We start from the raw sequence: 56561 nt of genomic DNA on the forward strand, positions 1-56561 counted from the left end.
GGAAGGGAAGGGAAGGGAAGGGAAGGGAAGGGAAGGGAAGGGAAGGGAAGGGAAGGGAAGGGAAGGGAAGGGAAGGGAAGGGAAGGGAAGGGAAGGGAAGGGAAGGGAAGGGAAGGGAAGGGAAGGGAAGGGGAAAGGGAAGTTGGAGGGGAAGGGAAATGTGATGCAGGGGGACGCCAGTCAAGTCCCCCGCTTCCAGTGAATCAGGCGACACACGCCTCGACCACCACCTTGCCGGCTTCCATGCGCACCAGCTGGTCGGCGACATCAAAATAGCGGTCATCATGGCTGATGACGATGATTGTCTTGCCCAGGCGCTTCAGCTCGGGGAGCAGCTCGGTATAGAAAATGCGTCGGAAGGTCGGGTCCTGGTCCGCAGCCCATTCATCGAACACCAGCACCGGGCGCTCTTCCAGCCAGGCGTTTATCAGCGCCAGTCGCTTGCGTTGCCCGGTCGACAAGTCGGTGGTGGTGAAACTGCCGTCGCGAATGCTCACCTTGTGTGCGATTTCCAGCCGCTTGAGATAGACCTCGGCGCTTTCCGGCACCTGCTGGGCCCCCAGGAAGGGGTCGTCGAACAGGTAGTAATCGGAAAAGATGGTAGTGAAGAGCTGGCGATAATCATCGCGGTTCAGCGCGGTGATCGCCTGGTCGTTGATGCGTATCTCGCCTTTTTGCGGCGGGTACAGCCCTAGCAGCAGCTTGATCAGTGTGGTCTTGCCACAGCCGTTCTCGCCAACAATGAAGACGATGTCGCCCTGGCGGATCTGCAGGTTCACCGGCCCCAGGGTAAACGGTGCGTTGCCGTCGACCGGCGGGAAGGCAAAGCGCACGTCATGCAGCTCGAGGGTGCGCAAGGCGGGCAGCTGGCTGGCCTTGTCTTCGAGCAGCAGGTGCGGCTCGGGGGAGGAGAACTGCTCCGACAACTCGGCAATCCGGCGAAAGGCGATCTGAGCCCGGCTGACGATGGGCAACGTGCCTATCAGGTATTCCAGCGGGCCCTTCATGTACAGCAGCAACAGGACGAAACCGCTCATCACTGCTTTGTCGCCGCTAGGCCACAAGGATTGCAGGGCGAGTGCCAGGCCGATGACCACGAAGAACAGCATCGAGCCGAAGGTCTTGGCGATGACGAAGGTATTGATGGAGCGGATCTGGGTGTCGCGTATCTTGTCGGCCGTCCCCTGGATGTTGCGGCTGAACATGCGCTGACGGCGTGTGCGGTGGATACGCAGCTCCTTGGCGCCGCCGGCAATTGCATTGTAGTGCCGTTGCAGTTCATCTTCGGCATCCCGTGCCGCGACGAACCCTCGAATGCCCTTGGCTCGGGCGATGTACTGCACGGCGGTACCCAGTGCGATGGCTGCCAGCATCAGCAGGAACATCGGCCAGGACAGCACTGCCAGATAGCCCAGGCAGCCCAGGGTAACGGTCAAGGCAATTGCCAGTGGTGCGAAGGCGAAAGCGAAATCGCTGACGGTGTCCACGTCGTGGGTCAGCACCGGGATCAGTCGATGGCTGCGATAGCGCTCGATCTGTTCGATGGGGGCCGACAGCACCTTCTCGCCCAGTTCCTTGCGCAAGGCGGCGATGATGTTCTGGCCCACCCGGTTGCTACCGATGTCGGAAAACACCGAGCTGGCCAGGGCCACCAGGCAAAGCCCGGCGAAGCCCCAGACCACGCCCTGGGTCAGGCCGGTGTCGTCGTTCAGGGCCCGGTTGATGGTGGCCAGAAGGAAGGTGATGCTGAGGCCGCCGACCATGCCCAGGATGACGGACAGCGCGACGGTATATTTGAACGGCTTGAGCAGGGCGAAAAGATCCTGCACGGCGCCGCGGGTGGGCTGGGACATGATGGGCTCCTGGATTGATCAGCCGACGCTGGCAAGGGATTTGCTCAGCGCCTTGTGAGCGCTGCTGGAAAGATTCAGGGCGGCATAGAGTGCTTGCCCGATCTCTTCGCTGCGCATTGGCAGCACCGAAAGCAAGGTGTCGCTCAAGCCGTGGGTGGCCTCGCAGAAACCTTGCAGGAACACTGGCGCCTTGAGCTGTGGGGTGGCCAGGGCGCGGTAGGTACGGTCCACTTCCAGGCCATGCAGGTAAGGCAGAAGCGGCTCGAGCAGGTGCTGATGGCTCTTGCGCTCGTAGCCTGTGGCCAGGATCACGGCATCGTAGCGGTGGGTCTGCTGCTGCCCGGTGGCGAGGTCGCGCAGGGTCAGTTCGATGCCACCCCCGACGTCGACCGCCGCCGCCACGTGCTGCCGGCAGAGCACCGCGTGGCGGGGCTGACGGGTGATCTTCTGCCGGTACAACACGGCATAGATGCGCTCGATCAGCTCCAGATCGACGACGGAGTAGTTGGTATTGTGGTATTCGCCGATCAACTTTTCGCGGTCTGCCGCTGCTTGCTGGAAGACCAGGTCGGTGTAGGCTGGGGCGAAGATCTCGTTGACGAAAGGCGAGTCGTCGGCGGGCTTGAGGGCTGAGCTGCGCAGGATCATTTCAGCCTGCACCGAAGGAAAGCTGTCGTTCAGGTCGATGAACGCCTCGGCGGCACTCTGCCCGGAACCGATGATCGCGACACGCATCGGCTTGCCATGGACGGGGGCCAGGTTCTGCATGCCGGAGAGGTAGCGAGAATGGTGGAAAACCCTGGCATCGTTGCGCAGCGGCGCGAAAATGGCTGGAATCTTCGGTGAGCCACCGGTGCTGATCACCACCGAACGGGTGCGACGGGTCCGCTGCATGCCTTGTGCATTGCGCGAGATCAGTTTGAGGTGATGAATGACCCCGTTATCGAGTTCGGGCTCGATGCGCAGCACTTCTTCGCCATACAGTGCCTGCTCGGCGAACTGCCCGGCGACCCAGCCCAGGTAGTCGTTGTACTCCAGTCGGCACGGGTAGAAGGTGCCCAGGTTGACGAAGTCGACCAGGCGGCCCTGCTGCTTGAGGTAGTTGACGAAGCTGTACGGGCTGGTGGGGTTGCGCAGTGAAACCAGGTCCTTGAGGAACGAAATCTGCAGTTCGCTCTGCGAGGACAAGGTATCGCCATGCCAGCGATAGTGCTCCTGTTTATCCATGAACAAGGCATCAATGGCCTTGCCATGGCTCTGGGAAAGCTCTTGCAGGGCGATGGCCAGCGCCAGGTTGGACGGGCCGAAGCCTACGCCGATCAGGTCGTGGAGAGTTGAGGCGCTCATGTCGTTGACTCCTTGTGCGGGGGGTGTCCACAGGTGGGTAAAGATCCTTCTCTGCAGTGGGTCAGTTGTATTCGCCGTCCTCGAGCGCGCGCGCTACGCGAAAGCCCAGCCAGTCACCGCGCACTTCAGGTTTGCGCTCGTTACGGTTGCCCGAACGCGAGAAGATCGGGGGTTCCAGGTAGTCGTTACCGCGGATCTGCCGGTGCGTGCAGGTGTCACCGGTGGTCCAGGCGCTACCGTCGGTGGGCGCGCCGACATAATCGGTATGCCAGCAGTCCTCGACCCACTCGTAGACATTGCCATGCGTGTCATACATGCCGAACGCATTGGCCGGGAAGCTGCCGACCGGTGCCGTATAGGTGAAGCCATCGCGCGGCCCGTAGGTGTTGGCATGCTTGCTGATCTGATACTCGCCTTCCTCGTCGAAGGGGAACGGGAAGGGGCCGGTGGAGCCGGCGCGACCGGCGTACTCGCGTTCGGCTTCGCTGACCATGCGGTAGGGCTTGCCGGTTTTCTTCGCGAGCCAGCCGATGTAGCCGCGTGCTTCCTCCCAGGTCATGCAGACTGCAGGCTGGCTCGGGCCTTGCGGGTAGCTGGGCTTGCCGTTCTTGCACAAACGGCCCGGGCGGTTGTCGCCGTCGGGCAGCACAGTGTGGGTTTCCCTGGCATAGGCCTGCCATTGCCCGGCGGTCACATGGAAGCGACTCATGGCGAAGGCCTTGGCGAATGTCACGGTGTGCAGCGGACCTTCATCGTCCTGTTTGCCCAGTTCGTCATCGGGCGTGCCCATCACGTAGCTGCCGGCGGGCAGTACGACCATTTCCGGGCAATCCTTGCAGTCCTTGAAAACCTTGCCCGGTACCGCCGGGTCGGCAGCGAGGGCTTCGAGCGAAAGCGAGAGGCAACCGAGGGCAATCAGTGAGGTCAGCCGTTTCATGGGGTTCCTTGCAGGTTGTGGGCAACGGGAGGAGGGGTCGGCCTGGCGGCCTTCTGGGCGGCTTCCCACACACGCAGGAAGTTGGCTCCCCAGAGCTTGGCGATGTCTTCATCGGAATAGCCACGCTGTATCAGTTCGGCGGTGACGTTGCGGCTCTGGCTGGCATCTTCCCAGCCGACCACACCGCCGCCGTCGTTGAAGTCCGAACTGATACCGACATGGTCGATACCGATCTTCTTCACCGCGTAATCGATCGAGTCGACATAGTCCGCCAGGGTTGCCTTGGGCTCGGCGCCGACGATGTCGTAGAAGGGCGTGAGGTATTCGCCGAACTTCTTCTCCGACCAGATCGAGAACACCGGGTCGGTGGTGGTGCCCATCTGGGTCTGGCTTTGTATGTCAGGCAAACCATACCTGGCGCGCAAGGCGTTCATCTTCTCGATGGTCGGGCGCGAGAAGGGCTTGAGGTAGTGGGAGTAGGCCACGATATTGACCAGCCCGCCGGTAGCCTTGATGTGTGCCAGGTCGGCGTCGCTTAGGTTGCGGCGGATGTCCATCAGGCTTTGCACGCCGGTGTGCGAAGCCATCACCGGTGCCCGGCTCAGTTCGGTGACCTGGGTCAGGGCCTGGCTGGACATCTGCGAGACATCGATGACCACGCCGAGGTCGTTGAGCCGGGTGATGGCGCGCCGACCAATGTCGGAGAGCCCGCCCAGCGGGTCGACCGAATCCCCCAGGAAGGGCAAGGGGCGTGCCGAGTCGGCCCAGCTGTTGTTGCCGACGTAGCCCGGGCCGAACACCCGCATGCCGCGTGCGGCCCAGTGGTCGAGCTTGTCGATGTCATCGCCAAGGGGCGCGGCGTTGAGCAGGCTGATGATGATGGCGAACTTGCCTTCACTGGCCAGTCGGCGGAAGTCGGCAGGTGTGTAGGCGATCCCCGCCTGTGCCGGGAAATCCTTGGCGATGCTGGTGATGATCCGATAGCGCACTTCCAGTTCGTTGGCCATCGCAGCCTTGAACCCGGGGGTGGGCCGGTGCGGCCAATTGGGCCCGCGCCAGAACTCCGGCCATGACCAGATCGCGATCGACGCGCCACTCAGGCGGCCCTTGGCAGCTTTCACCAGGTCGAACTGGGTCGGGCCGTCACGATTCGCTTCCCTGCCACTGGCGCCGTAGTTCAACGGCACGTCAAGGTGTGCATCCAGCGCCGGGATGCGCGCCTGCAGGGCGTTGGCTCGCTCTTCGATTTCGCGGCTGTACGGGTGCTTGGCAAGGTAGGCCCGATACCCCCAGGCACCGGCGGCTATCAGGAGCAGGAGCAGAAGCAGAAGTGCCAATGCCCATGGCCATCTGCGCGATAACAAAGCCTGTTTCTTCATTGCGTACTCGGTCGCCTGCACGACGGCCCCATGCCGTTCGAACTTGTTGGGTGAAACGAGCCGACGCCAAGAGAATTTAGCGTCCCTCTAAATCGCTTCCTCAACCATTCGTTTTTGCAGCAGGAGTCACGTCATGAGTACAGTGGATGAAAGTGTCACGTCGAAAGATCCTGGCCGGCCTGGTGGCCGCTGGTGTTGCACTGCCTGCCGCCTATTACGCACGGCAGGAGTGGGAGCGGGCCCAGGAAGCGGAGCTGAGCAGTGACGAACCAGCGGTGCCGGTCGACGACCTGCCCAATGCGCTGTTGGGTGAGCGCTTGGTCGGGATCTGGGACTGGCGCCTGGTGGGCGATCACCCGGCGCTGGCCGAGCTGGCCGGGCCGCAACAGCTGTTGCTCGACGTAGGGCAGGGGGCCCGTGCCGTGCGCGGTTACCTGGGCACTGCGCCATATGGCGACCAGGGTTTGCAGGTTTACGGTCCGCTGGCGGCCGACCGATTGCCGAACGTGCGGCTGAAGATGATTGCCGGCTCTGGCGAGGCCTATGACTGCGATTCCGTGCTGGATGAGATATGGGGCGACTGGAGCCAGGGCGGAGGCAGCGCAACCCTTAGCGGGCAAGTACGCCTGGCAGGGACCCAGGCAGGGCATTCTGGTGCAATGGCGGGCTTTGTCGCTGTGCGCCGACCCTTCGTGCTGGCGCGTGAGCGGTTGCCGTTCGTGGCGGCTCTGCACGAGGACCTGATTTCGCCGCAGCGTCGTTACTATCATCAGCTCTGGCATGCCAGCCGTGATCGCTGGCACCGCATTGATGAGTCTCGACGGCAGATGGTGCGTGCGCTGGGCTGGCAGGTCGGCCCCCTGGGCAAGGAGCGCAACGCCCGCGGTCATGACCGCCATCGCAACGGCTCCGGCGAGGATTTTCTGTTCATGCACCGGCACATGCTGCATGGCGTGCGCGAGGTCCAGGACCTGCGCTCCTGGACAAGCCTGCCCGCGGCACGTCCATCGATCGGGCAGGGTACCCAGGCGTTCTTCGATTACCTCGATAACCGAGACGGCTACAGCGTCCCGCCCAATTGGCAGGCGGCCGGCGATGATGCTTTCAGCCAGTGGCTGTACTACGTCAAGAGCAGTCAGGGGCTGCACGCCAACTTCCAGCTGTGGGAAGCCCAGCTGCATGACCCGCAATACCTCAGCAGCTTGTGTCTGGGGGAGTTGGGGTCGCGCATCGAGTTGGGGGTCCACGACTGGCTGCACATGCGCTGGGCATCCCTGGGGCGAGATCCGAACTCGGATCTTCCAATGCCCTACGGGCGTCGCAACTATGATTTTTCCGAACGCTGGTTCCGCGCCGAGAACGACTTCCTTGGCGATCCGTTTTCCTCCCACGTGAACCCGGTGTTCTGGGCCTTTCACGGCTGGATCGACGACCGCCTGAACGACTGGTACCTGGCCCACCAGCAGGCGCACCCGGGGGAAGTGAAACTGCGGATGATCGATGGCGTTCCATGGTTTGCCCCGGGGCGCTGGGTGCGTGTGGCCGAGCCTTGGCTGGGGCCCACCCGTGACGGTTGCGGTGCCTGGGGGCTGGGCAATGGTGGCGGCACCGGGAAACTGGACATCGAGACCATGAAGCTTGCCTTGCAGGCCATCTTCAGCCCGGAAGAAGATGCCGATCGCCTGGCCGACAGGGTGCCACAGCGGCCCTGGTACGCTCGCCATCTGGCACCCGGCCCGAGACGTGACGGTTTGTAGCGCACTTGGCGCTATTTGCTGGTTTTGTACCAGGTAGGCCCCCGGACAGGGGGCATGCCTACTTCGCCGTCATCAGCGTGTCGGACGCTGTCCAGCCGCCGCCCAGTGCCTTGTAAAGGGCAACACTGGCCTGCAGGCGCGCCTCGCGCAGTCGTACCCGCTCGGACTGTGCGGTGAACAGGCTGCGTTGCGCCTCCAGCACGCTGAGCAGGTCCTCGGCGCCGGCCCGATAGCGGTTCTCTGCCAGATCGAAGGCACGCTGGGCCTGGGCAAGCTCTTCATTCTGCCAGCGTGTCTGGCGGTCCAGGCCATCGACGTTGTTCAGCGCCTTCTCGACTTCGCCGAAGCTGGTGATCAGCACGCTGCGATAGGCTTCGAGCAGTTCGTCCTGGCGAGCGATGGCGCGATCGCGCTCGGCGCGCAAGGCGCCATTGTTGAAAATGGGGGCTGTCAGGCCGGCACCGAGGTTGAACGCCGGATTGCGCAGCAGGTCAATGGCCTTTCTGTCGCCGGTGGCCAGGCTGGCCGTTAGGCTCACCGTGGGGAACAGTGCCGCCCGCGCAACGCTGACATCCGCCTGAGCCGCCGCCAGGCGCGTCTCTGCGCCGGCGATGTCCGGGCGGCGAGTCAGCAACTGGCTGGGGATGCCGGCGGCAATGCTCGGGCCGCTCAGTTGATCGAAAGGCTGATCGGCAAGCGCGAGTGCCTGCACCGGCACACCAAGCAAGGTTGCCAGGGTGATCTGTGCATCCCGGGCTTCTTGCTGGTAGAGCGGCAACTGGCGTTGCTGATTGGCTACAAGGCTTTCTTGCTGGGCCAGTTCAAGGGCAGTCGATGACCCCGCCTGGAAGCGCGTGCGCACCAGTTTGAGGATCTTTTCGGCGTTTTCCAGGTTGAGCGCGGCGATGCGCGCCTGCTCACGAGCGGCGAGGGCGCTCAGATAGGTATCGGCAACGCTGCTCGTCAGGCTCAGCTCGAGCGTGTCACGATCAAGGGCAGTGGCTTGCAGGCCCAGACGGGCACTGTCACGAGCAGCCGCATTCTTGCCCCAGAAGTCCAGCTCGTAGCTGGCCGTCAGGGCGGTGTTGAAGTAGCGGTAGGTCCGTTTACTGCTCGAAGTATCCTGTTCGCTGTAGCCTTGGCCTCGCAGCAAGCGCTGCTGATAGGCGTCGGCACTGGCATCGAGGCGCGGCAGCAGAGGGCCCCCGGCAATGCGCAGGTCGGCCCGTGCCTGCCTGACTCTGGCCATGGCGGCGCGCAGGTCATGGCTGCCTTGGCGCGCTTGCTCAATCAGCTGGCTCAGTTTAGCGCTGTTGAAGGTTGTCCACCATTGCGCCGAGGCCGCCGTGCCGCCAGTCGGGCCTTGCCAGTTGGTGGGCGCAACGATGCCGCTGTCCAGGGGGGCAGCAGTGTGGCTGCAAGCGCCAAGCAAGGTCAGCAGCGGTAGCATAAAAAGAGCGGTTCTGGTCATGGTCATTCACTGGTCAGGGCGGCGACAGGGTCGAGGGCGGCAGCCTTGCGCGCGGGCATGAAGCCGAAGATGACGCCGGTGGCTACCGAGCAGGCGAAGGCACCCACTATCGCCAGGGCGGAAAACGCCACGGCCACCTGGGCCAGGCTGAGTACCAAGCCGATCAGCAGCGCCAGGCACACGCCGATAAGGCCGCCGGTCAACGAAAGCACCACGGCTTCGGTCAGAAACTGGCGCAGGATGTCCCGCTGTCGGGCACCGGTGGCAATGCGGATGCCGATCTCGCGGGTGCGTTCGCGGACGGTCATCAGCATCACATTCATCACGCCGATCCCGCCGACCAGCAGCGAAATGGCGGCGATGGCGCCAAGCATCAGGGACAGCCCGTTGCGCGTCGCAGCTTCGGCCTGGATCATCGCCGCGCTGTTGTCGATCTCGAAGTCTTCCATGCCATCGTGCAGGCTCAGCATCAGTTGGCGTATCGCCCGTTCGGCTTCATGCACCTGGGTACTGTCGGCGGCGCCGATGATCACGTACTCCGGGTGTTGCGTGCCGGACAGGCGTATGGAGGTCGCAGAGTACGGGATGGCGATGCGCAGGTCGTTGCGCTGGTTGGCGCCGCTGGAGCCTTTGCTGGCCAGTACTCCGATCACCTGGAAAGGAACGTTCTCGATGAGGATGTACTGGCCGATCGGGTCCTGGCCGTCGACAAACAGCTTCTTGCGTACTTCCGAGCCGATCACGGCCACGGCCGCAGCCGTTGCCTGGTCGTTGTCGGTAAAGAAGCTGCCTTCGCTGACGGGCCAGCTCATCAGGGTCGGGAACACAGGCGTATACCCACCGATGGTCGATTCCAGGTCGCGATTGCCGAAGCGTACCTGCGCTTTCACTGTCATGGCCGGCATTATGGATTTCACTTGGGGCAGCTCGGCCAGCGCCTGCACGTCGCTGAGGCGAATGTTTCCGGGCGGGGCGCGCGGTGCCGGAGGGGCACCGTTCATGAAGATGATGTTCGAGCCGAACGCGCCCATCTGGGCCATGACCTGACGCTTGCTGCCTTCGCCCACCGCCAGCATCACGACCACCGACGCGACGCCGATGATGATCCCCAGCAGGGTCAGCGCGGTGCGTGTGCGGTTGCTCCACATGACCCGCCAGGCGGCCTGCAGGGCGTCCCGGGTTTCGCCCAGCCAGGGGCTGCTCTGGTTGTCGGCGCGGACCAGGCGCCGGGCCAGATCTTCGGCTTGCAGCGCCCCCGGGCGAGCCTGTGGCGGCGCCTGGTCGGCGCCGCTGTCGCTGATCACTTCACCGTCGCGGATCTCGATGATGCGGTGCGCGCGAGCGGCCACATCGCGGTCGTGGGTGATCAGGATCACCACATGGCCTTGCTCGGCCAGCTCATCCAGCAGGCGCATGACCTCGGTGCCACTGTGGCTGTCCAGCGCGCCCGTTGGCTCGTCCGCGAGGATGATATGGCCGCCGTTCATCAACGCCCGGGCAATGGATACCCGTTGTTGCTGGCCACCGGAAAGCTGGCGCGGGCGATTGCCGGTGCGTTCTCCCAGGCCCAGGCGTTGCAGCAGCGCCTGGGCCCTTTCGGCCCGTGGGGCGGCGGTGGTCCCGGCATAGATAGCCGGCATCTCCACGTTATCCTGCGCAGAGGCGGAAGGGATCAGGTGATAGCCCTGAAACACGAACCCGAACGCTTCGCGGCGCAACCAGGCCAGTTCGTCATTGTTCAGGCCGGCAACGTCCTGGCCCGCGAAGCGATAATGCCCGGCGCTTGGGCGGTCGAGGCAACCGAGGATGTTCATCAGGGTCGACTTGCCGGAGCCTGAGGTGCCGACGATGGCGATGAACTCCCCGGCATGGATCTTCAGGTCGATGCCACGCAACACATCGACCTGGGGGCTGTCGCCGCCACCATAGGATTTACGGATACCGATCAGTTCTATCAGCGGGGTGTTCATGTCAACCCTCGCCGCCGACAGGGCCGATCAGCAGCTTGTCACCTTCTTCCAGCCCGTCGAGTACCTGCACGCGCAGGCGGTCGCTAAGCCCGGTGCGTACCTGGCGCTTCTGAACGTCGCCCTTGCCGGTCAGGACGTGGGCGGTCTGCAGGCCTTCGCCTTGGCCGCGCCCCTGAAGTGCGGCGATGGGCACGGTCAATACATCCTTGGCGGCCCCGGCGACGAAGAACACCTGCGCGGTCATGTCGGCCATCAGCGCGTTGTCATCGTTGTCGACGTCCAGCAGCACGGTGTAGAGCACCACGCGGCCGGTCCCGCTGCCGCTTGCGCCACCGGCGGCAACCGGGCTGCCGCCGCCTTGACTGAGCTGGTCCAGCGGCTTGGGCGGAATCGGCAATATTTGCCTGACGGTACCGGTCCAGCGCCTGCCGCCACTGCCCAAGGTGGTGAAGTAGGCCTGCATGCCGGTCTTGACCTGGCCGATATCAGCTTCCGAGACCTCGGCCCACACCGTCATCGGCGACAGCTTGGCGATCCGCAGGATCAGCGGGGTGCGCTGTTGCGCGTTCAAGGTCTGCCCTTGACGTGCATCGACAGCCACCACCGTGCCGCCGATCGGGGCATAGATACGTGTGTAGCCAAGCTCGGCCTCTGCGCTGCGCAACGTGGCCTGCGCCTGGAGGATCTGCGCCTCATACATGTCGATACGCGCCTGGGTCGTCAGCACCTTGGCCTGGGCTGTTTGCACATCCTCTTCGCGGGTGGCGCCGTCGGTGGCCATCCGCTGCTGGCGACGCAACTGCTGCTGGGCCAGGACATGTTCGGCGCGCTGCTCCTTGACCTGTGCTTTCAGGGTCTGGATGGCATAGCGCTCGGCATCCAGCCGGGCCTGTTGCGTGGCAGGGTCGATTTCCACCAGCAACTGCCCCTGCTTGACGGTGTCGCCTACCTCGACGTGCAAGGTGCGGATCTGCCCAGAGGCCTGCGCGCCGACATCGACGTACTGGCGGGGCTGCAGGGTGCCCAGCGCGGTGACGCTGGCTTCGATGTTGCCACGGCTGACGCTGACGGAAGGCCGCTGATCAGCCTCGCCTGGCAACAATTGCCAGGTGGCGAATGCGGCCAGCGGGATCAGGCACAGCACGAGGGTTACAGCGCGACGGGGAAGGCGTTGAGGCATCATGCAGGGGTTCCGACCATGAGAGGGCCGCTGTCACCAGGGAACAGCTAGGGAGGCTGCCGATTAAACGAAAGCGACAAGGACGGATTTAGCGGTAAACGCCTGTTGCGGGCGGGGGAAATGTAACAACGTCTTTAAACTTGATGAGAATTATTATAATTTAAGCGCCGGCATTGCCACTACTTGGCCTGCATCAGATTTCTATCATCATCGGAAAACAGGGAAAGCGCTTCGATGCCGTCTTCGGGTGTATTGCTAGAGCATTACTACCAGGAACTGGTCCGGTACCTTCGTTCGCGTCTCGGCAGCCGCCATGCGGCCGAGGATATCGCTCAGGAAGCCTATCTGCGGATAATCGAGCGGTGTGACGACACACAGATCTCCCATCCGCGCGCTTTCCTTTATCGCACGGCCCTGAACCTGGTGACCGATGGCCATCGGCGTAGCAAGGCCCGTCGCGCCGAGCCCCTCGAAATACTGGAAACCGACGAGCGATTCTTCGTCACGCCCGTGCACGGCGTCTGTCGTCAGGAAGAACGCCTGGAGTTGCTGCAGCGTGCGCTGGCGGAACTGGGCAACACCTGCCGGGAGTGCTTTTTGCTGCGCAAGCTCGAAGGCCTGTCCCATGGCGAGATTGCCACGCGTATGGGGTTGTCCAAGGCCACGGTTGAAAAGCACATCGTCAACGCCATGAAACATTGCCGCCTGCGCATGCGCGAGTGGGCCGAGACCTGAGCACGTGCCCGGCAGCGCAGCCCACTTTCCAATAGCTTCAGTTGCCTGACGATGTACCGAACGTCAGGGCACCTTTCATCATGGTCGAATGGAACGGGTAGGAGCAGAAGAACTCGTACGCCTGGCCTGCCTGCAGCACGCGGGTGTCGAAGGTGACCGAATCCTTTTCGCCGCCACCGATCAGCCGGGTATGGGCGAGCACGCGCTTGTCTCCCGGCTGGATATAGTTGTTGGCTTCGCCCGCCGCGGCGCCATCGGTGGTCACGCCTTTGATGTCTTCCTTTTTGGCCAGCACCCAGTTGTGGCCCATGATGTTCCTGGGCATCGTGCCCGTGTGCCGCAAGTTCACCGTGAAGCGTTGGCAGGTCTGCGGGACGCTGATCGTCTTCAGGTTGTAGGTCATCTGGTCGGTGCTGTGAATGTCCACCGAGCAGGGCTCGTCGGACCACGCGACGCTGGACAGGGTCAGGGCGAAAAAGGCTAGGGCAGGGCGAAACATCTGGGTACTCCGAAAAGGTATGAGGCGATGCCTTGGGGCATGCGCCTTTTTTATACGAAGCCCGAGCGTCAGGGTTTAGGGCCTGCGGTTCGCTGCCCGGCTTAAAGGTAAATGCAAATTCCGTCAGTCAATCACTTGATTTATGCGGGTTTCCCGACTTCTATCAAATAAGACCGCTGCCAGGCATGGCCTTGGCAGTAGCCGTTACTGGCGCAGTATGGTCATGGAGCGTACCCATTACCCAACTGCCCAGGTCCCACCATGGCAAACAAGACCCTGCGCATCCTCATCGCCGACGCACACCCCTGCCAGCGCCTGCAGCTGGAGCGGTTGCTCAATGGCCTGGGCTATTACCGGATCGCCCCCGTGGAGAGCTTCGAGGAGCTCCAGCGCCTTGTTCATTGCGCCTTGCAGCCTTTTCATCTGCTGCTGGGCAATATCGAGCTGGCCAATCATGCCGGGGTCGACTTGGCGCGCTTCTGCCGCGTCAGCACGCAGATCCAGCACGCCCTGCTTTACCACTCCAGTCAGTTAAAAGTGCCTTCAGTACCGCAGACCGAACGCCAGGCGGTCAGCCTGAGCCTCCCGCAGGTGCCTGATAACGAGGCGCTGGAGTCATTCATGGCGATCATCGACGCGCCACTGGTGGTCGGCAAGTTGCCGCTGCCGGGCAGCATGCCGGCTACCGCGGCGCGGCCACGGCCGCGGGCCAACTTCGCGCACACGGTGTTCAACCGCTAGCGGCGCAGCGTGCAGGGCAACGGGGCAGCTATTTGTTATCCTCTTGCCCTTTGCCGATTTGCGGACCCCTGCCATGACTGCCATCGATACCGCTCGCCCGCCCCGGTTCAGCCGCGGCGATCACCGGACCCTGGGCCTGGCGGCACTGGGCGGCGCGCTGGAAATCTACGACTTCATCATTTTCGTGTTCTTTGCGCTGACCCTCAGCCAGCTGTTCTTCCCGCCCGAAATGCCCGAGTGGCTGCGCCTGCTGCAAAGCTTCGGCATCTTCGTCACCGGTTACCTGGCGCGGCCGCTGGGCGGCATCCTGATGGCGCACTTTGCGGACCACCTGGGGCGTAAACGGGTGTTCAGCCTGAGCATCCTGATGATGGCCCTGCCGTGCCTGCTGATCGGCGTGATGCCGACCTATGCCGACATCGGCTATGCCGCGCCGCTGATTCTGCTGGCGCTGCGTATCTTCCAGGGTGCGGCGGTGGGGGGCGAGGTGCCGAGTGCCTGGACCTTCGTTGCCGAGCACGCGCCGGCCGGCCGACGCGGTTATGCCTTGGGCTTCCTGCAGGCCGGGCTGACCTTCGGCTACCTGCTGGGGGCGCTGACCGCGACCTTGCTGGCGCAAATATTCACACCGCAGGAAATCCTCGACTACGCCTGGCGTTACCCGTTCCTGTTGGGTGGGGTGTTTGGCGTGATTGGCGTGTGGCTGCGCCGCTGGCTGAGCGAAACACCGGTGTTTCTTGCCTTGCGCGCACGTCAGGAACAGCCGGTGAAGTTCCCGCTGCGGCGGGTACTGGGCGAGCACCGCCGCGCGCTGGTTCCGGCGGCGCTGCTGACTTGCGTGTTGACTTCTGCCGTGGTGGTGCTGGTGGTGATAACCCCGACGGTGATGCAGCAGCGCTTCGGCATGAGCGCCGGGCACACCTTTGCCCTGAGCAGTGTGGGCATCGTCTTCCTCAATATCGGCTGCGTACTCGCCGGCCTGCTGGTTGACCGCGTGGGCGCCTGGCGTGCGCTGATGCTTTACAGCGTGCTGCTGCCGCTGGGCATCGGCGCGTTGTACGCCAGCCTGAATGGGCAGTGGGGCATGACCTGGCTGGCCTACGCGCTGGCAGGGCTGTCCTGCGGCGTGGTGGGGGTGGTGCCGTCGGTGATGGTCGGGTTGTTCCCCGCCGAGATCCGGGTTTCGGGTATTTCCTTCACCTACAACGTGGCCTATGCGCTGTGGGCCAGCACCACGCCGCTGGCGCTGATCGCGCTGATGCCGTGGAGCCCGTGGGTGTGTGTCGGGTTTTGTCTGATCATGGGCACGGTGGGGCTGCTCACGGCCTTGTATTTCGGGCGCCGCGAGCCATTGACGTTTACGGCAGAGCCGATGCCGATCATGTGTGGTGACAAATGAGAGGGTAACGCTATTGAGGCGCTGAGGCAGACTTCCGGGCGGTGGTTATTGGAATAACCTATTGGCCAAATTTAACCTGGAAGGTTAATTTCTCATGGAAAAGAGAACGCCTCATTGTCCGCTGGAACGGGTAAAAGTCTTGGCTGCTGCAAGGCGCATCAGCCCTACAGGCGCTGCACTGAGAGGCGCCAAAGCACTGGGAATAGATTATCCGGGCATGCTTGAAGTGATCTCCAGTTTGGAGCGCACTGATTTTTACAAGAGCATGACCAGCCATATGGATCACCGGGTTTGGCAGGATGTCTATCGTCCGCTTACAGCAATTGGGTACGTTTATCTGAAACTGTCCGTGGTAGACGACGTGCTCATCGTGTCTTTCAAGGGGTTGTAACCATGAGATGTCCAATATGCGGCGGAGCGGAGCTTGCACCTGATGTTCAGGGCATGCCCTATAGCTATAAAGGAGAGGCGACCGTCATCCCTGACGTAAGTGGCGATTACTGTTCCGCATGTGGTGAATGTGTACTTAGCCACGATGAAGCCATGCGTATCAGTAACCTGATGACGGCATTCGATCGCCAAGTCAACGCAACGGTTGTGGATCCTTCCTTCATTGCCTCAATGCGCCGGAAGTTCGACCTCGACCAGCGTGAAGCGGGGGAAATTTTCGGTGGTGGCGTCAACGCGTTCTCCCGTTACGAAAACGGCAAGACCACACCACCCGTGGCGCTGGTGAAACTGCTCAAGCTGCTGGATCGCCATCCAGAGCTCTTCGAGGAAGTGCGTACTGCCTGATTTTGGCAGCTAACAAAAAGCCCCCGGCTCGCGAGAACCGGGGGCTTTTTGTTACGGCAAGGGCAGGGACCTTACATGTTCGGGTAGTTCGGCCCGCCAGCGCCTTCAGGGGTGACCCAGGTGATGTTCTGGGCCGGGTCCTTGATGTCGCAGGTCTTGCAGTGCACACAGTTCTGCGCGTTGATCTGGAAGCGCTTGTTGCCGTCTTCCTGGGTGACCACTTCGTACACGCCCGCCGGGCAGTAGCGCTGGGCCGGCTCGTCGTACAGCGGCAGGTTGCTGGCGATCGGGATACTCGGGTCGGTCAGCTTCAGGTGGCAGGGTTGTTCCTCTTCGTGGTTGGTGCTGGAGAGGAATACCGAGCTGAGCTTGTCGAAGCTGAGCTTGCCGTCCGGTTTCGGATAGTCGATCTTTTTCGAATCCGCGGCCAGCTTGAGGCAGGCGTAGTCCGGCTTGGTGTCGTGCAGGGTGAACGGCAGCTTGCCGCCGAACCAGTTCTGGTCGACGTAGTTGAATGCACCACCAAACAGTGGGCCGAACTTGTGCAGCGCAGGGCCGAAGTTACGGCTGGCGAACAGTTCTTCGTGCAGCCAGCTGGCCTTGAAGGCGTCAACGTAAGTGTTCAGCGCATCGCCCCCCTCGCTGCCAGCGATCAGTGCGTCCGCTACTGCTTCGGCCGCGAGCATGCCCGATTTCATCGCGGTGTGGCTGCCCTTGATCTTGGAGAAGTTCAGGGTGCCCAGGTCGCAACCGATCAACGCCCCACCGTTGAACACCATCTTCGGCAGCGAGTTCAGGCCGCCTTTGCAGATGGCGCGGGCGCCATAGCTGATGCGCTTGCCGCCTTCGAGGTACTGCTTCATCACCGGGTGGTGCTTGAGGCGCTGGAATTCGTCGAACGGCGACAGGTACGGGTTGGCGTAGGACAGGTCGACGATCAGGCCGACCACCACCTGGTTGTTTTCCAGGTGATAGAGGAACGAGCCACCGGTGTTGTCCTTGGCTACCACGTCCAGCGGCCAGCCGGCGGTGTGCACCACCAGGCCCTGCTCGTGCTTGGCCGGGTCGATTTCCCAGATTTCCTTCAGGCCGATGCCGTAGTGCTGCACATCGGACTCGTTGTCGAGGTTGAAGCGCTTGATCAGCTGCTTGCCGATGTGGCCGCGGCAGCCTTCGGCAAACAGGGTGTACTTGGCGCGCAGTTCCATGCCCGGGGTGTACAGGCCGTCCTTCGGGTTGCCTTCGCGGTCGACCCCCAGGTCACCGGTGACGATGCCGCGGACCACGCCGTTGTCGTCGAACAACGCTTCCTGGGCGGCGAAGCCCGGGTAGATCTCAACGCCCAGGTTCTCGGCCTGCTGGGCCAGCCAGCGGCACAGGTTGCCCAGCGAGATGATGTAGTTGCCATGGTTGTGCATGGTCTTGGGCACGAACAGGTCCGGCACCTTGGTGGCGCTGCCGGCATCCTTGAGCACATAGATGTCGTCGCGCTTCACTTCGGTGTTCAGCGGTGCGCCGAGCTCTTTCCAGTCGGGGAACAGTTCGTTCAGGGCGCGGGGTTCGAACACCGCGCCGGAGAGGATGTGGGCGCCGACTTCAGAGCCTTTTTCCACCACGCAGACGCTGATTTCGCTACCGGCTTCGGCGGCCTTCTGCTTCAGGCGGCAGGCGGCGGACAGGCCTGCCGGGCCGGCGCCGACGATGACCACGTCGAATTCCATGTATTCGCGTTCCACTGGTTCTCTCCTACTCATCAAGGCTCGTGCTGTTGCTTTGTCTTATGGGTGCCGCGCACAGTGGCTCATCACGGGAGCGAAACTGTAGCTGCGCAAATGACGGACTACACCGTTTTGTCTTGGCCGCGCATTATATCTACACCACTTGGCGGGTCCAATACAAACGTTTGTTTGAATTTGCCGCAGGCCAGTAAAATCACAGGAACACGGCTGGAGGGTGACCGATTTGCCGTATTGACCGGATGGGGTGTTACGGTCAAGATACGAGCGGTTTTACGTTCGCCGTAGGCTTGCAGCCGGGCGCAGGTACACCTCTAAAGACCAGGTGTGGAGCAGGGTTTTGCGGCCTTGGGCCGGTTTGTAGTGGAGTTTACACGCCACGACAGAAAATGACCCGTGAGTATTTGTCGCAAGAGTCCGGACAAGACTGTTCGGTCACAGTGAAGATACTGGCTCCCGGTACGTTTTTAGAGGTGCCCTTGTACCCACGCGCATCGCCGGGCTCAGCCCCAGGCGACTATCTATTCACCGGAGAGTAACGAGGAATCCATGAAGGTTCTTGTAGCTGTCAAACGAGTGGTCGACTACAACGTCAAGGTTCGCGTCAAGGCGGACAACTCCGGCGTCGACCTTGCTAACGTCAAGATGTCCATGAACCCCTTCTGCGAAATCGCCGTGGAAGAGGCCGTACGCCTGAAGGAAAAAGGTGTTGCGACCGAGATCGTCGTCGTTTCCGTCGGCCCGACCACTGCCCAGGAGCAACTGCGTACCGCCCTGGCCCTGGGTGCCGACCGTGCCATCCTGGTAGAAGCCGCTGACGAGCTGAACTCCCTGGCGGTGGCCAAGGCGCTGAAAGCCGTTGTCGACAAAGAGCAGCCTCAGCTGGTCATCCTTGGCAAGCAGGCCATCGACAGCGACAACAACCAGACCGGCCAGATGCTGGCTGCGCTGACCGGCTACGCCCAGGGCACCTTCGCCTCCAAGGTTGAAGTGGCTGGCGACAAGCTGAACGTCACCCGTGAAATCGATGGCGGCCTGCAGACCGTGTCGCTGAACCTGCCAGCCATCGTCACCACCGACCTGCGCCTGAACGAGCCACGCTATGCGTCGCTGCCGAACATCATGAAGGCCAAGAAGAAGCCGCTGGAGACCGTTACTCCAGACGCGCTGGGCGTTTCCCTCGCCTCCACCAACAAGACCCTGAAAGTTGAAGCGCCGGCTGCCCGCAGCGCTGGCATCAAGGTCAAGTCGGTGGCCGAACTGGTCGAGAAGCTGAAGAACGAAGCGAAGGTAATCTAAATGACTATCCTGGTTGTCGCTGAATACGAAAACGGTGCAGTAGCCCCGTCCACCCTGAACACTGTCGCCGCAGCCGCCAAGATCGGTGGTGATGTGCACGTGCTGGTCGCAGGCCAGAACGTCGGTGGCGTTGCCGAATCCGCTGCCAAGATCGCTGGTGTGGCCAAGGTCCTGGTGGCCGATAACGCCGCCTACGCCCACGTCCTGCCGGAAAACGTCGCGCCGCTGATCGTCGAGCTGGCAAAGGGCTACAGCCACGTGCTGGCCCCGGCCACCACCAATGGCAAGAACATCCTGCCGCGCGTTGCCGCGCTGCTGGACGTGGACCAGATCTCCGAGATCATCTCGGTCGAGTCCGCCGACACCTTCAAGCGCCCGATCTATGCCGGTAACGCCATTGCCACCGTGCAATCGAGCGCTTCGATCAAGGTCATCACCGTGCGTACCACCGGCTTCGACCCAGTCGCTGCCGAAGGTGGCTCGGCTGCTGTTGAAGCGGTGAGTGCCGCGCACAACGCCGGTATCTCGGCCTTTGTCGGTGAAGAGCTGGCCAAGTCCGACCGCCCAGAACTGACCGCTGCCAAGATCGTCGTTTCCGGCGGCCGCGGCATGGGCAACGGTGACAACTTCAAGCACCTGTACAGCCTGGCCGACAAGCTCGGCGCGGCCGTCGGCGCTTCGCGCGCTGCGGTCGACGCAGGCTTCGTGCCGAACGACATGCAGGTCGGCCAGACCGGCAAGATCGTTGCGCCACAGCTGTACATCGCCGTCGGTATCTCCGGCGCGATCCAGCACCTGGCCGGCATGAAAGACTCCAAAGTGATCGTTGCGATCAACAAGGACGAAGAAGCGCCGATCTTCCAGGTGGCTGACTACGGCCTGGTTGCCGACCTGTTCGAAGCGGTTCCGGAGCTGGAAAAGCTGGTCTGATCCGCCTGCTTCACTTATAAAGAACCCGGCCCTCGCATTGAGGGTCGGGTTTTTTTATGGGTTGAGGAGTGAGGGATGACGTTGCGCGGAACGGGCAGGGTGCTGGCATGCATGGTGGCGTTGGCTTCGCCATTGGCCATGGCGGCAGGCAAGTGCGAGCGCCTGGTGGCAACCGGCAGCCCTGATGCGCCGCCTTATTCGTGGCAAGACCCGAAAGACCCGAAACACCTGATAGGCGCCAACGTCGACCTGCTGCGCCAGGTGGCTGGCGAGCTGGGGGTGAAGGTGGAGGTGCTAAGTGCTGGCCGTCGCGACCAGGCCCTGGAGGAAGTGCGCAGCGGGCGTATGGACCTGCTGCTCGATACGCCGATGCAGGTGGAACAACTGACCGCGCTGGACTACATCCACCCACCCCTTCAACTCAACGAATACCTGGTGTGGACACGCCACGATGCCACGTTGACCTTCGATGGCCCGGCGGACCTGGCCCAGTACCAGGGCAGCTTGTCCGAACGCGCGCGCCTGACCCCGGCCTTTACCGCGTTTGCCAAGGCCCAGCTGAAGCTGGTGCCGGCGCAGAACCTGACCCAGGCGTTCCAGAAACTGGTGCTTGGCCAGGTGGACTATGTGCTCGCTGGCCGCTATTCGGGCATGGCCATGGCCCAGAGCCTGGGCATGAACAATGACCTGATCGCCCGCGGCCTGCCCGTGGACCGGCCAGGCCTGTACCTGGCCCTGTCGCACAACTCGGCATGCAATGACAGCTGGTTGCGTGGGCAATTGGCAAAAAAACTGACAGAATTGCCGATCTCCGGTGCGTCCGAGGCGGTCCTGCAACGTAATGTCGAGCGCTGGAAAGCGCAGTTGCAGGTGCCGGCGGACGCCCCCAAACACTAGGAAGATTGCGTGAGAACCCAACCACTAATCCTTGCCTTGGCCGTGCTCGGCCTGGCTGGCTGCGCCAATGATCCGGCCCCTGACGAGCAGATGCGCATTTCCGAGCAGGCACTGGAGCAGGCCAGGGCCGTAGGTGCCACCGAGCAGGTCGAAACGCTGCAGATGGCTGAAGACAAGCTGGCCCGGGCCAAGGCCAACATGCTGACCCAGGACTACCGTGATGCGCGCATGCGCGCCGAGCAGGCCGAGCTTGATGCCCGCCTGGCCGAGGCCCAGGTGCTGAACCAGAAAAGCGAAGAGCAACTGCAACTGCTGCAGTCGCGGGTCAAGCGCTTGCGCAAGCAACTGGAGGTGCAGCCATGATGCGCCGTACACCATTGGCCGCGCTGGCGCTGCTGGCGCTGGCAGCAGGCTTGCAAGGTTGTGCCAGCCAGCGCAGCTCTGCAGCGCTGGATGAAGCCAGTGCCACCTTCGCCAAGGTCAAGGATGATTCCGATGTGCTGCGCAGTGCGCCGCGTGACGTGATCCGCGCAGGTGAGTCGCTGGCCCGTGCCGAGCGCCTGTCCAGCTATATCGGCACCGGTTCCGATGTGCGTCATTACGCTTACCTGAGCCAGCGCTACAGCGAGATTGCCAGTGAGCATGCCAAGCTGGCGCTGAACCAGGAGCGCCAGGCCAAGCTTGACCTCGAGCGTCAGCGCCTGCAGTTGGCGTTGCGCGAGGCCAAGCTGGCCAGCGTGCAGCAGCAGGGCAAGTGGGTCGAGTCGCAGATCGCTGCGCTGGCTTCGGAGCAGACTGATCGTGGCCTGGTGATGACCCTGGGTGACGTGCTGTTTGATACTGGCCGTGCCGAGCTGAAGAATTCGGCCAGCCGTACCGTGCTCAAGCTGGTGCAGTTCCTTCAGCTCAACCCGCGGCGGGTAGTGCGTATCGAAGGTTATACCGACAGCACTGGCGCGGCCGAGGACAACCTGAAACTGTCCCGCGACCGGGCGCAGGCCGTGGCCGACATGCTGGTGGACCTTGGCATCGACGAAAAGCGCCTGCAGGTCGAGGGCTATGGCGACCAATACCCGATCGAGGCCAACGCCTCTGAGCGGGGCAGGGCGCAGAACCGCCGCGTGGAGATCGTGTTCTCCGACGACAAGGGCAGGCTCGCGCCTGCGCGCTGAGTTGTACCTCGAAACCGTCAGCGCCTTTGAGATCGAGCGCCGCCCGCGCGGCGCATCGCGAGCTGTGCTCGCTCCTACGTTTGTTTCTGGCCAATTATTCCTATGAGATTCGCGCGCGAATGCCTTGGCGCATGACGCGATGCCGTGTCGTACCAACAAGGCGGTCGCGCGCGCCTATCACAGGCGTTACTGGCCAAAAACAAACGTAGGAGCGAGCACAGCTCGCGATGCGCCGCGCGGGCGGCGCTCGATCTGGCAGACGCCTAAGATGTTCTAACGAGTTTGCCATCTGTCCCAGTACACTTTGCAACTGTTACGGTATCCTCTACCGTCACTGAGCCGTACAAGAACAACGAGCCGCCGCCATGACCAACCTGCTGCTGTACCAGCGTATCGCCCAGCAACTGGCCGATGACATCCGTCGTGGTGTCTACCAGCCAGGCGAGCGGGTACCCTCCGTGCGCAAGATGAGTGCCCAGCTCAATGTCAGTCATGCCACGGTGCTGCAGGCCTATGCCAACCTCGAAGACCAAGGGTTGATCCGCGCGCGGCCACAATCTGGCTACTACGTGCACCAGACACCGGCCCTGACCGCGCAAACCCCGGACATTGCCCGGGTGGAGCGCCCGGGCCTGGTCACCCGTGCCAGCATCATCCAGCAAGTGCTGACCGAGGCGCGCCGTGATGGCGTGTTCCCGTTCGGCGCCGCGGTGCCACATGTCGACTACCTGCCAGTACGTGCCCTGCATCAGCAAATTGCCAAGGTCACCCGCTTTCACAGCCCGCGCGCCTTCAGCTACATGTTCAGCCCCGGTTTCGAGCCGCTGCGCCGGCAGATCGCCATTCGCATGCGCGATGCCGGCGTGCTGGTCGACCCGCGTGAAGTGATCGTGACCCATGGCTGTGTCGATGCCCTGCAAATGTCCCTGCGTGTGTTGACCCGCCCGGGCGATCTGATCGCTGCCGAGTCGCCGACCTATTACGGGTTGCTGCAACTGGCCGATTTGCTGGGCCTGAAAGTGATCGAGATCCCCAGCGATCCATCCACGGGTATCAGCCTTGAAGCCTTGCAGCTGGCGGCTAACCAGTGGTCGATCAAGGCCCTGGTACTTACGGCGCGCCTGAGCAATCCGCTGGGTGGCACGGTCCCTGAGGAGCGGCAAAAGCAGTTGCTGCGTCTGGCGTCAGACTTCGATATTCAGATTATCGAGGACGACATCTATGGCGAGTTGATGTTCGAGCAAGGCAAGACCAAAGCGCTGAAGGCATTCGACCGCCTGGACCGGGTGATCTACTGTTCAAGCTTCTCCAAAACCCTGTCCCCTGGTGTGCGCGTTGGCTGGATGATCGCCGGGCGCTATCAGGACGAAATTCAGCGCCTGCAGACCTTCACCACCCATTCGGCCTGTAGCGTGACGCAGATGGGGGTGGCGGCCTACCTGGAAAATGGCGGTTACGACCGGCACCTGCGCTACATCCGCCAGGAGTATCGCAAGAACCTCAGTGCCTACCAGTTGGCGGTGCAGCAGCACTTCCCCGAGGGTACCCAGATGACCCGGCCCACGGGCGGTTTCATCCTCTGGATAAGCCTGCCCGGGCGGGTCAATACCCAGGAGCTGCATGTGCGGGCGCTGGAGCAAGGCATCAGTATCGCGCCGGGGTTAATATTCAGTAACACAGAACAGTTCAACCACTGCATCCGCCTTAATTGTGGCATCCCGTGGAACAAAGAGGCCGAGCGGGCAGTGATTACGTTGGGTCTACTGGCTCAGCAGTTGTGCAGGGAGCCTGCGCTCACACTTTTGTAAGGCTTGCCAGCCGCCCGTGGAACATGGAGCATACGCACCTTTCTTGCCAGTCTGTCCATTTGCCATGAAAGCTTTGCGCCGTTTTGCCTTGATCTTGTGCCTAGCACCGCTCTGCTACCTGGGCAGCCTAGCCTTGGCTGCGCAGCCGGCAAGCCAGGTGCAGGCAGCCCAGGGCAAAAATGTGCAAAAAAAGGCGCCAGCCAAGCCTGCGCAGAAGCAGGTGGTGAAAAAGGCTGGCAATAGCAAGGCCAAGGCGCACAAGCCGGTCAGCAAAGCGGTCGCCAAACCATTGCCCAAGGCAAAGCTGGACCTCAGCCTGCCAGTCGATATGGTCGACAACCTGGAGCCGAATGTGGGTACCCCGTCGCCCATCCAGCGGCGCAAACCTTTGCTGCCGCCCATGTTTACCGAAAAACCGGAAACCTGCGACAGCCCGTTCCAGCTCAATGGCCGCTTGATCAATAACGAAATGCAGCTGCAGTTGCGTAATGACAGCCGTCATGACGTGGAAGGTGCAGCCATCGATTTCGAGTATCGCCAGTAGCCGGGAACTGACTGCCGGGTCACGGCAAATTTCATCGTGCCAGTAATTTCAAACGCCTGTTTGAGCGGTTACTATCCAGGGACGTTCGTCCCGTTTTGTTCCAGGGAGTCCTGATTTTGGTGAATAACCATGAATTGCCGTGAGGGCTGTGGTGCCTGCTGCATCGCCCCGTCCATCACTTCTGCGATGCCGCGCATGCCCAATGGCAAGCCGGCTGGCGAGCGCTGCCTGCACCTGACGGCTGCCAACCTCTGCGACCTGTTCGGCAAGCCCGAGCGGCCGGCGGTATGTGGCGGCTTCAAGGCAGATGTCGAGGTGTGCGGCAGTGACCGTGACGAGGCAATCAGGATTCTTGGCTGGTGGGAGCAGATGACGGCGGCGTGACAGGCTGGATCTTCGACAACAAGGATAAACATGATGAGATCGTTCAAGCGTATTGCACTGCTGTGTGGCGTGGGTGTTCTGCTGTCGCCTGCGGCCTGGGCCGAAAACTGGCAGGTGGCCAAGGACGAGGAGGGGATCAAGATATCCCTCAGCGAAGTGGCTGGTTCCAAGTACAAGGCCTATCAGGGCGTCACCGTGATCAAAGCACCGCTGGCCAAGGTGCAGGCGTTGCAGGAAGACGCGGTCGGGGCCTGTGCATGGATTCATGAGTGCAAGTCGCAGAAGCTGCTCAAGCATGAGGGTGACCAGAGCTGGACCTACACCCAGTTCAATACGCCATGGCCGGTGACGCCGCGTGATTCGATCTTGCTTGTGACGACTGTCAAGGGGGCGGACGGCAGCCTGGTGCGGAACCTGAAGGAAGAACCGACCTATCTACCGGAAGAGAAGGGCTTTGTGCGGGTAGCCAAGGTTGAGGGCTTCTGGAAGCTGGTGCCCAAGGGCGACAGCACGGAAGTGACCTACCAGGTGCACACCGAGCCGGGTGGTAGCGTGCCGGCGATGGTGGCCAACAAGTTCGTGGTGGATGCGCCTTTCAATACCCTGAAAGGGCTGCGCGAGCGGGCTGAGAAAAACTGAGGTTTAACGCGGGGCTCCCGCAAGGGTCGAGCTGCGGCCATCAGGACGCCTGGAATAAAAAAGGCTGCCCAAGGGCAGCCTTTTTGCGTTCGGCTAAAAAGCTTACTTGCGGTCTTTCAGTGCAGTGATGTCGCGTTTTTGCTCGCCGGTGTACAGCTGGCGCGGACGGCCGATCTTGTACGGGCTGGAGAGCATTTCTTTCCAGTGCGAGATCCAGCCCACGGTACGTGCCAGGGCGAAGATCACGGTGAACATGCTGGTCGGAATGCCGATTGCCTTGAGGATGATACCCGAGTAGAAGTCGACGTTCGGGTACAGCGAGCGCTCGATGAAGTACGGATCGGTCAGGGCGATCTCTTCGAGGCGCATGGCCAGTTCCAGCTGCGGGTCGTTCTTGATGCCCAGCTCGCGCAGGACTTCGTCGCAGGTCTGCTTCATCACGGTGGCGCGCGGGTCGCGGTTCTTGTACACGCGGTGACCGAAGCCCATCAGCTTGAACGGGTCGTTCTTGTCCTTGGCCTTGGCGATGAACGTGTCGATGTTCGAGACATCGCCGATTTCATCGAGCATGGTCAGGACGGCTTCGTTCGCACCGCCGTGGGCCGGGCCCCACAGTGCGGCGATACCGGCGGCGATACAGGCGAACGGGTTGGCACCCGACGAGCCGGCCAGGCGGACGGTGGAAGTGGAGGCGTTCTGCTCGTGGTCGGCGTGGAGGATGAAGATCCGGTCCATTGCCTTGGCCAGCACCGGGCTGATCGGTTTGATCTCGCACGGGGTGTTGAACATCATGTGCAGGAAGTTTTCCGCGTACGACAGGTCGTTGCGCGGGTACATCATCGGCTGGCCCATGGAGTACTTGTAAACCATCGCGGCCAGGGTCGGCATCTTGGCGACCAGGCGCACCGCGGAGATTTCGCGGTGTTGCGGGTTATTGATATCCAGGGAGTCGTGATAGAACGCCGACAGGGCGCCGACTACGCCGCACATCACCGCCATTGGGTGGGCGTCGCGGCGGAAGCCGTTGAAGAAGGACTTCAGCTGCTCGTGAACCATGGTGTGGTTCTTCACGGTGCTGACGAACTGGGCCTTCTGCTCGGCATTCGGCAGTTCGCCGTTGAGCAGCAGGTAGCAGGTTTCGAGGTAGTCGGATTGCTCGGCGAGTTGCTCGATCGGGTAGCCGCGGTGCAGCAGGATACCTTTGTCGCCGTCAATGTAGGTGATCTTCGACTCGCACGAGGCAGTCGCCATGAAACCAGGGTCGAAGGTGAAGTGACCAGTGGCCCCCAACCCGCGGACGTCGATTACATCAGGACCAACGGTGCCGGTTAAAATGGGCAGCTCGACGGGGGCAGCGCCCTCGATGACCAACTGCGCTTTTTTGTCAGCCATGTGGCCTCCTATTAATGCTAGAAATCATCAGACAGACCCCCCACGCAGGGCCCGCACCACTATAGAGGGATAAATTCAGATGTCAATTTGCCTAAAGGCTTGTTGAATCAGGCATTCAAGCCTGATTTTTCCCGAAATTCTCGCCCATTTACGCCTTTTGTTCGTTAAAGGCAATGCGCTATTTGGGCTACCCCGTCACGTTGTCATAAGCAGCCTAACTGTCTATACTCGGCACCCGACCGCCAGGGGCTTGCAAGCCCGAACTGCTGGGGGTCGCCGTTCCCTGGGTGGTGGGTACCTGACCAGTACACTTACCAACAACTTTGCCCTGATTCGCTAGGGGCTCTTCAGTGTGAAAAAAGCCGTGAAAAGCCAACGACCTGTAAACCTAGACCTAAGGACCATCAAGCTCCCTGTCACTGCGTACACGTCCATCCTGCACCGTATCTCCGGCGTCATCCTGTTCATCGGCCTTGCCATCATGCTTTATGCACTGGGCAAATCGCTGGGTTCCGAGGAAGGCTTCGGTGAGGTGAAGGCGTGTCTGACCAGCCCGCTGGCCAAATTCGTGACCTGGGGCCTGCTGTCTGCCCTGCTTTATCACCTCGTGGCAGGTGTTCGTCACCTGATCATGGACATGGGCATCGGTGAGACGCTGGAAGGCGGCAAGCTGGGCTCGAAAATCGTGATCGTCATCTCCGTGGTGCTGATCGTTCTGGTGGGAGTTTGGGTATGGTAACCAATGTCACGAACCTGTCGCGTTCGGGCCTCTATGACTGGATGGCGCAGCGCGTTTCTGCGGTCGTTCTCGCGGCTTACTTCCTCTTCCTGATCGGCTACGTGATCGCCCACCCAGGCATCGACTACACCCAGTGGCATGGTCTGTTCTCCAACAACGCGATGCGGATCTTCAGTCTGCTGGCCCTCGTTGCCCTGGGCGCTCACGCCTGGGTCGGCATGTGGACCATTGCAACCGACTACCTGACGCCTATGTCGTTCGGCAAGTCGGCAACTGCGATTCGTTTCCTGTTCCAGGCGGTATGCGGCGTTGCGATGTTCGCTTACTTCGTCTGGGGTGTGCAGATTCTCTGGGGTATCTGATCCATGGCTAGCATTCCAACCATTTCCTTCGACGCCATCATCATCGGTGGCGGCGGCGCCGGCATGCGTGCTGCGCTGCAACTGGCTCAAGGCGGCCACAAGACTGCCGTAGTCACCAAGGTCTTCCCGACCCGTTCGCACACCGTATCCGCCCAGGGCGGCATCACCTGCGCCATCGCTTCGGCCGACCCGAACGACGACTGGCGCTGGCACATGTACGATACCGTCAAGGGTTCCGACTACATCGGTGACCAGGACGCTATCGAATACATGTGTCAGGAAGGCCCGGCTGCGGTCTTCGAGCTGGACCACATGGGCCTGCCGTTCTCGCGTACCGAAACCGGTCGCATCTACCAGCGTCCGTTCGGTGGCCAGTCCAAGGACTTCGGTAAAGGTGGCCAGGCCGCCCGTACCTGTGCCGCTTCCGACCGTACCGGTCACGCGCTGCTGCACACCCTGTACCAGGGCAACCTGAAAGCCGGTACCACCTTCCTCAACGAGTACTATGCCGTTGACCTGGTGAAGAACCAGGAAGGCGCCTTTGTCGGTGTGATCGCGATCTGCATCGAAACCGGCGAAACCATGTACATCAAGTCCAAGGCCACCGTTCTGGCCACTGGCGGTGCGGGCCGTATCTACTCCTCCACCACCAACGCCCTGATCAATACCGGTGACGGTATCGGCATGGCCCTGCGTGCCGGTGTACCGGTGCAGGACATCGAGATGTGGCAGTTCCACCCGACCGGCATCGCCGGCGCCGGTGTACTGGTCACCGAGGGTTGCCGCGGTGAAGGTGGTTACCTGATCAACGCCCACGGCGAGCGCTTCATGGAGCGTTACGCGCCGAACGCGAAAGACCTGGCCGGCCGCGACGTGGTTGCCCGTTCCATGGTCAAGGAAATCATCGCCGGCAACGGCGTGGGCCCGAACAAGGACCACGTACTGCTGAAGCTGGACCACCTGGGCGAGGAAGTGCTGCACAGCCGCCTGCCAGGTATCTGCGAACTGTCCAAGACCTTCGCCCACGTCGACCCGGTCGTCGCGCCGGTGCCGGTCGTTCCGACCTGCCACTACATGATGGGCGGCGTTGCCACCAACATTCATGGCCAGGCCATCACCATGGACGAAGAAGGCAAGGATCACATCATCCCTGGCCTGTTCGCCGTAGGTGAAGTGGCGTGCGTATCGGTTCACGGTGCCAACCGCCTGGGCGGCAACTCGCTGCTCGACCTGGTGGTGTTCGGCCGTGCTGCCGGCCTGCACCTGGAGAAGGCGCTGAGCGATGGCATCGAGCATCTCGACGCCAGCGACACCGACATCGAAGTTGCCCTGAACCGCCTGAACAAGCTCAACGAGCGCTCCACTGGCGAAGACGTTGCCAGCCTCAAGCGCGAACTGCAGAGCTGCATGCAGAACTACTTCGGTGTATTCCGTACTGGCGAATACATGCAGAAGGGTATCGAGCAGCTGGCCGGCCTGCGTGACCGCATCGCCAACGTCAAGATCAACGACAAGTCCCAGGCCTTCAACACCGCGCGTATCGAAGCGCTGGAGCTGCAGAACCTGCTGGAAGTCGCCGAAGCTACCGCCATCGCGGCCGAAGCCCGTAAAGAGTCCCGCGGCGCTCACGCCCGTGAAGACTTCGAAGACCGTGACGACGAAAACTGGCTGTGCCACACCCTGTACTACCCGGGTGAGAAGCGCGTTGCCAAGCGTGGCGTCAACTTTGCGCCGAAGACCGTTCCGGCCTTCGAGCCAAAAATCCGGACTTACTAAGGGTGGCTGCTATGTTGAAAGTCGAAGTTTATCGTTACAACCCCGACACCGACTCGGCGCCCAAGATGGAGTCGTTCGACGTCGATACCGGCGGCAAGGACCTGATGGTTCTCGATGTATTGGCGCTGATCAAGGAAAAGGACGAGGGTTTCTCGTACCGTCGCTCCTGCCGTGAAGGCGTGTGCGGTTCCGATGGCATGAACATGAACGGCAAGAACGGCCTGGCCTGCATCACCCCGCTGTCGGGCGTGGTCAAGGGCAACAAGCTGGTTCTGCGCCCGCTGCCGGGCCTGCCGGTTATTCGTGACCTGGTCGTCGACATGAGCATCTTCTACAAGCAGTACGAGAAGGTGAAACCATTCCTGCAGAACGACACGCCGGCCCCGGCCATCGAGCGTCTGCAGTCGCCTGAAGAACGTGACAAGCTGGACGGCCTGTACGAGTGCATCCTGTGCGCTTGCTGCTCGACTTCCTGCCCGTCGTTCTGGTGGAACCCGGACAAGTTCCTGGGCCCCGCCGCACTGCTGCAGGCCTACCGCTTCCTGGCCGACAGCCGTGACACCAAGACTCAGGAGCGCCTGGCGTCCCTGGATGACCCGTTCAGCGTATTCCGCTGCCGCGGGATCATGAACTGCGTAAACGTTTGCCCGAAAGGTCTGAACCCGACCAAGGCAATCGGTCACGTACGTAACATGCTGCTGCAAAGCGGCACCTGATACAAAGTGTTGTAACTGCAGTAAGCCGAGGTGCGGGCGCTGAGCCCGCACTGAGGTAAAACCCGAACAAGGGCCCAAAAAGCCCGCGTTCATACCTATGAAGATATGAGACCAGCAGGGGCTTTCCGGGCTGGTACCCGGAAAATCAGCAGGATCCAAGTGGCGTGGTTCAGTCGCTTTATTCGGACTTTTCCAGGTTTGCTGTGGCTCTCGCCGATCAGTCCCCTAATCGAGGGTGACCAAGCATGCAAGAAAGCGTGATGCAGCGCATGTGGGATAGCGCCCACCTTTCAGGTGGTAACGCTGCATATGTGGAAGAGCTCTACGAGCTCTACCTGCACGACCCTAACGCTGTGCCAGAAGAGTGGCGCACTTACTTCCAGAAGTTGCCAGCCGACGGCAGCACCGCTACTGATGTATCGCACTCGACAATCCGCGACCATTTCGTACTGCTGGCAAAGAACCAGCGCCGCGCCCAACCGGTATCCGCCGGGAGCGTGAGCAGTGAACACGAGAAGAAGCAGGTTGAAGTTCTGCGACTGATCCAGGCCTATCGTATGCGCGGCCATCAGGCTGCCAAGCTTGACCCGTTGGGGTTGTGGCAGCGTCCAGCGCCCGTAGACCTGTCGATCAATCACTACGGCTTGACCAATGCCGATCTTGATACGACCTTCCGTGCCGGCGACCTGTTCATCGGCAAAGAGGAGGCGAGCCTACGCGACATCTTCGATGCACTCCAGAAGACATATTGTCGCACCATTGGCGCCGAATTCACCCACATCGTCGATTCCGAGCAGCGCAGCTGGTTCCAGCAGCGTCTGGAAAGCGTGCGCGGTCGTCCGGAGTTTTCCGCTGACGTGCAGGCTCACCTGCTCGAGCGCGTGACCGCCGGTGAGGGCCTGGAAAAGTACCTGGGCACCAAGTACCCGGGCACCAAGCGCTTCGGCCTTGAAGGCGGCGAGAGCCTGATCCCGATGCTGGATGAAATGATCCAGCGTTCCGGTTCTTACGGCACCAAGGAAGTCGTGATCGGCATGGCCCACCGTGGCCGCCTGAACGTACTGGTGAACACCTTCGGCAAGAACCCGCGCGAGTTGTTCGACGAGTTCGAAGGCAAGAAGATGAACGAGCTGGGCTCCGGTGACGTGAAGTATCACCAGGGCTTCTCCTCGAACGTGATGACCACCGGTGGCGAAGTTCACCTGGCCATGGCGTTCAACCCGTCCCACCTGGAAATCGTCTCGCCAGTGGTTGAAGGTTCGGTGCGCGCCCGTCAGGACCGTCGCAACGACACCGTCGGCGACAAGGTACTGCCGATCTCGATCCACGGCGACGCAGCATTCGCCGGCCAGGGCGTGGTCATGGAAACCTTCCAGATGTCGCAGACCCGCGGTTTCAAGACCGGCGGTACCGTGCACATCGTGATCAACAACCAGGTTGGTTTCACCATCAGCAACCCGCTGGACGCGCGCTCCACCGAGTACGCCACCGACGTTGCCAAGATGATCCAGGCGCCGATCCTGCACGTGAACGGCGATGACCCGGAAGCAGTGCTGTTCGTCACCCAGCTGGCCATCGATTACCGCATGCAGTTCAAGCGTGACGTGGTCATCGACCTGGTCTGCTACCGTCGTCGCGGCCACAACGAGGCTGACGAACCCAACGGCACCCAGCCGCTGATGTACCAGCAGATCAGCAAGCAGCGCACTACCCGTGAGCTGTATGCCGAGGCGCTGATCCAGGCCGGTCGTATCGACGCCGAGCGCGCTCAGGCCAAGATCGACGAGTACCGCAACGCGCTGGACAATGGCCTGCACGTTGTGAAAAGCCTGGTCAAGGAACCGAACCGCGAGCTGTTCGTCGACTGGCGTCCGTACCTGGGCCACGCCTGGACTGCGCGTCACGACACCCGCTTCGACCTCAAGACCCTGCAAGACCTGTCGGCCAAGCTGCTGGAACTGCCAGAAGGCTTCGTCGTTCAGCGTCAGGTCTCGAAGATTTACGAAGATCGCCAGAAGATGCAGGCCGGTGGCTTGCCGATCAACTGGGGTTATGCAGAGACCATGGCCTACGCCACCCTGCAGTTCGAAGGTCACCCGATCCGCATGACCGGCCAGGACATCGGCCGTGGCACCTTCTCGCACCGTCACGCGGTGTTGCACAACCAGAAGGACGCCAGCACCTACATTCCGCTGCAGAACCTGTTCCCGGGCCAGCCGCGCTTCGACCTGTACGACTCCTTCCTGTCGGAAGAAGCGGTGCTGGCCTTCGAATACGGCTATTCCACCACCACGCCGAACGCGCTGGTGATCTGGGAAGCCCAGTTCGGCGACTTCGCCAACGGTGCGCAAGTGGTGATCGACCAGTTCATCACCAGCGGTGAGCACAAGTGGGGCCGCCTGTGCGGTCTGACCATGCTGCTGCCACACGGTTACGAAGGGCAGGGCCCGGAGCACTCCTCCGCGCGTCTGGAGCGTTACCTGCAGCTGTGCGCCGAGCACAACATCCAGGTCTGCGTACCGACCACTCCGGCACAGATCTACCACCTGCTGCGTCGCCAGGTCATCCGCCCGCTGCGCAAGCCGCTGGTAGTCCTGACGCCTAAGTCGCTGCTGCGCCACAAGCTGGCCATCTCGACCCTGGAAGAACTGGCAGAAGGCTCGTTCCAGACCGTGATCCCGGAAATCGATGCAATCGATCCGGCCAAGGTCGAGCGCCTGGTGCTGTGCAGCGGCAAGGTTTACTACGACCTGCTGGAAAAACGCCGTGCCGAAGGCCGCGAAGACATCGCCATCCTGCGTCTCGAGCAGCTGTACCCGTTCCCGGAAGACGACCTGGTCGAAATCCTGGCGCAATACAGCAACCTCAAGCACGCCGTCTGGTGCCAGGAAGAGCCGATGAACCAGGGCGCCTGGTACAGCAGCCAGCACCACATGCGCCGTATCCTGGGCCGCCACAACAAGGCACTGGTCCTGGAATACGCCGGTCGCGACGCGTCTGCCGCACCAGCCTGTGGTTACGCTTCGAAGCACGCCGAACAGCAGGAAAAACTGCTGCAAGACGCCTTCACTGTCTAACGCCTTCGCGCACCTGAAACCGAATTTAAGGAAACACAGATAATGGCTATCGAGATCAAAGCCCCAACCTTCCCGGAATCGGTTGCCGATGGCACCGTTGCCACCTGGCACAAGAAGCCGGGCGACGCCGTCAAGCGTGACGAGCTGATCGTCGACATCGAGACCGACAAGGTTGTCCTGGAAGTACTGGCTACCGCCGATGGCGTGCTGGGCGACATCGTCAAGGGCGAGGGCGACACCGTCCTGTCCGACGAACTGCTGGGCTCGATCGTTGAAGGCGGTGCTGCCGCAGCTCCTGCCGCCGCAGCCGCTCCTGCTGCTGCTCCGGCTGCCGCTGCCGCCGATGCTGGCGAAGATGACCCGGTTGCCGCCCCGGCCGCCCGCAAGCTGGCTGAAGAAAACGGCATCGACCTGGCTACCGTTGCCGGTACCGGTAAAGGCGGTCGCGTCACCAAGGAAGACGTGGTTGCTGCTGTTGCCAACAAGAAGTCGGCGCCTGCCGCTGCCCCGGCTGCCAAGCCTGCCGCTGCTGCTGCCCCGGTTGTCGTCGCTGCTGGCGACCGCACCGAGAAGCGCGTGCCGATGACCCGCCTGCGTGCCAAGATCGCCGAGCGTCTGGTCGAAGCCCAGTCCAACATGGCGATGCTGACCACCTTCAACGAAGTGGACATGACCGAAGTCATGGCCCTGCGTTCGAAGTACAAGGACCTGTTCGAGAAGACCCACAATGGCGTGCGCCTGGGCTTCATGTCGTTCTTCGTCAAGGCCGCTACCGAAGCCCTGAAACGCTTCCCGGCGGTCAACGCCTCGATCGACGGCAACGACATCGTCTACCACGGCTTCGCCGACGTCGGCGTTGCCGTGTCCAGCGACCGTGGCCTGGTGGTACCGGTACTGCGTAACGCCGAATCGATGAGCCTGGCTGAAATCGAGAACGGCATCGCCACCTTCGGCAAGAAGGCCCGTGACGGCAAGCTGTCCATCGAAGAGATGACCGGTGGCACCTTCACCATCACCAACGGTGGTACCTTCGGTTCGATGATGTCGACCCCGATCGTCAACCCGCCGCAGGCCGCCATCCTCGGCATGCACAACATCATCCAGCGCCCGATGGCCATCAATGGCCAAGTCGTGATTCGCCCGATGATGTACCTGGCGCTGTCGTACGATCACCGCCTGATCGACGGCAAGGAAGCGGTAACCTTCCTGGTCACTATCAAGAACCTGCTGGAAGATCCGTCCCGCCTGCTGCTGGACATCTAACCCTCTGGCTGCGTACCGTGCCGGCCCTGGCTTCGCGAGAAGCCATGCCGCGCGGTTCGCGGCTTGTAGCTAGTTGCTGATAAGGAATCTTTTATGACCCAGAAATTCGACGTAGTGGTGATTGGTGCAGGTCCTGGCGGCTATGTAGCTGCCATCAAGGCTGCCCAACTTGGTCTGAAGACTGCCTGTATCGAGAAGTACACTGACGCCGAGGGCAAGCTGGCCCTGGGCGGCACCTGCCTGAACGTAGGTTGCATTCCTTCCAAGGCGCTGCTGGACAGCTCCTGGAAGTACAAGGAAGCCAAAGAGAGCTTCAACGTCCACGGTATCTCCACTGGCGAAGTGAAGATGGACGTCGCCGCGATGGTTGGCCGCAAGGCTGGCATCGTCAAGAACCTGACCGGTGGCGTTGCCACTCTGTTCAAGGCCAACGGCGTTACTTCGATCCAGGGCCACGGCAAGCTGCTGGCTGGCAAGAAAGTCGAAGTCACCAAGGCTGACGGCACCACCGAAGTCATCGAAGCCGACAACGTGATCCTGGCTTCCGGCTCGCGCCCGATCGACATTCCACCGGCTCCGGTCGACCAGAACGTCATCGTCGACTCCACCGGCGCCCTGGAATTCCAGACCGTACCGAAGCGCCTGGGCGTTATCGGTGCCGGCGTGATCGGCCTGGAGCTGGGCTCGGTATGGGCTCGCCTGGGTGCTGAAGTCACCGTCCTGGAAGCCCTGGACACCTTCCTGATGGCTGCCGACACTGCCGTGTCGAAAGAAGCCCAGAAGACCCTGACCAAGCAAGGCCTGGACATCAAGCTGGGCGCTCGGGTTACCGGCTCGAAAGTCAACGGCAACGAAGTCGAAGTGACCTACACCAACGCCGAAGGCGAGCAGAAGATCACCTTCGACAAGCTGATCGTTGCGGTCGGCCGTCGCCCTGTAACCACCGACCTGCTGGCTTCCGACAGCGGCGTGACCATCGACGAGCGTGGCTACATCTTCGTCGACGATCACTGCGCCACCAGCGTTCCGGGCGTGTTCGCCATCGGTGACGTGGTACGCGGCATGATGCTGGCCCACAAGGCGTCGGAAGAGGGCATCATGGTTGTCGAGCGCATCAAGGGTCACAAGGCTCAGATGAACTACGACCTGATCCCGTCGGTTATCTACACCCACCCGGAAATTGCATGGGTCGGCAAGACCGAACAGTCCTTGAAGGCCGAGGGTGTTGAGGTTAACGTAGGCACCTTCCCGTTCGCGGCCAGCGGCCGTGCGATGGCAGCCAACGACACCGGTGGTTTCGTCAAGGTCATCGCCGATGCCAAGACCGACCGCGTTCTGGGTGTACACGTGATTGGCCCATCGGCTGCCGAACTGGTGCAGCAGGGTGCAATCGCAATGGAATTCGGCACCAGTGCCGAGGATCTGGGCATGATGGTCTTCAGCCATCCAACCCTGTCCGAAGCGTTGCATGAAGCAGCGCTGGCGGTGAATGGCGGCGCCATTCACGTGGCCAACCGTAAGAAGCGTTAATTATAAGAAACCACGGCGGGCAGCCCGTCGTGAGTCTTGCGTGCATGACTCACCGCGGAACGTCCGCCGGACCGGATCACACGGGAAAACCCGGGGTCAACGGTCACAGGTGGTGCGGCGCCAGTAATGGCGCAGCGCCGAAGCGCAGTACCTAACGAAGACGGTAAAAAGCATGAATCTTCACGAGTATCAGGGTAAGCAGCTGTTCGCTGAATACGGCCTGCCAGTTTCCAAGGGTTTCGCAGTCGATACCCCTGAAGCTGCAGCAGAAGCTTGCGACAAGATCGGCGGTTCCGAGTGGGTTGTAAAAGCCCAGGTTCACGCAGGTGGTCGCGGTAAAGCGGGCGGCGTCAAGCTGGTTCGCAGCAAGGAAGACGCCAAGGCGTTCGCTGCGCAATGGTTGGGCAAGCGCCTGGTAACCTACCAGACCGACGCCAACGGTCAGCCAGTGACCAAGATCCTGGTCGAATCCTGCACTGACATCGCCAAAGAGCTGTACCTGGGCGCTGTAGTCGATCGCTCGAGCCGCCGTATCGTGTTCATGGCCTCCACCGAAGGTGGCGTGGACATCGAGAAAGTCGCTCACGAAACTCCTGAGAAGATCATCAAGGCTACTATCGATCCACTGGTCGGCGCTCAGCCGTTCCAGGGTCGTGAACTGGCATTCCAGCTGGGTCTGGAAGGCAAGCAAGTTGCACAGTTCGCCAAGATTTTCGTAGGCCTGGCCAAGCTGTTCAAAGAACACGACCTGGCCCTGCTGGAAGTCAACCCGCTGGTCATCAAGGCCGACGGCGACCTGCACTGCCTGGATGCGAAGATCAACATCGACGCAAACGCCATGTACCGTCAGCCTAAGCTGAAAACCTTCCACGACCCGTCGCAGGACGATCCTCGTGAAGCCCACGCTGCCAGCTTCGAGCTGAACTACGTGGCCCTGGAAGGCAACATCGGCTGCATGGTCAACGGTGCCGGCCTGGCCATGGGTACCATGGACATCGTCAACCTGCATGGCGGCAAGCCAGCCAACTTCCTCGACGTTGGCGGCGGTGCTACCAAAGAGCGCGTTACCGAAGCCTTCAAGATCATTCTGTCCGACAGCAATGTCGCGGCCGTTCTGGTCAACATCTTCGGCGGCATCGTTCGTTGCGACATGATTGCCGAAGGCATCATCGGTGCAGTGAAAGAAGTCGGCGTTAAAGTTCCGGTTGTGGTTCGCCTCGAAGGCAACAACGCCGAACTGGGCGCTAAAGTACTGGCAGAAAGCGGTTTGAACATCATTGCGGCAACCAGCCTGACCGACGCTGCTCAACAAGTTGTCAAAGCTGCGGAGGGCAAGTAATGAGCGTCCTGATCAATAAAGACACCAAAGTCATCTGCCAGGGCTTCACCGGCTCGCAGGGTACTTTCCACTCCGAACAAGCCATCGCCTACGGCACCAAGATGGTCGGCGGCGTAACCCCAGGCAAGGGTGGCACCACCCACCTGGGCCTGCCGGTGTTCAACACCGTCAAGGAAGCCGTGGAAGCTACCGGCGCTGACGCTTCGGTCATCTACGTACCTGCTCCGTTCTGCAAAGACTCGATCCTGGAAGCTGCCTTCGGCGGCATCAAGCTGATCGTCTGCATCACCGAAGGCATTCCTACCCTGGACATGCTGGATGCCAAGGTCAAGTGCGACGAGCTGGGCGTGACCCTGATCGGCCCTAACTGCCCAGGTGTCATCACCCCGGGCGAGTGCAAGATCGGTATCATGCCAGGCCACATCCACCTGCCAGGCAAGGTCGGTATCGTTTCGCGCTCCGGCACTCTGACCTACGAAGCTGTGAAGCAGACCACCGACGCCGGCTTCGGCCAGTCGACCTGCGTCGGCATCGGCGGTGACCCGATCCCGGGCTCCAACTTCATCGACATCCTGAAGCTGTTCCAGGAAGACCCGAAGACCGAAGCGATCGTGATGATCGGTGAGATCGGCGGTTCGGCTGAAGAAGAAGCCGCGGCCTACATCAAGGCCCACGTGACCAAGCCAGTCGTTTCCTACATCGCCGGTGTTACTGCACCTGCGGGCAAGCGCATGGGCCACGCTGGCGCCATCATTTCTGGCGGCAAAGGCACTGCGGACGAGAAGTTCGCCGCCCTGCAGGACGCTGGTGTGAAGACCGTGCGTTCGCTGGCTGACATCGGCAAGGCCCTGGCCGAGCTGACTGGCTGGGAAGCCAAGAAGTAATACTGCTACACCCCCCACGCGCACAGAGGCCACCTTCGGGTGGCCTTTGTCGTTGTTGCGCCGGGTATTTTATCGACATGGAACATTCGATAGTTCCTATCAGGTTTTTCCACCAGACATTCACGCTAATTGGCAATAAATTATCGCTTGGCACAGATATCCAGACGACAAACATGTACGCACATCGGACAAGCAGCACTGTAACAGTGCGTTTGTCGGGTAAAACGGTTAATCTACGCGCCACTCTGTGCCCGCTCCCCAAAAGGGAACGACACGCTAAACGGGTCTGGCCTATCAAGCCGGGCAGCATTTCCCTCACCCCTGGGGAAATCCCTTCTCGAATCCCGATTTCAGCAGTGTGGTACTACCTTAAATGAAAGTTCTCAAAGGCCAGGATATCCTGGCGCTTGGCTTTATGACGTTTGCGCTTTTCGTTGGCGCGGGCAATATCATCTTCCCGCCTATCGTCGGTCTGCAGTCCGGCCCGCACGTCTGGATGGCAGCACTAGGCTTCCTGGTGACCGCCGTGGGTCTGCCGGTCATCACCGTGGTCGCCCTGGCCAAGGTCGGTGGCGGCATGGATGCCCTGAGCAGCCCGATCGGCAAATTCTTCGGCGGCCTGCTGGCGGCTGTGTGCTACCTGTCGGTCGGCCCGCTGTTCGCCACCCCGCGTACGGCGACCGTGTCGTTCGAAGTAGGTGTTGCACCGCTGACCGGTGAAAGCCCGTTGGCGCTGTTCATCTACAGCCTGGTGTACTTCGCCGTGGTGCTGGCCGTGTCCATGTACCCGGGCAAGCTGCTCGACACCGTCGGCCGCTTCCTGGCACCGTTGAAGATCATCGCCTTGGCCGTGCTGGGCATCGCTGCCTTCGCGCTGCCGGCCGGGACCATTGGTGAAGCACAGCCGGCCTATGCCGCCGCCGCGTTCTCCAAGGGCTTCTCCGATGGCTACCTGACCATGGATACCCTGGGTGCCCTGGTGTTCGGTATCGTCATCGTCAACGCCATCCGCTCGCGCGGTGTCACGTCGCCGAAGCTGATCACCCGCTACGCCATCATCGCCGGCCTGATCGCCGGTGTCGGCCTGGCCCTGGTGTACATCAGCCTGTTCCGCTTGGGTGCCGGCAGCCACGATATCGCGGCTGACGCTACCAACGGTGCGGCGGTACTGCATGCCTACGTGCAGCACACCTTCGGCTCGCTGGGCAGCGGCTTCCTCGCCGTACTCATCGCCCTGGCTTGCCTGGTGACTGCGGTTGGCCTGACCTGCGCCTGTGCCGAGTACTTCAGCCAGATCTTGCCGCTGTCGTACCGTGCGCTGGTAGTGATCCTGGCAGGCTCCTCGCTGCTGATCTCCAACCTGGGACTGACCAAGCTGATCATGTTCTCGATCCCGGTACTCACCGCCATCTACCCACCCTGCATCGTGGTGGTCGGCCTGAGCTTCGTGAAAGACCTGTGGAACTCGCCGACCCGCATCCTGGCGCCGGTGATGCTGGTGTCGCTTTTGTTCGGCATGGTCGACGCAATCAAGGGCAGCAGCATTGCCCACGTGCTGCCGGACTTCATGGCGCACTTGCCGCTGAGCGACCAGGGCCTTGCCTGGTTGGTGCCTTCGGTGGTGACCCTGGTTGGTGCCGTGGCCTGCGACCGCATGCTTGGCAAGCCGCGCGAGGCGCTGGCCTGACCTGAAAAGTTGAAGCCTGAGGGCGGCACCGGCCACAAGCCGAAGGGTGCTCGCCAAGGGCCAAGACTCGAAAGCCCCGTATCCGAAAGGATGCGGGGCTTTTTTTGGGCAACCCCTTTGCCCTGCGTTCTTACAGCTGATTGCGCCAGCCATGCAGATTTCGCTGTGCAGCTGTGTCTTTTGCCGCTTGCCAGCGTCGAAACCTGATCCCTATCCTCTAGGCATCTGGCCCTTTCGGGAACCCTGCATGAACTTCATCCAAAGCAACCTCAACAACCTGCTGGCTATCGCCTGGTTTGCCCTGTGCTGGGGTGGCTATACCCGCTATGCCATCTGGAAGGGCCGCGACACCGCGTGCCTTGCCAGCGTGTTGCACCTGTACCGTGAGGACTGGATGCGCCGCATGCTGCTGCGCGACAACCGTATCGCCGATGCCAGCGTGATCGGCAACCTCGAACGCAACGCGTCGTTCTTTGCCTCCAGCACGCTGATCATCCTCGCCGGCATCCTTACCGTGCTCGGTGCCTCCGACCGGGCGCTGTCGCTGCTGGCCGACTTGCCGCTGGTGCAGCAGACCTCCCAGGGCATGTCGGAGATCAAGCTGCTGTGCCTGGCCACGGTCTTCGTCTATGCGTTTTTCACGTTCAGCTGGTGCATGCGCCAATACAACTTTGCAGCGGTGCTGGTGGGTTCGGCGCCCATGATCGGGGAGCGGCTGGTCAACGAACTGGAGCGCAAGGCATTCGCCTCGCGGGCGGCGCGGGTATTGTCACTTGCCGCCAACCAGTTCAACCTGGGCCTGCGTTCGTATTACTTCGGCATGGCCATGTTGAGCTGGTTCATCAGCCCGTGGTTGTTCATGGCCATGAGCGTGGGGGTAGTGTTGATTCTCTACCGGCGCGAGTTCCATTCGGATGTGCTGGATGTGATGGTGTTCACGCCCACGGAAAGTGTGCCGGGTGAACCGGCCCGGGAAAGTACGGCCACGGGTAACTGAAACGTTTAATCCGTAAACTGCAGATATAAAAAAACCCGACAGTGTCGGGTTTTTTGTTTTAGCCAATTACTGCTTGGCAGGTTCTGCCGGAGCAGTTCCTGGCGCAGGGGCGGCCGGCGCGGCTTCTTCGGCAGCCTTCTGCTCGGCTTCAGCCTGATCTTTGGCGGCTTCAGCGTTTTCCTTGGCGGCTTCGTTCATTTTATCCTGAGCTTCGCCCGCTTTCTCCTGGGCTTGCTCGGCGTGTTGCTGTGCGTCCTGGGCTTTGTCCTCGCTCGCTTTATCGCAAGCGGCCAGGCCCATGGCAGCGGCCAGCATCAGAGCAAAAGCAAAAGGTTTACGCATGGGTGTGTTTCTCCTTGGTGGAATAAGTGACTTGTTCCTTCGAGTCTAACTACGCGGAATAAGTTCCACGAAGATTACAGATATATAACGCCCCGTTCTATATGGACTTTTTAACATTTTTATGCCGCTGCGGCAGTGCGGGTGGAAACAGCGAATGAGCGATTCAACCTTGATGGCCATGGCCGAGCGTTTTCTCTCGGCCCTTAAACATTGCCAGTTGCTGAACATGCGTGTGGCCCAGGCGGATACCAATGGCATGACCTTGGTATTGCCCTGGTCGCCGGCCATTGTCGGCAACCCGCAAACGGGCGCGGTACATGGCGGGGCGTTGACCACGCTGATGGATACCACCTGCGGCATGGCCACCCTGTGCGTGCTGCCGCGCTTCGAGGTGTGCCCTACACTGGATCTGCGCATCGACTACATGCACCCGGCCGAAGCCGGCAAGGACATCTACGGCCACGCCCAGTGCTACCGGGTTACCCGCGACGTGATCTTCACCCGTGGCACCGCCTACCAGGACGACCCCGACCAGCCGATCTGCCAAGTGGTGGGGACCTTCATGCGCCTGGGCCAGGAGATCAAGGGCGGTATCCGGTTCGGCAATGACCTGAAGGAGGGCGGCGCATGATTCCGTACGCGGTTCGCCAGCAACTCAACGCCGCCCACGCGGTCGGTGATTACCGGCCATTGCTGGCACTGATTCCCTACGCAGGGCTGATTGGCATCGAATGCGAGCGCCACGGCGATGACCTTCTGTTCCGCCTCCCAGCCAACCCCGACAACATCGGCAACCCGTTGCTGCCTGCCATCCATGGTGGTGTGATTGCGGGTTTCATGGAGCTGTCCGCCGCGCTGTACCTGCGGATCTACAGCGAAAGCGCGAGTATCCCGAAGGTCATCGATTTTTCCATCGACTACCTGCGCGCCGGGCATTTTCGCGATACCTACGCCCAATGCCAGCTGTGGCGCCAGGGCCGCCGGGTGACCAATGTGGCCGTCACCGCCTGGCAGGGCGACAGGCAGGCGCCAATTGCCACTGCCCGAGCGCATTTCAAGATCGAGCCGGAAAAGCCCTTGAAATCATCCGGGCAGCCCCCATCTGAATGACATCCGCCGTTAACGCAGGCCGAGCCGGCCGCCAGGCGCCACTGCAATCAGATCGGAGTTTCGAAGACCATGACTGTGGAAACACAAAAGGAAACGCTGGGCTTCCAGACCGAGGTGAAGCAACTGCTGCACCTCATGATTCATTCGCTGTACTCGAACAAGGAAATCTTCCTGCGGGAACTGATTTCCAACGCCTCCGACGCCGTGGACAAACTGCGTTTCGAAGCCCTGGCCAAGCCAGAGCTGCTTGAAGGTGGCGATGAGCTGAAAATTCGCCTGAGCTTCGACAAGGATGCCGGTACCGTTACCCTTGAGGACAACGGCATCGGCATGAGCCGCGAAGATGTCATCGCTCACCTTGGCACTATCGCCAAGTCCGGCACCGCCGACTTCATGAAGAACCTCACCGGTGACCAGAAGAAGGACTCGCATCTGATCGGTCAGTTCGGTGTGGGCTTCTACTCCGCGTTCATCGTGGCCGACAAGGTCGATGTGTACAGCCGTCGCGCCGGTCAGCCTGCTGCCGAAGGCGTGCACTGGTCGTCGAAAGGCGAGGGCGAATTTGAAGTCGCCACCATCGACAAGCCACAGCGCGGTACCCGCATCGTCCTGCACCTGAAGCAGGAAGAGAAAGAGTTCGCCGATGGCTGGCGCCTGCGCAATGTGGTCAAGAAGTACTCCGACCACATCGCCCTGCCTATTCAGCTGCCGAAGGAGCAGGCTGCCGCCGAAGGCGAAGAGCAGCCAGCCGAAGAGTGGGAAACCGTCAACCGTGCCAGCGCCCTGTGGACCCGTCCGCGTACCGAGATCAAGGACGAGGAATACCAGGAGTTCTACAAGCACATCGGCCATGACTTCGAAAACCCGCTGGCTTGGAGCCACAACAAGGTCGAAGGCAAGCTCGAATACAACTCGCTGCTGTACGTCCCGGCCCGTGCACCGTTCGACCTGTACCAGCGCGAAGCGTCGCGCGGCCTGAAGCTGTACGTGCAGCGCGTGTTCATCATGGAACAGGCCGAATCGTTCCTGCCGCTGTACCTGCGCTTCATCAAAGGTGTGGTCGACTCCAACGACCTGTCGCTGAACGTGTCCCGCGAAATCCTGCAGAAAGACCCGATCATCGAGTCGATGAAGACCGCGCTGACCAAGCGCGTGCTGGACATGCTGGAGAAGCTCGCGAAGAACGAACCCGAGCAGTACAAGGGCTTCTGGAAAAACTTCGGCCAGGTGCTGAAGGAGGGCCCGGCCGAAGATTTCGCCAACAAAGAGAAGATCGCCGGCCTGCTGCGCTTCGCCTCCACCCACGACGACAGCGGCGAGCAGAGCGTTGCCCTGGCCGACTACCTGGCTCGCGCCAAGGAAGGCCAGGACAAGATCTACTACCTCACCGGCGAGTCGTACGCGCAGGTCAAGAACAGCCCGCACCTGGAAGTCTTCCGCAAGAAAGGCATCGAAGTGCTGCTGCTGACCGACCGTATCGACGAGTGGCTGATGAGCTACCTCAACGAGTTCGACGGCAAGGCTTTCGTCGACGTCGCCCGTGGCGACCTGGACCTGGGCAACCTGGATTCGGAAGAAGACAAGAAAGCCCAGGAAGAAGTCGCCAAGAACAAGGAAGGCCTGGTCGAGCGCCTGAAAGGCGCGCTGGGTGACAGCGTGGCCGACGTGCGCGTGTCGCACCGCCTGACCGACTCGCCGGCGATCCTGGCCATTGGCGAGCAGGACCTGGGCTTGCAGATGCGCCAGATTCTGGAGGCCAGCGGGCAGAAAGTACCGGAGTCCAAGCCGATCTTCGAGTTCAACCCAAGCCACCCGCTGATCGAGAAACTGGACAACGAGCAGAGCGAAGACCGCTTCGCCGAGCTGTCGCACATTCTGTTTGATCAGGCGGCCCTGGCGGCCGGTGACAGCTTGAAGGACCCGGCGGCCTACGTTCGTCGCCTGAACAAGCTGCTGGTAGAGCTGTCTGTTTAAGTTGATGTAAAGGAAAGCCCGCCTCGGCGGGCTTTTTTCATGGCGGGCTTTTTATCGAAAGTGCCTAAGGAGTGCTTGATGAGCAAGGTAATCGTCGAATCGCTGGTTTATCACCTGTCCGGCAAGGCTTACGAAAGCCGCCTGGTCTATGAGCCAGGGGCGCTGGGCCGCCCAGGCCTGGTAATGGCGCCGAACTGGATGGGCATTGGCGAAGGTGCCGAGCGCATCGCCAAGGAAGTGGCCGAGAAGGGTTATGTGGTGCTGATTGCCGACCTGTATGGCCAATCGGTGCGCCCGTCCAATGCCGACGAGGCCGGTGCGGCGATGATGCCGCTGAAAAACGACCGTGGCGAGTTGCGCAAGCGTATGCAGGAAGCCCTGGCGCAACTGCTGGGGCAGTCGAAGGCGCTGCTGGAGCCTGGCAAGGTTGCCACGTTCGGCTTCTGCTTCGGTGGCTGTTGTGCCCTGGAGCTTGCTCGTAGTGGTGCCGACCTGCGTGCGGCGGTGTCGTTCCATGGCACCCTGGACACCCCGAAGCCTGAAGATGGCAAGCACATCAAGGGCTCGGTGCTGGTGTTGCATGGTGCATCCGACCCGTTGGTGCCGAAAGAGCAGTTGCCAGCGTTCGAGGAGGAGATGAACGCGGCCAAGGTCGACTGGCAGTTGCTGAGCTATGGCGGGGCGGTGCACTCGTTTACCGACCCGAATGCCAATGTGCCGGGCAAGATGCAGTATGACCGCCGCACCTCGGAACGGGCTTTCCGTGCGATGCACAACCTGCTGACAGAAGTGTTCCAGCGCTGATATAGCAGGGGGCGCCTTGCGCCCCATCGCCGGCAAGCCGGCTCCCACTGGCACAGCGTACGCCGCTCTTTGTGGGAGCTGGCTTGCCGGCGATTGGGCTGCACAGCAGCCCCGAAATTACCGGGGCAACTCGATCCTTGAAGTTTCCCCCGGGACCACCGGCCAATCCCCCGCAGCCCACCGTGCCCTGGCTTGCTCGATCAGTTCCGGGTCGCTTGCCACGAAATTCCAGTTCATTCGCCGCGGCCCATCCAGTGGCTCCCCGCCAATCAGTACCAACTGGCACTCTGCGTCCGCATACAGCGTCACGTCCTCGCCCTCCGGCAGCACCACCAGGCTGCAAGGCTCCACATCCTCATCGCCCAGCAGCAACTCGCCATCCAGCAGGTAAAGCGCCCGCTGCTCGTGTTCAGCCGGTATCAGCAGCGTCGTCGCCGGTTGCATCTGTACGTGCGCATAAAGGGTAGGGGAGAGCACCGGCACCGGTGACTCCAGGCAGAACCCGGTGCCAGCAATCATGCAGATGCGTACCCCCAGGTGGTCACTCACCGGCAGGCTCGCCGCCGGGTGGTGGCTGTAGCTCGCCGGGCCTTGTTCGTGCGCGCGCGGCGAAGCCAGCCACACTTGCAAGCCGTGCAGGCGCGAACCATGGGCCAGGGCATCTGCCGGCGTACGCTCGACATGGGCCACGCCGCTGCCAGCCGTCATCCAGCTGACATCGCCGGGGAGCACCCGCTGCTCTGAGCCGAGGCTGTCCTTGTGCAGGATCGCCCCCTCGAACAGGTAGGTCAGGGTCGACAGGCCGATGTGCGGGTGCTGGCGGATGTCCATGCCATGCCCCGGGGCATAGTCGGTTTCGAGCATATGGTCGAAGAACACGAACGGGCCGACGCTACGGCACTGTGCTGCCGGCAGCGGGCGCAGGATCGGCTGGCCCTCGACCGATTCGGCACGTGGGCGGATGATCAGGGGGCTGCTCATGGGGTGGGCTCCAGGCGCGGTGGAAATGCCTCAAGCATAGCGGTTTGCCTGGTGCGGCTGAACCGTATCGTTTGCCGGCCGGTCTACTGTTTCCATACCCGTAGAAGGAAGCTGCCCATGATTGCCCGAGCGCTGGCCTGCGTGTTGCTGTCTGGCTGGCTGTGCCAGGCGGCACAGGCACGCGACTACCGCTACAGCGATGCCCACCTGCACTACGTCGACTTCTTCCAGGAGAGCGAAGGCATGCCGGCGTTGCTAAAGGCCATGGATGCCGCAGGCATCGAGCAGTCGATGATTTCCGGCATACCGGTGGCCAAGAAATGGCATGAAGACGAGCCCAAGCGCCCGCGTTATTACGCCGGTGACGATGCCGATGCCTACTGGTACAGCGCCACCGATACGTACGTGGCGGCCGCCCTGCAGCAGTTGCCGATAGAGCAGCGCAAACGCTTTCATCCGTTCCTGACGGGTTTCAACCCGGTGGACAAGAACGCTGTCAGCCATATCGAGCGCATGCTCGATATGTACCCGGGGCTGTGGGAGGGAATCGGCGAGGTTTTCACCCGCCACGATGACCTGACAGCGCTGACCAGTGGCGACACGCCGCGCGCCAACAACGAAGCCATGACGCGCATTTACCATCTGGCGGCCGAGCGGGACCTGCCGGTACTGCTGCATTCCAATATCACTTCAAAACGCGAGCGTAACCCGCTGTACCTGGCAGAGATCGAAGAGCCGCTGCGCAATCACCCGCACACGCGGTTCATCTGGGCGCACGCCGGCAGCAGCATGGAGATCCACCGGCACCAGACGCAGATGGACTTTTTGCTCCCGGTGCTGACGCGGTTGCTGGAGGATTACCCGAATCTGTATGTCGACCTGTCGTGGAGTGTGCTGCAGCCCTATCTGCTGGATGACAAGGGCGTGCCGCGCAAGGCCTGGGTGGCATTGGTCGAGAAATACCCGGAGCGGTTCATGCTGGGGTCGGATGTGGTGGGGCGCTTTGGCAGCCTGGGGGAGCAGATGCACGGGTTCAGGCCGTTTCTGGATGCTTTGCCTGAGAATGTGGCGAACAAAGTAGCCCGCGATAACTTTCTGGCTGTACTGCCCAGGCGAAAATAAGGGTTGCCTGGACTGGCCCTATCGCCGGCCCAGGCTACAAATGAAAACGCCCCGAACCAGTCGGGGCGTTTTCGTTTACCGCATCAGCGCCTTACTTGCCTTCCCAGCGCTTGAGCACCAGGGTGGCGTTGGTGCCGCCGAAGCCGAAGCTGTTGCTCATGACCGTATCGATCTTGGCGTTTTCTTCGGTTTTGCGCAGGATCGGCAGGTCAGCGACCTCCGGGTCCAGCTCGTCGATGTTGGCAGAGCCGGCGATGAAGTTGTTTTCCATCATCAGCAGGCAGTAGATCGCCTCGTGCACGCCAGCGGCGCCCAGCGAGTGGCCCGACAGGCTCTTGGTCGAGCTGATCTTCGGTGCCTTGTCGCCGAATACTGCGCGAACGCCCTTGATCTCGGCAACGTCACCGACCGGGGTCGAGGTGCCGTGGGTGTTCAGGTAGTCGATCGGGGTGTCGACGGTGGACAGTGCCTGCTGCATGCAGCGGATGGCGCCTTCGCCGCTCGGGGCAACCATGTCGTAGCCATCGGAAGTGGCGCCGTAGCCAACGATTTCGGCGTAGATCTTGGCGCCACGGGCCAGGGCGTGTTCCAGCTCTTCGACCACAACCATGCCGCCACCGCCAGCAATGACGAAGCCATCACGGTCGTTATCGTAGGCACGCGACGCCAGTTCCGGGGTTTCGTTGCGCTTGGTCGACAGGGCGCCCATGGCATCGAACAGGAACGACTGGCTCCAGTGCTCTTCTTCACCGCCACCGGCGAAGACGATGTCCTGCTTGCCCCACTGGATCTGCTCCAGGGCGGTACCGATGCAGTGTGCCGAGGTGGCGCATGCCGACGAGATCGAGTAGTTCAGGCCCTTGATCTTGAACGGGGTGGCCAGGCACGCCGAAACGGTGCTGCCCATGGTGCGGGTGACACGGTATGGGCCAACGCGCTTGACGCCTTTCTCGCGCAGGGTGTCCAGCGCTTCCATCTGGTTCAGGGTCGAGGCGCCGCCGGAGCCAGCTACCAGCCCGGTACGCGGGTTGGAAACCTGCTCTTCGGTCAGGCCTGCGTCCTTGATCGCGTCCTGCATCGCCAGGTAGGCGTACGCCGCGGCGTGGCCGACGAAGCGGTATACCTTGCGGTCGATCAGTTCTTCGAGGTTGAGGTCGATGGACCCGGAAACCTGGCTGCGCAGCCCCATTTCCTTGTATTCCGGGTTGAAACGGATACCCGGACGGCTTTTACGCAGGTTTTCGGTGACGGTAGCTTTGTCATTGCCCAGGCACGATACGATGCCCAGACCAGTGATAACGACGCGGCGCATGCGAATAACCCTTAGAAATTGTCAGTGGAAGTGAACACGCCGACCCGCAGGCCTTCGGCAGTGTAGATCTCACGGCCGTCGACGCTGACCGAGCCATCGGCGATGGCCATGTTCAGCTTGCCCTTCAGGACACGCTTGATCTGAATGTTGTAGGTGACTTTCTTGGCCTCTGGCAGTACCTGGCCGAAGAATTTCACCTCGCCCGAGCCCAGGGCGCGGCCGCGGCCCGGCAGGCCTTGCCAGCCGAGGAAGAAGCCTACCAGCTGCCACATGGCATCGAGGCCCAGGCAGCCCGGCATGACCGGATCGCCTTCGAAGTGGCAGGCGAAGAACCACAGGTCCGGGTTGATATCCAGCTCGGCGACCAATTCACCTTTGCCGTACTTGCCGCCTTCTTCGCTGATATGGGTGATGCGATCGACCATCAGCATGTTCGGCGCGGGCAGTTGCGCATTACCTGGGCCGAACAGCTCACCGCGACTGCAGCGCAGCAGGTCTTCCCGAGTAAAGGCGTGTTGTTTGGTCATGCGAGCTCCTCAATAACCCCCTGCGGCAGGGGATGAATCTTCCCGGCCGGCCTGATACGCATCGCGTTCAAGACGGCAGCCTACAGGTAGACTATTGCGTTGTGGTGAAAGTCACAGTGCACCCTGTGAAAGAAGTACAGGTGTGCACTGAAACGTCTATTTTCAGGTCCGATGATGGTCCTGTCCAGTGTTTAAGACTGCCGCACTTTAGCATTTATCGCCAGTCGCGGTTGTCTGACCGGGTAACCAGCGTTCCAGCACCTGCTGCAGCTCGGTACGGCGCAAGGGTTTGCTCAGGTAGTCGTCCATGCCAGCTGCCATGCAACGCTCGCGATCACCCTGCATCGCATTGGCAGTCAGGGCGATGATCGGTAACCCGGTGCCGTTGGGCAATTGGCGGATACGCCGGGTGGCTTCATAGCCGTCCAGGTGCGGCAGCCGACAGTCCATCAGCACGGCGGCAAAGCGCTGGCGGCTGACCAGGTCGACGGCCTCAAGTCCATCTTCGGCTGTGCATACCGCCAGGCCCAGGCTGCGCAGCATGGCTTCGATGACGCTCTGGTTGACCGGATTGTCCTCTACCAGCAGCACCTGATCACTGCCGGGCGCCGTCGTTTTCGCGTGCGTTTGCAACGTCGGCTGGCTGGGGGGAGGGCTGGCCAGGGCCAGCGGCATCTCCAGGGTAAATGTAGAACCCAGGCCTTCGCGGCTTTCACCGCGCAGCTTGCCGCCCATGCGTTCGGCCAAGGTGCGGGCGATCGACAGGCCCAGCCCGGTGCCGCCATAACGGCGGGAGATCGAGCTGTCGGCCTGCTGGAAGGCCACGAACATCATTTCCAGGCGGTCGCTATCGATCCCGATACCCGTGTCGCGCACACTGCAGGTGAGCCAGATCAACTGCCGGTCGAGCACCTGCCAGCGTGCTTCGACCTGAACCTGGCCGCGTTCGGTGAACTTCAGTGCGTTACCGACCAGGTTCAGCAGGATCTGGCGGATGCGCGTGGGGTCGCCGTTCACTTGCAACTGCTCGATGTCGGCCGGCAGTTGCAGGTGCAAGCCAAGGCCACGCTGCTGGGCACTGTGCTGGAACGACAGGACGCAGCTGGTAATCAGCTCACCCAGGTTGAAATTGATGTGTTCCAGCTGAAGCGCAGCGCGTTCGATGCGCGAGAAGTCGAGGATATCGTTGATGACTTTCAGCAAATGCCCGGTGGATTCGCTGGCCACTGCGGTGTAGTCGGCCTGTTCGGTACTTAGCTGCGTGGTTTCCAGCAGCTGCAGCATGCCCAGCACGCCATTCATCGGGGTGCGCAGCTCGTGACTCATCATCGCCAGGAAGTCCGATTTGGCTCGGTTGGCTTGTTCGGCTTCCTCGCGGGCCTGGATCAGCTCGGCAATGGCCTGCTTCTGTTCATCGCTGGCCTGCTCCAGGGCGTTGGCCAGGTTGTTGATATGGCGGGCCAGGTGGCCCAGCTCGCTATCATCGACCACGGGCAGCGGGGTGTTGTACTGGCCCTGCTGTATGGCCTTGACCGCATGGCCCATGTCGCTGATCGGCTTGGCCAGGCTCAGGGCCAGGCGGCGCGCCAGCAAGAAGGTGAACAGCAAGGCGAACAGCGCCAGGATGCCGGCCTTGATCACGATTTCCTGTTGGCGTTGGCTGAAGGCGTCATCGGACATGCCGACGATCACCCGGCCCAGGTAGTCATCGCCGATCGCGGGTGTGGCGGCCTTGCCCTGCTGCAGGAAGTCGCTGTCCAGGCGGATTTGCTGCAAGCGTATGGGCGCCTGGAACACCTCTACGCGCTGCGCGCGGTTGGCGCTTTCGTCGGACTGCTCGACGTATACAAGGATGTGGTTGCGGCTGTCCTGCACCTCGAGGAAGCGCACGTGCGGGATGCTGAGAGTGGCGCGCATCAGGCCTTCGAGCACCTCGTTGTTGCCCGAGATCACCCCGTACTCCGAGGCCGGGGCCAACTGGTTGGCGATCAGCTGCCCGGTGTGGTTCAGCTCCTGGCGCAGGTCCTGGATGCGCACGAAGGTGAAGAAGCTGATCAACAGCAAGGTCAGCAGCAGGGCAGGGCCAAGGCTTATGATTTGCGTGCGGGTGTGGATGTCCCAGCTCAGGCCTTTGCTCATGGGGTGGGCTCTCCTTCGGCCAGGGCCTTGGCGGCGGCGGACGGATCGATCGGTTGCAGGCCCAGGGCGCGCGCCACCTGCTGGTTGCCACTGACGCCGAAACGGGCCGGATACAGGCTGCGCGGCCAGCGCCCCGGAGGCTGGTCGAGCAACTGGTCAAGTACTGCCAGCCAGTCCTCCTGGTCGCTGTAGGTACTGGCCAGGGCGCCGGCGCGAACAAAGCCGGCGTTCGGGCCGATCAGCGCCATCTGCCGGCCATAACTGCTCAGCAACAGGTTCTTCGCAGTCTTGGAGTTGTACAGGTCCGGGTCATCCAGGCCCAGCAGCACATCGCTGTTACCCAGCAGGTGCTGCAGGGGCCGGCTGTCACGCAGGTCGGGCCAGTCCTGGGCAATGATTTCCAGGCCCAGCGGGCGGGCAGCATGGCGCAGCTCTTCGAGCAAGAAACCACTGTGCTCGCCGTACAGCACACCAATGCGCTGGGCCTGTGGCAGCAGGTAGCGCGCCAGGCGCAGTTGCCGGCCCAACGGCGGGTCGCTCCACAGCAAGGTGAGAAACGCCGGGCGCGACTTTCCCAGGCGCTGTTCAGCCTGCACCCGGCTTATTCGCATGGCCAGGGCTGGCGGGCCGGCGTTTTCACCCAGGCGCCACTCCAGGGCAGCACTGTCGAGCAGAATCAGGCGCTGGTCGGTTTTGAGCTTGCCAGGGGGGGGCAGGTCGGCAGTGGTCTGGAAATGCACATGATCGTGCGGCCGACGGCTTTCGAGTGCGGCGACAAAGGTGCGGATGCCGGGCTGGTCTTGCGCGCCTACCAGCAGAATTTCGCTGGCGGACAAGGGCCCCAATGGCCACAGGCAAAGCAGCAACAGGCGCAGCACCAGGGCCATCAGAACGCCAGCTCCGCGCTGAAGCTGAGGCGGTGGCGGCTGTCATAGCGGTTCTGAACGGTTGTGGTCGGCTCGTCGTCCAGGCGTTGTTGCCACAGCGCCGCCAGCTCCAGGTTGCTGCCCTGCACCCGAAGGCGCTTGGCCAGGCGCAGGTCCAGGCGCTCGTAGCGATACTGGTTGAGCGCATCGTCACCGTAGTAGAACAGCGCACTCGACCAGCCATCGCCCCATTCGCGCATCCACCCGGCCGAGCCGCTGTTGCGGGCGCTGAGGCGGCGGTCGTCGGGGTTGCTGGCCCAGGCATCGACATAGGCGTAGGTCAGGCGCAGGCGGTCACGCAGGGTGGGGCGCCAGTCCAGTTGCGCCTCGCTGCCGCTGAAACGTGCCTTGTTGGCGTTGCTGGCGATGTACTGGTTGTTGCGCAGGGGCTCGCTGATCATGCCGGTGATCTCGTCGTAGAACAGCTTCACATCCATGCTCAGGTCGAGGTCGCTGAAATAGCCGTTGTAGCCCAGTTCGCGCGAGCGCATGCGCTCCTGATCGAGGTCGCCCGGGCCGCGGGTCTTGACGAAATACTCACCGTGCTGTTGGCCGAACGCATTGGGGCTGAGGTTCTTGACCGTGTAGCTCCAGTTGATGTTGTTCTCGAACATGTCGGGCGAGCGCACCGCCTCGGAATACACCGCGCGCAGGCCATGGCGCGGGGTAATCAGGTAGTTGACCGCAACGCGCGGGGTCAGTGAGCTGCCCGACAGGCGCGAGTCTTCGAACATCGCCCCGCCCTGCAAGATCCAGTGCTCGTCGGCGCGCCATTCCAGCTGGCCGAACAGGCGCCAGGTCTGGTCGTCGATGCTGCCGTTGAAGTAGGTCTGCGAGTCGGCACGGTCATAGCGGTAGTTCATGCCGCTGAGCAGGCGCAGGCTGTCGGTCAGGCTCAGGGTGTCCTGGATTTCCAGGTCGTAGCGGGTTTCGCGGGTGCTCTGGTCCACATCGCCGCAGACCACGCTGCTGCCGCCCTGGTTGTTCCACTGATCCTTGATGGCATCGACCAGCGCTTGTTCTGCCGGGTTGTTGCTGGGCGGTGGATTGTTGGCACCGCGTGCCACCAGCTCGGCGTAATTGGGGTTCATCTGCCACAGCCGGGTCAGTTCGGGGCTGAACGACAGTGCGGCATCACAGGCCCGCCAGACCTGTTGGCGGTCGAAGTGTTGTGCCGAACCCTGCACATACAGGCTGTGATCGGGGTTGAAATCGATGTTCCAGCGAACCGAACCTGCGTAGTCCTTGGCATTGACGTCGGCATTGTCGCCGCGCTGGGTGACGTAGGGGAATACCGGCTGGTAGGTATAGGGCCGCTGGTTGCTGCCTTCTTTTGCCGCCAGTTGCCATTCCAGGGTCTGGTTCAGCGACAGGTTGTGGCTGGCACTGAGGTTGAAACGGGTCAGCCGGCGGCTGTCCCGGTAATCCTGGCCGAACTGGTCGCGGTCGAAACCGTCGTCCTGCTGGCCTGACAGCGACAGGCGCATGTCGCCGCCGTCCCAGCCGAAGCCGTGGCTGGCATAGAAGTCGTTGATGCCGTCCTCGCCGCGGGTCACCTTCAGCCGTGTGCCATGGCTGTCGGCGGGGTTGCGGGTGAGGATGTTGACCACCGCCATCAGCGCATTGGCACCGTAGCTGACCGTGTTGGGGCCGCGAAACACCTCGATGCGCTCGATGTCTTCCATGGCCAGGGGGATGTCGCTCCAGTCCACCGTGGCCAGGCCAGCCCGGTACACCGAGCGGCCATCGATCAGCACCTGCATGCGCCGCGCTTCGCTGGCGTTGCTGCCGTGGTAGTTGACCGTCGGCTGGTTGCCGGCGCCGTAGCCAATCATCATGCCCGGTACCAGGCGCAGCAGTTCGGGGATGTCGCGGGCGCCGCTGGCGCGGATCAGCTCGCTGTCGAGCACGGTCATGCTGCCCGGGACTGCCGCCGGGGATTGTTTCAGGCGCGTGGCGGTCAGAACCTGCGGCAGGTCGCTGTTGTCGATGAACAGGTCGTCGGCCATGGCCGGGCCACCGAGCAGGGCAGTCAGTATCAGCAGGCGCGGGAACGGGGGCGAGCCAGGGAACACGGGGCAGCCTTGTATCAGGATTGAAACAGGCATGGTAACTGACCTTGGCGTATTTTCCAGTGATCTGCGTCGGCTGTTCTGGCCCTTTCCCGGATGAGCCCGCTTTCACAGCGGCTGAACGCTGTGCTGTACCTGTGGGAGCGGCCTTGCCCGCGAAGAGGCCAGGACTGACACTGGTTCTGTAGCAGGCGAGCCGTATAATGTCGGGGTCGCCACTTAACTTTTGGCTTTAACGGATTGGATATGACTGAACAGCAACCTGTTGCAGTTCTGGGAGGCGGCAGCTTCGGCACCGCCGTGGCGAACCTGCTGGCGGAAAACGGTGTGCCGGTGCGCCAATGGATGCGCGACCCGGCGCAGGCCGAGGCCATGCGCGTCAATCGCGAGAATCCGCGCTACCTCAAGGGCATCCGCCTGCAGGATGGCGTGGAGCCGGTCAACGATCTGCTGGCCACCTTGCAGGCGAGCGAGTTGATCTTCGTCGCCCTGCCATCAAGTGCCTTGCGCAGTGTGCTGGCGCCCCACGCCGAGCTGTTGCGGGGCAAGGGCCTGGTCAGCCTGACCAAGGGTATCGAGGCGCAGAGCTTCAAGCTGATGAGCCAGATCCTTGAAGAGATCGCCCCTGACGCCCGCATCGGGGTGCTGTCGGGCCCCAACCTGGCCCGCGAGATCGCCGAACATGCGCTGACCGCCACAGTGGTCGCCAGCGAGGACGAACAACTCTGCCAGCAAGTGCAGGATGTACTGCACGGGCGCACCTTCCGTGTCTACGCCAGCGCCGACCGCTTCGGCGTCGAACTGGGTGGGGCGCTGAAAAACGTCTACGCCATTATCGCTGGCATGGCCGTGGCCTTGGGCATGGGCGAGAACACCAAGAGCATGCTGATTACCCGGGCCCTGGCCGAGATGACCCGCTTTGCCGTCAGCCAGGGTGCCAACCCCATGACCTTCCTTGGCCTGGCCGGTGTCGGTGACCTGATCGTCACCTGTTCCTCGCCCAAGAGCCGCAACTACCAGGTGGGCCATGCGCTGGGCCAGGGGTTGAGCCTGGAACAGGCGGTCAGCCGCCTGGGCGAGGTGGCCGAAGGCGTCAACACCCTCAAGGTGCTCAAGGCCAAGGCGCAGGAGGTACAGGTGTACATGCCGCTGGTGGCGGGCCTGCATGCCATCCTGTTCGAAGGCCGCACACTGAACCAGGTGATCGAGCACCTGATGCGTGCCGAGCCCAAGACCGATGTCGATTTCATTTCCATCAGCGGTTTCAACTGAGCCCTTGGCGGCTCTGACACGAGCAAGGAGCAACACATGAACGATACGCCCGAACGCGCCCAGCGCGAGTCGATCATCCTGCGGGTGCTGTGGATGCTGGTGTTCCTGGTGGTCTGGCAACTGGCCGAATTGCTGCTCGGCGGCCTGGTGCTGGTGCAACTCATCTACCGCCTGGTGTATGGCGCGCCCAGCGCCAGCCTGATGAACTTCGGCGACAGCCTGAGCCAGTACCTGGCGCAGATCGGCCGCTATGGCAGCTTCCACACTGAGCAGAAGCCCTGGCCATTTGCCGACTGGCCAGCACCGCGTGCCCCGGAAGGCGAGGCGCCGCATGCCGTGGCACCGGCCCCGCACCCGGTGCGGGACGAGGAACCCAAGCTGTGAAGCTGTGGGTGCTGCGCCACGGTGAGGCGGAACCGCGGGCCAATACCGACGCCGAGCGCCGCCTGACCGGCCATGGTCGCGAGCAGGTGCTGCACAGCGCTGCCCGCCTGCTGGGGCAGCCGCTGCAGGCGATTATCGCCAGCCCCTACGTGCGCGCCCAGCAAACGGCGGCGCTGGTGCATGACACGCTGGGTTTCAGGGAGCCGGTGCGTACCGTGCCCTGGTTGACGCCAGAGAGTGATGTGCAGCAGGTCATCGGCGAAATCGAGCGCCTGGGGCTGGAGCATGTACTGCTGGTCAGCCACCAGCCGCTGGTGGGGAATCTGATCGGTGCGCTGGAGCATGGTCACCAACAGCAACCA

Annotated in this window: 52 protein-coding genes (1 of these 52 running past the window's edge); 35 read left to right on the top strand and 17 right to left on the bottom strand. The window is 61.9% G+C overall.

The genetic code is table 11. The annotated features are described in order from the left end of the window. The coding region (locus tag ACN6NG_RS07470) for a hypothetical protein (protein ID WP_474313372.1) at positions 1–202 on the top strand (202 nt) is incomplete at its 5' end. Between the two features lies 1 nt (position 203). On the opposite strand, the gene ACN6NG_RS07475 is transcribed toward ACN6NG_RS07470, so the two are convergent. From ACN6NG_RS07475 to ACN6NG_RS07490, 4 genes are all read right to left on the bottom strand, one after another. Further along, positions 204–1853 (bottom strand): cyclic peptide export ABC transporter, encoded by a 1650-nt coding sequence (locus ACN6NG_RS07475; RefSeq protein ID WP_474313373.1) that lies wholly within the window; start codon positions 1851–1853, stop codon positions 204–206. Positions 1854–1871: 18 nt separating this feature from the next. Further along, entirely contained in the window at positions 1872–3200 is a 1329-nt protein-coding gene (locus ACN6NG_RS07480; RefSeq protein WP_197864916.1) for a lysine N(6)-hydroxylase/L-ornithine N(5)-oxygenase family protein, read from the bottom strand. Between the two features lie 61 nt (positions 3201–3261). Continuing rightward, entirely contained in the window at positions 3262–4137 is an 876-nt protein-coding gene (gene pvdO / locus ACN6NG_RS07485) for a dihydropyoverdine dehydrogenase (RefSeq protein WP_063423109.1), read from the bottom strand. Then, complete coding sequence (locus tag ACN6NG_RS07490) at positions 4134–5516, bottom strand: dipeptidase (RefSeq protein ID WP_474313374.1); 1383 nt, start codon at positions 5514–5516, stop codon at positions 4134–4136. The genes pvdO and ACN6NG_RS07490 overlap by 4 nt, the downstream gene beginning before the upstream one ends. Before the next feature lie 146 nt (positions 5517–5662). Here ACN6NG_RS07490 and pvdP point away from each other — a divergent pair, with 146 nt between their 5' ends. Then, positions 5663–7273, top strand: coding sequence for a pyoverdine maturation tyrosinase PvdP (gene pvdP / locus ACN6NG_RS07495; RefSeq protein ID WP_081237848.1), 1611 nt, complete (start codon positions 5663–5665; stop codon positions 7271–7273). Positions 7274–7331: 58 nt separating this feature from the next. Here the strand turns inward: pvdP and ACN6NG_RS07500 are convergent, their stop codons facing one another. From ACN6NG_RS07500 to ACN6NG_RS07510, 3 genes are read right to left on the bottom strand one after another with little or no spacing between them, the layout of a single operon-like run. Further along, positions 7332–8750 carry an efflux transporter outer membrane subunit gene (locus ACN6NG_RS07500; protein ID WP_353456577.1) on the bottom strand — a complete coding sequence of 473 codons (1419 nt, stop codon included), beginning with the start codon at positions 8748–8750 and terminating at the stop codon, positions 7332–7334. After that, entirely contained in the window at positions 8747–10714 is a 1968-nt protein-coding gene (locus ACN6NG_RS07505; RefSeq protein ID WP_474313377.1) for a MacB family efflux pump subunit, read from the bottom strand. Before ACN6NG_RS07505 ends, ACN6NG_RS07500 begins: the two co-directional genes overlap by 4 nt. Position 10715: 1 nt before the next feature. Continuing rightward, the gene (locus tag ACN6NG_RS07510; RefSeq protein WP_063423105.1) at positions 10716–11897 is read right to left on the bottom strand and encodes an efflux RND transporter periplasmic adaptor subunit; all 1182 of its coding nucleotides are present in this window, start codon (positions 11895–11897) and stop codon (positions 10716–10718) included. Between the two features lie 231 nt (positions 11898–12128). On the opposite strand from ACN6NG_RS07510, the gene ACN6NG_RS07515 reads away from it, so the two are divergent. Then, positions 12129–12629: a sigma-70 family RNA polymerase sigma factor gene (locus ACN6NG_RS07515; protein ID WP_063423104.1), complete on the top strand. Its 501-nt coding sequence runs from the start codon at positions 12129–12131 to the stop codon at positions 12627–12629. A gap of 37 nt (positions 12630–12666) precedes the next feature. Here the strand turns inward: ACN6NG_RS07515 and azu are convergent, their stop codons facing one another. Next, positions 12667–13128: an azurin gene (gene azu / locus ACN6NG_RS07520; RefSeq protein ID WP_063423103.1), complete on the bottom strand. Its 462-nt coding sequence runs from the start codon at positions 13126–13128 to the stop codon at positions 12667–12669. A 261-nt stretch (positions 13129–13389) separates the two neighbouring features. On the opposite strand from azu, the gene ACN6NG_RS07525 reads away from it, so the two are divergent. From ACN6NG_RS07525 to ACN6NG_RS07540, 4 genes are all read left to right on the top strand, one after another. Then, positions 13390–13869, top strand: coding sequence for a response regulator (locus ACN6NG_RS07525; protein WP_016498680.1), 480 nt, complete (start codon positions 13390–13392; stop codon positions 13867–13869). Positions 13870–13942: 73 nt separating this feature from the next. Then, entirely contained in the window at positions 13943–15268 is a 1326-nt protein-coding gene (locus ACN6NG_RS07530) for an MFS transporter (protein ID WP_063423102.1), read from the top strand. Positions 15269–15362: 94 nt separating this feature from the next. Then, positions 15363–15659: a type II toxin-antitoxin system MqsR family toxin gene (locus tag ACN6NG_RS07535; protein WP_063423101.1), complete on the top strand. Its 297-nt coding sequence runs from the start codon at positions 15363–15365 to the stop codon at positions 15657–15659. 2 nt (positions 15660–15661) lie between these two features. Beyond that, entirely contained in the window at positions 15662–16063 is a 402-nt protein-coding gene (locus ACN6NG_RS07540) for a type II TA system antitoxin MqsA family protein (protein WP_063423100.1), read from the top strand. Between the two features lie 71 nt (positions 16064–16134). Here the strand turns inward: ACN6NG_RS07540 and ACN6NG_RS07545 are convergent, their stop codons facing one another. Beyond that, positions 16135–17817, bottom strand: coding sequence for an electron transfer flavoprotein-ubiquinone oxidoreductase (locus tag ACN6NG_RS07545; RefSeq protein ID WP_274138948.1), 1683 nt, complete (start codon positions 17815–17817; stop codon positions 16135–16137). Between the two features lie 531 nt (positions 17818–18348). Here ACN6NG_RS07545 and ACN6NG_RS07550 point away from each other — a divergent pair. The 9 genes from ACN6NG_RS07550 to ACN6NG_RS07590 all read left to right on the top strand — a co-directional run bounded on the left by ACN6NG_RS07550 (position 18349) and on the right by ACN6NG_RS07590 (position 25472). Next, positions 18349–19098, top strand: a complete 750-nt coding sequence (locus tag ACN6NG_RS07550; RefSeq protein ID WP_016498683.1) for an electron transfer flavoprotein subunit beta/FixA family protein — start codon at positions 18349–18351, stop codon at positions 19096–19098. Continuing rightward, positions 19099–20028, top strand: a complete 930-nt coding sequence (locus tag ACN6NG_RS07555) for an electron transfer flavoprotein subunit alpha/FixB family protein (protein ID WP_474313382.1) — start codon at positions 19099–19101, stop codon at positions 20026–20028. Positions 20029–20103: 75 nt separating this feature from the next. Then, complete coding sequence (locus ACN6NG_RS07560; protein WP_084967498.1) at positions 20104–20925, top strand: substrate-binding periplasmic protein; 822 nt, start codon at positions 20104–20106, stop codon at positions 20923–20925. 9 nt (positions 20926–20934) lie between these two features. Beyond that, the gene (locus ACN6NG_RS07565) at positions 20935–21288 is read left to right on the top strand and encodes a DUF4398 domain-containing protein (protein WP_049275988.1); all 354 of its coding nucleotides are present in this window, start codon (positions 20935–20937) and stop codon (positions 21286–21288) included. Continuing rightward, the gene (locus ACN6NG_RS07570; RefSeq protein ID WP_016498687.1) at positions 21285–22097 is read left to right on the top strand and encodes an OmpA family protein; all 813 of its coding nucleotides are present in this window, start codon (positions 21285–21287) and stop codon (positions 22095–22097) included. Before ACN6NG_RS07565 ends, ACN6NG_RS07570 begins: the two co-directional genes overlap by 4 nt. A gap of 365 nt (positions 22098–22462) precedes the next feature. Next, on the top strand, positions 22463–23905 hold the full coding sequence (locus tag ACN6NG_RS07575; protein WP_016498688.1) for an aminotransferase-like domain-containing protein: 1443 nt from the start codon (positions 22463–22465) through the stop codon (positions 23903–23905). Between the two features lie 64 nt (positions 23906–23969). Next, entirely contained in the window at positions 23970–24449 is a 480-nt protein-coding gene (locus ACN6NG_RS07580; protein ID WP_474313384.1) for a hypothetical protein, read from the top strand. Between the two features lie 129 nt (positions 24450–24578). After that, positions 24579–24833: a YkgJ family cysteine cluster protein gene (locus ACN6NG_RS07585; protein ID WP_009684718.1), complete on the top strand. Its 255-nt coding sequence runs from the start codon at positions 24579–24581 to the stop codon at positions 24831–24833. Positions 24834–24866: 33 nt separating this feature from the next. Continuing rightward, a complete protein-coding gene (locus tag ACN6NG_RS07590) occupies positions 24867–25472 on the top strand; it encodes an START domain-containing protein (protein ID WP_353457436.1) in 606 nt (201 codons plus the stop codon). Between the two features lie 102 nt (positions 25473–25574). On the opposite strand, the gene gltA is transcribed toward ACN6NG_RS07590, so the two are convergent. After that, positions 25575–26864 carry a citrate synthase gene (gene gltA / locus ACN6NG_RS07595; RefSeq protein ID WP_016488282.1) on the bottom strand — a complete coding sequence of 430 codons (1290 nt, stop codon included), beginning with the start codon at positions 26862–26864 and terminating at the stop codon, positions 25575–25577. A gap of 352 nt (positions 26865–27216) precedes the next feature. On the opposite strand from gltA, the gene sdhC reads away from it, so the two are divergent. From sdhC to ACN6NG_RS07650, 11 genes are all read left to right on the top strand, one after another. Next, complete coding sequence (sdhC, locus tag ACN6NG_RS07600; protein WP_008091902.1) at positions 27217–27603, top strand: succinate dehydrogenase, cytochrome b556 subunit; 387 nt, start codon at positions 27217–27219, stop codon at positions 27601–27603. After that, on the top strand, positions 27597–27965 hold the full coding sequence (gene sdhD / locus ACN6NG_RS07605) for a succinate dehydrogenase, hydrophobic membrane anchor protein (protein ID WP_016498691.1): 369 nt from the start codon (positions 27597–27599) through the stop codon (positions 27963–27965). Before sdhC ends, sdhD begins: the two co-directional genes overlap by 7 nt. Positions 27966–27968: 3 nt before the next feature. Continuing rightward, positions 27969–29741, top strand: a complete 1773-nt coding sequence (sdhA, locus tag ACN6NG_RS07610; protein ID WP_016498692.1) for a succinate dehydrogenase flavoprotein subunit — start codon at positions 27969–27971, stop codon at positions 29739–29741. 11 nt (positions 29742–29752) lie between these two features. Further along, positions 29753–30457: a succinate dehydrogenase iron-sulfur subunit gene (locus tag ACN6NG_RS07615; protein WP_008091906.1), complete on the top strand. Its 705-nt coding sequence runs from the start codon at positions 29753–29755 to the stop codon at positions 30455–30457. A gap of 245 nt (positions 30458–30702) precedes the next feature. After that, complete coding sequence (locus ACN6NG_RS07620; protein ID WP_016498693.1) at positions 30703–33534, top strand: 2-oxoglutarate dehydrogenase E1 component; 2832 nt, start codon at positions 30703–30705, stop codon at positions 33532–33534. A gap of 42 nt (positions 33535–33576) precedes the next feature. Continuing rightward, a complete protein-coding gene (odhB, locus tag ACN6NG_RS07625; RefSeq protein ID WP_059395944.1) occupies positions 33577–34797 on the top strand; it encodes a 2-oxoglutarate dehydrogenase complex dihydrolipoyllysine-residue succinyltransferase in 1221 nt (406 codons plus the stop codon). A gap of 93 nt (positions 34798–34890) precedes the next feature. After that, positions 34891–36327 carry a dihydrolipoyl dehydrogenase gene (gene lpdA, locus ACN6NG_RS07630; RefSeq protein WP_019472037.1) on the top strand — a complete coding sequence of 479 codons (1437 nt, stop codon included), beginning with the start codon at positions 34891–34893 and terminating at the stop codon, positions 36325–36327. 172 nt (positions 36328–36499) lie between these two features. Then, positions 36500–37666, top strand: a complete 1167-nt coding sequence (sucC, locus tag ACN6NG_RS07635) for an ADP-forming succinate--CoA ligase subunit beta (protein ID WP_008091914.1) — start codon at positions 36500–36502, stop codon at positions 37664–37666. Then, complete coding sequence (gene sucD / locus ACN6NG_RS07640; protein ID WP_003254203.1) at positions 37666–38550, top strand: succinate--CoA ligase subunit alpha; 885 nt, start codon at positions 37666–37668, stop codon at positions 38548–38550. Before sucC ends, sucD begins: the two co-directional genes overlap by 1 nt. A 373-nt stretch (positions 38551–38923) precedes the next feature. Then, entirely contained in the window at positions 38924–40237 is a 1314-nt protein-coding gene (gene brnQ / locus ACN6NG_RS07645) for a branched-chain amino acid transport system II carrier protein (protein ID WP_016498696.1), read from the top strand. Positions 40238–40484: 247 nt separating this feature from the next. Next, positions 40485–41234 carry a DUF599 domain-containing protein gene (locus ACN6NG_RS07650; RefSeq protein WP_063424499.1) on the top strand — a complete coding sequence of 250 codons (750 nt, stop codon included), beginning with the start codon at positions 40485–40487 and terminating at the stop codon, positions 41232–41234. A gap of 66 nt (positions 41235–41300) precedes the next feature. Here ACN6NG_RS07650 and ACN6NG_RS07655 read toward each other — a convergent pair whose 3' ends face one another. Next, the gene (locus ACN6NG_RS07655) at positions 41301–41576 is read right to left on the bottom strand and encodes a hypothetical protein (protein WP_049276001.1); all 276 of its coding nucleotides are present in this window, start codon (positions 41574–41576) and stop codon (positions 41301–41303) included. A 154-nt stretch (positions 41577–41730) separates the two neighbouring features. On the opposite strand from ACN6NG_RS07655, the gene ACN6NG_RS07660 reads away from it, so the two are divergent. The 4 genes from ACN6NG_RS07660 to ACN6NG_RS07675 all read left to right on the top strand — a co-directional run bounded on the left by ACN6NG_RS07660 (position 41731) and on the right by ACN6NG_RS07675 (position 45464). Next, positions 41731–42207, top strand: a complete 477-nt coding sequence (locus ACN6NG_RS07660) for a PaaI family thioesterase (protein WP_063424497.1) — start codon at positions 41731–41733, stop codon at positions 42205–42207. Further along, the gene (locus ACN6NG_RS07665) at positions 42204–42686 is read left to right on the top strand and encodes a PaaI family thioesterase (RefSeq protein ID WP_474313390.1); all 483 of its coding nucleotides are present in this window, start codon (positions 42204–42206) and stop codon (positions 42684–42686) included. The genes ACN6NG_RS07660 and ACN6NG_RS07665 overlap by 4 nt, the downstream gene beginning before the upstream one ends. 69 nt (positions 42687–42755) lie before the next feature. Further along, positions 42756–44660, top strand: coding sequence for a molecular chaperone HtpG (gene htpG / locus ACN6NG_RS07670; protein WP_197898428.1), 1905 nt, complete (start codon positions 42756–42758; stop codon positions 44658–44660). A 78-nt stretch (positions 44661–44738) separates the two neighbouring features. Then, a complete protein-coding gene (locus tag ACN6NG_RS07675; protein WP_016498702.1) occupies positions 44739–45464 on the top strand; it encodes a dienelactone hydrolase family protein in 726 nt (241 codons plus the stop codon). A 117-nt stretch (positions 45465–45581) separates the two neighbouring features. Here ACN6NG_RS07675 and ACN6NG_RS07680 read toward each other — a convergent pair whose 3' ends face one another. Then, the gene (locus ACN6NG_RS07680; protein ID WP_174371959.1) at positions 45582–46445 is read right to left on the bottom strand and encodes a pirin family protein; all 864 of its coding nucleotides are present in this window, start codon (positions 46443–46445) and stop codon (positions 45582–45584) included. A 117-nt stretch (positions 46446–46562) separates the two neighbouring features. On the opposite strand from ACN6NG_RS07680, the gene ACN6NG_RS07685 reads away from it, so the two are divergent. Beyond that, positions 46563–47567, top strand: coding sequence for an amidohydrolase family protein (locus ACN6NG_RS07685; RefSeq protein ID WP_063424489.1), 1005 nt, complete (start codon positions 46563–46565; stop codon positions 47565–47567). 91 nt (positions 47568–47658) lie between these two features. Here ACN6NG_RS07685 and fabB read toward each other — a convergent pair whose 3' ends face one another. The 5 genes from fabB to ACN6NG_RS07710 all read right to left on the bottom strand — a co-directional run bounded on the left by fabB (position 47659) and on the right by ACN6NG_RS07710 (position 54579). Then, a complete protein-coding gene (gene fabB, locus ACN6NG_RS07690; RefSeq protein WP_341796330.1) occupies positions 47659–48879 on the bottom strand; it encodes a beta-ketoacyl-ACP synthase I in 1221 nt (406 codons plus the stop codon). Between the two features lie 11 nt (positions 48880–48890). Further along, positions 48891–49406 carry a 3-hydroxyacyl-[acyl-carrier-protein] dehydratase FabA gene (gene fabA / locus ACN6NG_RS07695; protein WP_016498706.1) on the bottom strand — a complete coding sequence of 172 codons (516 nt, stop codon included), beginning with the start codon at positions 49404–49406 and terminating at the stop codon, positions 48891–48893. Positions 49407–49613: 207 nt separating this feature from the next. Continuing rightward, positions 49614–51545 carry an ATP-binding protein gene (locus ACN6NG_RS07700; RefSeq protein ID WP_063424488.1) on the bottom strand — a complete coding sequence of 644 codons (1932 nt, stop codon included), beginning with the start codon at positions 51543–51545 and terminating at the stop codon, positions 49614–49616. Continuing rightward, positions 51542–52432: a hypothetical protein gene (locus tag ACN6NG_RS07705; RefSeq protein ID WP_063424487.1), complete on the bottom strand. Its 891-nt coding sequence runs from the start codon at positions 52430–52432 to the stop codon at positions 51542–51544. Before ACN6NG_RS07705 ends, ACN6NG_RS07700 begins: the two co-directional genes overlap by 4 nt. Further along, positions 52432–54579, bottom strand: a complete 2148-nt coding sequence (locus ACN6NG_RS07710) for a TonB-dependent receptor plug domain-containing protein (RefSeq protein WP_474313394.1) — start codon at positions 54577–54579, stop codon at positions 52432–52434. The genes ACN6NG_RS07705 and ACN6NG_RS07710 overlap by 1 nt, the downstream gene beginning before the upstream one ends. A gap of 210 nt (positions 54580–54789) precedes the next feature. Here ACN6NG_RS07710 and ACN6NG_RS07715 point away from each other — a divergent pair, with 210 nt between their 5' ends. The 3 genes in view from ACN6NG_RS07715 to sixA are tightly spaced (at most 36 nt apart) and all read left to right on the top strand, a layout consistent with a single transcriptional unit that may run on beyond the window. Beyond that, positions 54790–55815, top strand: a complete 1026-nt coding sequence (locus ACN6NG_RS07715; RefSeq protein WP_049276011.1) for an NAD(P)H-dependent glycerol-3-phosphate dehydrogenase — start codon at positions 54790–54792, stop codon at positions 55813–55815. A gap of 36 nt (positions 55816–55851) precedes the next feature. Beyond that, the gene (locus tag ACN6NG_RS07720; RefSeq protein WP_016498711.1) at positions 55852–56199 is read left to right on the top strand and encodes a DUF4389 domain-containing protein; all 348 of its coding nucleotides are present in this window, start codon (positions 55852–55854) and stop codon (positions 56197–56199) included. Continuing rightward, positions 56196–56561: the 5' portion of a phosphohistidine phosphatase SixA gene (gene sixA / locus ACN6NG_RS07725; RefSeq protein ID WP_016498712.1), read on the top strand. It continues 93 nt past the right edge of the window; only the first 366 of its 459 coding nucleotides appear in the window; it begins with the start codon at positions 56196–56198; its stop codon lies off the right edge, out of view. Before ACN6NG_RS07720 ends, sixA begins: the two co-directional genes overlap by 4 nt.

This window comes from Pseudomonas sp. TSO6 (genome assembly GCF_056098905.1).

Coding starts and splice junctions, on each gene's coding strand:
- ACN6NG_RS07475 (WP_474313373.1), bottom strand. CDS start 1,853: ATGTCCCAGCCCACCCGCGGCGCCGTGCAGGATCTTTTCGCCCTGCTC.
- ACN6NG_RS07480 (WP_197864916.1), bottom strand. CDS start 3,200: ATGAGCGCCTCAACTCTCCACGACCTGATCGGCGTAGGCTTCGGCCCG.
- pvdO (WP_063423109.1), bottom strand. CDS start 4,137: ATGAAACGGCTGACCTCACTGATTGCCCTCGGTTGCCTCTCGCTTTCG.
- ACN6NG_RS07490 (WP_474313374.1), bottom strand. CDS start 5,516: ATGAAGAAACAGGCTTTGTTATCGCGCAGATGGCCATGGGCATTGGCA.
- pvdP (WP_081237848.1), top strand. CDS start 5,663: ATGAAAGTGTCACGTCGAAAGATCCTGGCCGGCCTGGTGGCCGCTGGT.
- ACN6NG_RS07500 (WP_353456577.1), bottom strand. CDS start 8,750: ATGACCATGACCAGAACCGCTCTTTTTATGCTACCGCTGCTGACCTTG.
- ACN6NG_RS07505 (WP_474313377.1), bottom strand. CDS start 10,714: ATGAACACCCCGCTGATAGAACTGATCGGTATCCGTAAATCCTATGGT.
- ACN6NG_RS07510 (WP_063423105.1), bottom strand. CDS start 11,897: ATGATGCCTCAACGCCTTCCCCGTCGCGCTGTAACCCTCGTGCTGTGC.
- ACN6NG_RS07515 (WP_063423104.1), top strand. CDS start 12,129: ATGCCGTCTTCGGGTGTATTGCTAGAGCATTACTACCAGGAACTGGTC.
- azu (WP_063423103.1), bottom strand. CDS start 13,128: ATGTTTCGCCCTGCCCTAGCCTTTTTCGCCCTGACCCTGTCCAGCGTC.
- ACN6NG_RS07525 (WP_016498680.1), top strand. CDS start 13,390: ATGGCAAACAAGACCCTGCGCATCCTCATCGCCGACGCACACCCCTGC.
- ACN6NG_RS07530 (WP_063423102.1), top strand. CDS start 13,943: ATGACTGCCATCGATACCGCTCGCCCGCCCCGGTTCAGCCGCGGCGAT.
- ACN6NG_RS07535 (WP_063423101.1), top strand. CDS start 15,363: ATGGAAAAGAGAACGCCTCATTGTCCGCTGGAACGGGTAAAAGTCTTG.
- ACN6NG_RS07540 (WP_063423100.1), top strand. CDS start 15,662: ATGAGATGTCCAATATGCGGCGGAGCGGAGCTTGCACCTGATGTTCAG.
- ACN6NG_RS07545 (WP_274138948.1), bottom strand. CDS start 17,817: ATGAGTAGGAGAGAACCAGTGGAACGCGAATACATGGAATTCGACGTG.
- ACN6NG_RS07550 (WP_016498683.1), top strand. CDS start 18,349: ATGAAGGTTCTTGTAGCTGTCAAACGAGTGGTCGACTACAACGTCAAG.
- ACN6NG_RS07555 (WP_474313382.1), top strand. CDS start 19,099: ATGACTATCCTGGTTGTCGCTGAATACGAAAACGGTGCAGTAGCCCCG.
- ACN6NG_RS07560 (WP_084967498.1), top strand. CDS start 20,104: ATGACGTTGCGCGGAACGGGCAGGGTGCTGGCATGCATGGTGGCGTTG.
- ACN6NG_RS07570 (WP_016498687.1), top strand. CDS start 21,285: ATGATGCGCCGTACACCATTGGCCGCGCTGGCGCTGCTGGCGCTGGCA.
- ACN6NG_RS07575 (WP_016498688.1), top strand. CDS start 22,463: ATGACCAACCTGCTGCTGTACCAGCGTATCGCCCAGCAACTGGCCGAT.
- ACN6NG_RS07580 (WP_474313384.1), top strand. CDS start 23,970: ATGAAAGCTTTGCGCCGTTTTGCCTTGATCTTGTGCCTAGCACCGCTC.
- ACN6NG_RS07585 (WP_009684718.1), top strand. CDS start 24,579: ATGAATTGCCGTGAGGGCTGTGGTGCCTGCTGCATCGCCCCGTCCATC.
- ACN6NG_RS07590 (WP_353457436.1), top strand. CDS start 24,867: ATGAGATCGTTCAAGCGTATTGCACTGCTGTGTGGCGTGGGTGTTCTG.
- gltA (WP_016488282.1), bottom strand. CDS start 26,864: ATGGCTGACAAAAAAGCGCAGTTGGTCATCGAGGGCGCTGCCCCCGTC.
- sdhD (WP_016498691.1), top strand. CDS start 27,597: ATGGTAACCAATGTCACGAACCTGTCGCGTTCGGGCCTCTATGACTGG.
- sdhA (WP_016498692.1), top strand. CDS start 27,969: ATGGCTAGCATTCCAACCATTTCCTTCGACGCCATCATCATCGGTGGC.
- ACN6NG_RS07615 (WP_008091906.1), top strand. CDS start 29,753: ATGTTGAAAGTCGAAGTTTATCGTTACAACCCCGACACCGACTCGGCG.
- ACN6NG_RS07620 (WP_016498693.1), top strand. CDS start 30,703: ATGCAAGAAAGCGTGATGCAGCGCATGTGGGATAGCGCCCACCTTTCA.
- odhB (WP_059395944.1), top strand. CDS start 33,577: ATGGCTATCGAGATCAAAGCCCCAACCTTCCCGGAATCGGTTGCCGAT.
- lpdA (WP_019472037.1), top strand. CDS start 34,891: ATGACCCAGAAATTCGACGTAGTGGTGATTGGTGCAGGTCCTGGCGGC.
- sucC (WP_008091914.1), top strand. CDS start 36,500: ATGAATCTTCACGAGTATCAGGGTAAGCAGCTGTTCGCTGAATACGGC.
- sucD (WP_003254203.1), top strand. CDS start 37,666: ATGAGCGTCCTGATCAATAAAGACACCAAAGTCATCTGCCAGGGCTTC.
- brnQ (WP_016498696.1), top strand. CDS start 38,924: ATGAAAGTTCTCAAAGGCCAGGATATCCTGGCGCTTGGCTTTATGACG.
- ACN6NG_RS07650 (WP_063424499.1), top strand. CDS start 40,485: ATGAACTTCATCCAAAGCAACCTCAACAACCTGCTGGCTATCGCCTGG.
- ACN6NG_RS07655 (WP_049276001.1), bottom strand. CDS start 41,576: ATGCGTAAACCTTTTGCTTTTGCTCTGATGCTGGCCGCTGCCATGGGC.
- ACN6NG_RS07660 (WP_063424497.1), top strand. CDS start 41,731: ATGAGCGATTCAACCTTGATGGCCATGGCCGAGCGTTTTCTCTCGGCC.
- ACN6NG_RS07665 (WP_474313390.1), top strand. CDS start 42,204: ATGATTCCGTACGCGGTTCGCCAGCAACTCAACGCCGCCCACGCGGTC.
- htpG (WP_197898428.1), top strand. CDS start 42,756: ATGACTGTGGAAACACAAAAGGAAACGCTGGGCTTCCAGACCGAGGTG.
- ACN6NG_RS07675 (WP_016498702.1), top strand. CDS start 44,739: ATGAGCAAGGTAATCGTCGAATCGCTGGTTTATCACCTGTCCGGCAAG.
- ACN6NG_RS07680 (WP_174371959.1), bottom strand. CDS start 46,445: ATGAGCAGCCCCCTGATCATCCGCCCACGTGCCGAATCGGTCGAGGGC.
- ACN6NG_RS07685 (WP_063424489.1), top strand. CDS start 46,563: ATGATTGCCCGAGCGCTGGCCTGCGTGTTGCTGTCTGGCTGGCTGTGC.
- fabB (WP_341796330.1), bottom strand. CDS start 48,879: ATGCGCCGCGTCGTTATCACTGGTCTGGGCATCGTATCGTGCCTGGGC.
- fabA (WP_016498706.1), bottom strand. CDS start 49,406: ATGACCAAACAACACGCCTTTACTCGGGAAGACCTGCTGCGCTGCAGT.
- ACN6NG_RS07700 (WP_063424488.1), bottom strand. CDS start 51,545: ATGAGCAAAGGCCTGAGCTGGGACATCCACACCCGCACGCAAATCATA.
- ACN6NG_RS07705 (WP_063424487.1), bottom strand. CDS start 52,432: ATGGCCCTGGTGCTGCGCCTGTTGCTGCTTTGCCTGTGGCCATTGGGG.
- ACN6NG_RS07710 (WP_474313394.1), bottom strand. CDS start 54,579: ATGCCTGTTTCAATCCTGATACAAGGCTGCCCCGTGTTCCCTGGCTCG.
- ACN6NG_RS07715 (WP_049276011.1), top strand. CDS start 54,790: ATGACTGAACAGCAACCTGTTGCAGTTCTGGGAGGCGGCAGCTTCGGC.
- ACN6NG_RS07720 (WP_016498711.1), top strand. CDS start 55,852: ATGAACGATACGCCCGAACGCGCCCAGCGCGAGTCGATCATCCTGCGG.